General features: G+C 35.4%; 46 protein-coding genes and 1 pseudogene. 24 read left to right on the top strand and 23 right to left on the bottom strand.

The features are described from left to right. Nucleotides 1-679: 679 nt before the first annotated feature. The 3 genes from F6K15_RS20470 to F6K15_RS20460 form a co-directional block, all read right to left on the bottom strand. Nucleotides 680-1477, bottom strand: coding sequence for a DNA adenine methylase (locus F6K15_RS20470; RefSeq protein WP_293063706.1), 798 nt, complete (start codon nucleotides 1475-1477; stop codon nucleotides 680-682). 841 nt (nucleotides 1478-2318) lie between these two features. Then, on the bottom strand, nucleotides 2319-3782 hold the full coding sequence (locus F6K15_RS20465) for a reverse transcriptase N-terminal domain-containing protein (RefSeq protein ID WP_293063704.1): 1464 nt from the start codon (nucleotides 3780-3782) through the stop codon (nucleotides 2319-2321). Nucleotides 3783-5089: 1307 nt separating this feature from the next. Further along, on the bottom strand, nucleotides 5090-6226 hold the full coding sequence (locus F6K15_RS20460; protein WP_293063702.1) for a Ycf66 family protein: 1137 nt from the start codon (nucleotides 6224-6226) through the stop codon (nucleotides 5090-5092). A gap of 692 nt (nucleotides 6227-6918) precedes the next feature. Between F6K15_RS20460 and F6K15_RS20455 the strand changes: the two genes are divergently transcribed. Then, the gene (locus F6K15_RS20455; RefSeq protein ID WP_293063700.1) at nucleotides 6919-7122 is read left to right on the top strand and encodes a hypothetical protein; all 204 of its coding nucleotides are present in this window, start codon (nucleotides 6919-6921) and stop codon (nucleotides 7120-7122) included. Between the two features lie 98 nt (nucleotides 7123-7220). Then, nucleotides 7221-7550 (top strand): DUF6464 family protein, encoded by a 330-nt coding sequence (locus tag F6K15_RS20450; protein WP_293063698.1) that lies wholly within the window; start codon nucleotides 7221-7223, stop codon nucleotides 7548-7550. 131 nt (nucleotides 7551-7681) lie between these two features. Here F6K15_RS20450 and F6K15_RS20445 read toward each other — a convergent pair whose 3' ends face one another. Both F6K15_RS20445 and F6K15_RS20440 read right to left on the bottom strand, forming a co-directional pair. Next, nucleotides 7682-8242, bottom strand: coding sequence for an NUDIX hydrolase (locus F6K15_RS20445; RefSeq protein ID WP_293063696.1), 561 nt, complete (start codon nucleotides 8240-8242; stop codon nucleotides 7682-7684). A gap of 1071 nt (nucleotides 8243-9313) precedes the next feature. Further along, nucleotides 9314-10813, bottom strand: a complete 1500-nt coding sequence (locus F6K15_RS20440; protein ID WP_293063694.1) for a site-2 protease family protein — start codon at nucleotides 10811-10813, stop codon at nucleotides 9314-9316. 45 nt (nucleotides 10814-10858) lie between these two features. Between F6K15_RS20440 and F6K15_RS20435 the strand changes: the two genes are divergently transcribed. The 3 genes from F6K15_RS20435 (at nucleotide 10859) to F6K15_RS20425 (ending at nucleotide 13204) form a co-directional block, all read left to right on the top strand. Further along, a complete protein-coding gene (locus tag F6K15_RS20435) occupies nucleotides 10859-11527 on the top strand; it encodes an MBL fold metallo-hydrolase (RefSeq protein WP_293063692.1) in 669 nt (222 codons plus the stop codon). 588 nt (nucleotides 11528-12115) lie between these two features. Beyond that, complete coding sequence (locus tag F6K15_RS20430; protein WP_293063690.1) at nucleotides 12116-12580, top strand: hypothetical protein; 465 nt, start codon at nucleotides 12116-12118, stop codon at nucleotides 12578-12580. A 66-nt stretch (nucleotides 12581-12646) separates the two neighbouring features. Continuing rightward, nucleotides 12647-13204 carry a glutathione S-transferase family protein gene (locus tag F6K15_RS20425; RefSeq protein ID WP_293063689.1) on the top strand — a complete coding sequence of 186 codons (558 nt, stop codon included), beginning with the start codon at nucleotides 12647-12649 and terminating at the stop codon, nucleotides 13202-13204. A gap of 654 nt (nucleotides 13205-13858) precedes the next feature. Here the strand turns inward: F6K15_RS20425 and F6K15_RS20420 are convergent. After that, nucleotides 13859-13996: a photosystem II reaction center protein K gene (locus F6K15_RS20420; RefSeq protein WP_293063688.1), complete on the bottom strand. Its 138-nt coding sequence runs from the start codon at nucleotides 13994-13996 to the stop codon at nucleotides 13859-13861. A gap of 342 nt (nucleotides 13997-14338) precedes the next feature. Beyond that, on the bottom strand, nucleotides 14339-14968 hold the full coding sequence (locus F6K15_RS20415) for a DedA family protein (protein ID WP_293063687.1): 630 nt from the start codon (nucleotides 14966-14968) through the stop codon (nucleotides 14339-14341). A 906-nt stretch (nucleotides 14969-15874) separates the two neighbouring features. Here F6K15_RS20415 and F6K15_RS20410 point away from each other — a divergent pair. Then, nucleotides 15875-16222 (top strand): STAS domain-containing protein, encoded by a 348-nt coding sequence (locus F6K15_RS20410; RefSeq protein WP_293063686.1) that lies wholly within the window; start codon nucleotides 15875-15877, stop codon nucleotides 16220-16222. Between the two features lie 187 nt (nucleotides 16223-16409). On the opposite strand, the gene F6K15_RS20405 is transcribed toward F6K15_RS20410, so the two are convergent. The 4 genes from F6K15_RS20405 to F6K15_RS20390 form a co-directional block, all read right to left on the bottom strand. Continuing rightward, a complete protein-coding gene (locus F6K15_RS20405) occupies nucleotides 16410-16967 on the bottom strand; it encodes an Npun_F5560 family protein (protein ID WP_375341079.1) in 558 nt (185 codons plus the stop codon). A 409-nt stretch (nucleotides 16968-17376) separates the two neighbouring features. Beyond that, entirely contained in the window at nucleotides 17377-17745 is a 369-nt protein-coding gene (rpsF, locus tag F6K15_RS20400) for a 30S ribosomal protein S6 (RefSeq protein ID WP_293063684.1), read from the bottom strand. A gap of 121 nt (nucleotides 17746-17866) precedes the next feature. Next, complete coding sequence (locus F6K15_RS20395; RefSeq protein WP_293063682.1) at nucleotides 17867-18340, bottom strand: Tic20 family protein; 474 nt, start codon at nucleotides 18338-18340, stop codon at nucleotides 17867-17869. Nucleotides 18341-19170: 830 nt separating this feature from the next. Continuing rightward, on the bottom strand, nucleotides 19171-19368 hold the full coding sequence (locus F6K15_RS20390; protein ID WP_124146187.1) for a hypothetical protein: 198 nt from the start codon (nucleotides 19366-19368) through the stop codon (nucleotides 19171-19173). A 47-nt stretch (nucleotides 19369-19415) separates the two neighbouring features. On the opposite strand from F6K15_RS20390, the gene F6K15_RS20385 reads away from it, so the two are divergent. Then, entirely contained in the window at nucleotides 19416-19613 is a 198-nt protein-coding gene (locus tag F6K15_RS20385) for a hypothetical protein (protein ID WP_293063680.1), read from the top strand. Nucleotides 19614-19694: 81 nt separating this feature from the next. Here F6K15_RS20385 and F6K15_RS20380 read toward each other — a convergent pair whose 3' ends face one another. Beyond that, nucleotides 19695-20561, bottom strand: coding sequence for a methyltransferase domain-containing protein (locus F6K15_RS20380; protein WP_293063679.1), 867 nt, complete (start codon nucleotides 20559-20561; stop codon nucleotides 19695-19697). A 1088-nt stretch (nucleotides 20562-21649) separates the two neighbouring features. Between F6K15_RS20380 and F6K15_RS20375 the strand changes: the two genes are divergently transcribed. The 7 genes from F6K15_RS20375 to F6K15_RS20345 all read left to right on the top strand — a co-directional run bounded on the left by F6K15_RS20375 (nucleotide 21650) and on the right by F6K15_RS20345 (nucleotide 29756). After that, nucleotides 21650-22981 (top strand): TrkH family potassium uptake protein, encoded by a 1332-nt coding sequence (locus F6K15_RS20375; RefSeq protein WP_293063677.1) that lies wholly within the window; start codon nucleotides 21650-21652, stop codon nucleotides 22979-22981. Between the two features lie 973 nt (nucleotides 22982-23954). Beyond that, nucleotides 23955-24653, top strand: coding sequence for a TrkA family potassium uptake protein (locus F6K15_RS20370; protein ID WP_293063675.1), 699 nt, complete (start codon nucleotides 23955-23957; stop codon nucleotides 24651-24653). A 581-nt stretch (nucleotides 24654-25234) separates the two neighbouring features. Then, nucleotides 25235-26284, top strand: a complete 1050-nt coding sequence (locus tag F6K15_RS20365; protein WP_293063673.1) for a homogentisate phytyltransferase — start codon at nucleotides 25235-25237, stop codon at nucleotides 26282-26284. A 789-nt stretch (nucleotides 26285-27073) separates the two neighbouring features. Next, nucleotides 27074-27445 (top strand): hypothetical protein, encoded by a 372-nt coding sequence (locus F6K15_RS20360; protein ID WP_293063671.1) that lies wholly within the window; start codon nucleotides 27074-27076, stop codon nucleotides 27443-27445. 35 nt (nucleotides 27446-27480) lie between these two features. Next, on the top strand, nucleotides 27481-28317 hold the full coding sequence (locus tag F6K15_RS20355; protein ID WP_293063670.1) for a hypothetical protein: 837 nt from the start codon (nucleotides 27481-27483) through the stop codon (nucleotides 28315-28317). Nucleotides 28318-28461: 144 nt separating this feature from the next. After that, nucleotides 28462-28614: a hypothetical protein gene (locus F6K15_RS20350; RefSeq protein ID WP_293063669.1), complete on the top strand. Its 153-nt coding sequence runs from the start codon at nucleotides 28462-28464 to the stop codon at nucleotides 28612-28614. After that, the gene (locus F6K15_RS20345; RefSeq protein ID WP_293063668.1) at nucleotides 28614-29756 is read left to right on the top strand and encodes a choloylglycine hydrolase family protein; all 1143 of its coding nucleotides are present in this window, start codon (nucleotides 28614-28616) and stop codon (nucleotides 29754-29756) included. The genes F6K15_RS20350 and F6K15_RS20345 overlap by 1 nt, the downstream gene beginning before the upstream one ends. A 267-nt stretch (nucleotides 29757-30023) precedes the next feature. Here the strand turns inward: F6K15_RS20345 and F6K15_RS20340 are convergent, their stop codons facing one another. Then, nucleotides 30024-30266 (bottom strand): transposase, encoded by a 243-nt coding sequence (locus tag F6K15_RS20340; RefSeq protein WP_293063667.1) that lies wholly within the window; start codon nucleotides 30264-30266, stop codon nucleotides 30024-30026. 478 nt (nucleotides 30267-30744) lie between these two features. Between F6K15_RS20340 and F6K15_RS20335 the strand changes: the two genes are divergently transcribed. The 4 genes from F6K15_RS20335 (at nucleotide 30745) to F6K15_RS20320 (ending at nucleotide 34973) form a co-directional block, all read left to right on the top strand. Continuing rightward, the gene (locus F6K15_RS20335) at nucleotides 30745-30939 is read left to right on the top strand and encodes a hypothetical protein (RefSeq protein ID WP_293063666.1); all 195 of its coding nucleotides are present in this window, start codon (nucleotides 30745-30747) and stop codon (nucleotides 30937-30939) included. A gap of 200 nt (nucleotides 30940-31139) precedes the next feature. Continuing rightward, the gene (locus tag F6K15_RS20330; RefSeq protein WP_293063665.1) at nucleotides 31140-31274 is read left to right on the top strand and encodes a hypothetical protein; all 135 of its coding nucleotides are present in this window, start codon (nucleotides 31140-31142) and stop codon (nucleotides 31272-31274) included. A 528-nt stretch (nucleotides 31275-31802) separates the two neighbouring features. Continuing rightward, nucleotides 31803-33914 (top strand): LodA/GoxA family CTQ-dependent oxidase, encoded by a 2112-nt coding sequence (locus F6K15_RS20325; RefSeq protein WP_293063663.1) that lies wholly within the window; start codon nucleotides 31803-31805, stop codon nucleotides 33912-33914. Further along, nucleotides 33915-34973: an NAD(P)/FAD-dependent oxidoreductase gene (locus F6K15_RS20320; RefSeq protein WP_293063661.1), complete on the top strand. Its 1059-nt coding sequence runs from the start codon at nucleotides 33915-33917 to the stop codon at nucleotides 34971-34973. Nucleotide 34974: 1 nt separating this feature from the next. Here the strand turns inward: F6K15_RS20320 and F6K15_RS20315 are convergent, their stop codons facing one another. After that, on the bottom strand, nucleotides 34975-35220 hold the full coding sequence (locus F6K15_RS20315) for a hypothetical protein (protein WP_293063659.1): 246 nt from the start codon (nucleotides 35218-35220) through the stop codon (nucleotides 34975-34977). Between the two features lie 315 nt (nucleotides 35221-35535). Between F6K15_RS20315 and F6K15_RS20310 the strand changes: the two genes are divergently transcribed. Next, a complete protein-coding gene (locus tag F6K15_RS20310) occupies nucleotides 35536-36108 on the top strand; it encodes a hypothetical protein (protein ID WP_293063657.1) in 573 nt (190 codons plus the stop codon). A gap of 5 nt (nucleotides 36109-36113) precedes the next feature. On the opposite strand, the gene F6K15_RS20305 is transcribed toward F6K15_RS20310, so the two are convergent. Then, a complete protein-coding gene (locus F6K15_RS20305) occupies nucleotides 36114-36377 on the bottom strand; it encodes a hypothetical protein (protein WP_293063655.1) in 264 nt (87 codons plus the stop codon). 169 nt (nucleotides 36378-36546) lie between these two features. Between F6K15_RS20305 and F6K15_RS20300 the strand changes: the two genes are divergently transcribed. Continuing rightward, entirely contained in the window at nucleotides 36547-37647 is a 1101-nt protein-coding gene (locus tag F6K15_RS20300; protein ID WP_293063653.1) for an RNA-guided endonuclease TnpB family protein, read from the top strand. Nucleotides 37648-37665: 18 nt separating this feature from the next. Here the strand turns inward: F6K15_RS20300 and F6K15_RS20295 are convergent, their stop codons facing one another. Beyond that, the gene (locus tag F6K15_RS20295; RefSeq protein WP_293063651.1) at nucleotides 37666-38511 is read right to left on the bottom strand and encodes a hypothetical protein; all 846 of its coding nucleotides are present in this window, start codon (nucleotides 38509-38511) and stop codon (nucleotides 37666-37668) included. Between the two features lie 124 nt (nucleotides 38512-38635). On the opposite strand from F6K15_RS20295, the gene F6K15_RS20290 reads away from it, so the two are divergent. Then, nucleotides 38636-38980, top strand: a complete 345-nt coding sequence (locus F6K15_RS20290; protein ID WP_293063649.1) for a hypothetical protein — start codon at nucleotides 38636-38638, stop codon at nucleotides 38978-38980. Nucleotides 38981-40318: 1338 nt separating this feature from the next. Beyond that, on the top strand, nucleotides 40319-41896 hold the full coding sequence (gene cobA, locus F6K15_RS20285; protein ID WP_293063647.1) for a uroporphyrinogen-III C-methyltransferase: 1578 nt from the start codon (nucleotides 40319-40321) through the stop codon (nucleotides 41894-41896). A 918-nt stretch (nucleotides 41897-42814) separates the two neighbouring features. Here cobA and F6K15_RS20280 read toward each other — a convergent pair. From F6K15_RS20280 to F6K15_RS20245, 7 genes and pseudogenes are all read right to left on the bottom strand, one after another. Beyond that, complete coding sequence (locus F6K15_RS20280) at nucleotides 42815-43237, bottom strand: DUF2809 domain-containing protein (protein WP_293063645.1); 423 nt, start codon at nucleotides 43235-43237, stop codon at nucleotides 42815-42817. Nucleotides 43238-43882: 645 nt separating this feature from the next. Further along, nucleotides 43883-44404: a hypothetical protein gene (locus F6K15_RS20275; RefSeq protein WP_293063643.1), complete on the bottom strand. Its 522-nt coding sequence runs from the start codon at nucleotides 44402-44404 to the stop codon at nucleotides 43883-43885. Between the two features lie 1316 nt (nucleotides 44405-45720). Then, complete coding sequence (gene lpxB / locus F6K15_RS20270) at nucleotides 45721-46917, bottom strand: lipid-A-disaccharide synthase (RefSeq protein ID WP_293063641.1); 1197 nt, start codon at nucleotides 46915-46917, stop codon at nucleotides 45721-45723. 2381 nt (nucleotides 46918-49298) lie between these two features. After that, nucleotides 49299-50459 (bottom strand): annotated as a pseudogene (locus F6K15_RS20260) (IS701 family transposase); the annotation flags it as partial. A 291-nt stretch (nucleotides 50460-50750) separates the two neighbouring features. Further along, a complete protein-coding gene (gene lpxA / locus F6K15_RS20255) occupies nucleotides 50751-51578 on the bottom strand; it encodes an acyl-ACP--UDP-N-acetylglucosamine O-acyltransferase (protein ID WP_293063640.1) in 828 nt (275 codons plus the stop codon). Nucleotides 51579-51581: 3 nt separating this feature from the next. Beyond that, nucleotides 51582-52106, bottom strand: coding sequence for a 3-hydroxyacyl-ACP dehydratase FabZ (gene fabZ, locus F6K15_RS20250; protein WP_375341080.1), 525 nt, complete (start codon nucleotides 52104-52106; stop codon nucleotides 51582-51584). A 603-nt stretch (nucleotides 52107-52709) separates the two neighbouring features. Further along, entirely contained in the window at nucleotides 52710-53738 is a 1029-nt protein-coding gene (locus F6K15_RS20245) for a UDP-3-O-acyl-N-acetylglucosamine deacetylase (RefSeq protein ID WP_293063636.1), read from the bottom strand. A gap of 167 nt (nucleotides 53739-53905) precedes the next feature. On the opposite strand from F6K15_RS20245, the gene F6K15_RS20240 reads away from it, so the two are divergent. Continuing rightward, entirely contained in the window at nucleotides 53906-54889 is a 984-nt protein-coding gene (locus F6K15_RS20240) for a PstS family phosphate ABC transporter substrate-binding protein (protein WP_293063634.1), read from the top strand. Between the two features lie 831 nt (nucleotides 54890-55720). Beyond that, on the top strand, nucleotides 55721-56650 hold the full coding sequence (gene pstC, locus F6K15_RS20235) for a phosphate ABC transporter permease subunit PstC (protein WP_293063632.1): 930 nt from the start codon (nucleotides 55721-55723) through the stop codon (nucleotides 56648-56650). Nucleotides 56651-57671: the final 1021 nt, after the last annotated feature.

Below are 57671 nucleotides of genomic sequence, written 5' to 3'. Positions count from 1 at the left end.
AATAATATACAGCATATTCCAAGAATGAAGTACAGATATTAATAATGAAATGTAGCTTTGTTGCATCAAAGTAGGGTTCTTAACATCCATTCCGCAGCTATATTGCTCTCTTTCGCGATTATTGATGTTCTATTGATCTATTGTCCAATAGTTAGAGCTTGCTGATTAAATCTAAAAGTATTTACAGATAAAGATTTGAGCCTTTTTGGAGTCGAAAAAAGTGCCTAGTATCACGTCTAAAACCCTCAAAAAGTTAATATTTTAGGTGCATAGTTGGGCAGAAAAATCATTCTTACAATTCTTGCTTCTACCTCCTCTAAGTACCAATTTATCCTGTCTCAAGTATAGCTGTCTCCTGTCTCCTACCCTCACCTATAAGACTTTTTCAGCAAACCATAGTTATTGCTCTGCTGATTAAATATCAAAGCATTGATAGATAAATGTTTTAGCTGTTTTAGATTGAAAAAAGTGCGCCTGTTTTCGGTCAAGAAAGCTCAAAAAAACTAGCATTTTGTGCAAGAGTTGGGCAGAAAAATTAAGGAACAAAACTTAATTCCTACCTCCTCTACATTCCCATTTCTCCCCTCCTGGGAGGGGCGAGGGGTGGGTTGTCTCCTGTATCCTAACCTCACCCATAAGACTTTTTCAGCAAACCCTAATTATTAATTATTCGGTAACTCTACACTGAAAAATTTAAAACTAAAATTTCATTAACTTTACCTCTTTTCAAACCTTTAGAATTGATATTTCGTGCTGCCTTAACTATGTGAATTTTATCCTGATAATCTTGATATAAATCCATAATAAAATCAGTCTGAGAATTACTCAACATAACTCGGCAACCTCTCTCTGTTAAATCATCAACAACTTGCTTCAATCTTTCCTGTTCATTCCGGTTAAAACCATTAGCATCATATCCAGTAAAAGATGCTGTATCAGAAACCGGATCATAAGGTGGATCGAAATAGATAAAATCACCTTTTTCTGCCTCCTTAACAGCCTCAGCAAAATCCATCTTTAATAGTTTTACTTGAGGTTTGTTCAAATATTTACTCACAGCTTTTAAAACATCTTCATCCAAAATATTAGGTTTTTTGTATCTACCAAAAGGAACATTGAATTGACCTTGAGAATTAACTCTAAATAAACCGTTGTAACAAGTTTTATTTAAATAAATAATCCTAGCCGCCCTTTCTACTGCTGACAGACTTTTATATTCAGACATACGGTCTAAATTTCTCATGTCATAATAATAATCCGAACTATTTTTTTCTTGATGTTTTTTTAACTCCACAATTAAATCATCCAATGAATCTCTAACTACTTCGTAACAGTTAATTAATTCCGGATTTTTATCATTAATAACTGCCGTAGTTGGTTGTAACTCAAATAAAAGCGCTCCACCTCCAATAAAAGGTTCATAATAGGTATGCTTTTTTAGAGATTTTTCATCAATATATTTGATTAATTCAGGCAATAATTGTCTTTGTTAGAGTCGAATGAGATATCACTATCCCAAACTCTCCTTCAGAACCGAACATGAAAGTTCCCCTTCATTCAGCTCCTCCTAGCTAGTTTGACTTGCGATCGCAACCTGTCTTCACTGGTAAAATATCCTCCACATAAGGCACATTCACCTTTCTGTCTTTTCATCAGCATTGTGACTTCTCTTTATTACTTATAGGACTTACGCAGATACGCTATATATAGTACTCATAACTATTGTCCAATAGTTACTGGACTCTATACACAGTGTCTTTGCGTAAGTCCTGACTTAGAACTTATGCAGTAGAACTTATTTCAGTAACCCTGCTCGCATAATGATAGGTGGAGACAAGGAACACTTAGAACGGGAGCAAGATGCTCCCACTGTACCATTACAATGCAGCACTACTCGTATTTCGGTCATTGCGACCGAGAGGGAAGCAATCTCAAACCTTACTTTTTCGTGCCTCGTGCGTAAGTCCTATTACTACAGGACTTACGCCAAGGCACTATTTATAGAGTTAAAAGACTATTGTCCAATAGTTTTGAACGCTATATATAGCGCATCTGCGTAAGTCCTATACTATTGTCTAATATAGAATCCGGTTGAATAGTCGTTCCTATCGACTATAGGAAGCAATCTCAGAGGTGCGCGGAGATTGCTTCCTTCCACTCCGTTACAGTTGCTGCGGACTTGAATATAGTAATTATCCGGATTTGATATAATCAGGACTTACGCAAAGGCACTATTTATAGGGTTTAACTACTATTGGACAATAGTTACAAGCGCTATATATAGCTTATCTGCGTAAGTCCTAATCATAAGAAAGTCATCATCTCCAGTACACCCAGTCTTCATCAAATAACGATTTCTTCTCTTGGAGTCTGATCGCTCTTTTGATGGGAGTGTCTTTATGGTTTCGCAATACTTTCCCGTCTGGCGTGATGAATTTCCATCCTTTTCCCTTATCGACTCCCCAATATTTGTTTACTATATGCTTTTTACCCTGCGTGGGCCCACGATAGTATCCCCATCTGAGAAGTTGATGAAATAAGATATTATCCATCTTTGCAAAGACTCTTGAACTTACCACAGAGTCATAATAATTGCACCACTCCCTAATTTTAGGTGTTAGCATTTCTATTAATTTCTCTTGCGGTGCATTGCGATACAGTCGGATTGTATGTTTTAGGACTCTGGTATGGCGTTTGATAGCTTCCTTTGCAGGTTTTATTAGAGTTTTAAACCCTAATTTTTTACCATTTCCATCCGTTGCACTGTTTATATCTTTGACTGGATATTGCCTGATATTAAACCCTAGATAGTCAAATCCTGTCTGGACTTTTCCATCTCCTAGAGTGTGAGCAACTCTTGTTGTTGAGTCTTTTAGTTTTAGACCAATATTTTCCAAGTAGTCATTGATAATTTCTTGGCATTCCTCTATCACCTTTTTGCTTTCGTGTAAGATGACAAAATTATCCGCATATCTGTGGAATAGAGGTGGATTGAAATTGATATTGGGTTGTATCTCATAGGTAGTATATTTCTGGGAAAATACCTCTTGTAATGCCTCCTCCATTCCATGTAAAGCTATGTTAGCTAATAACGGAGAAATTACACCACCTTTTGCAGTACCATTTTCAGTTTTGTAGAAGACATCCTTCTCAATAACACCTGCTTTGAGCCATACTTTAATTTGACGGCGCATAGCTGGATAAGTATTGAGTTTATCTAGTAACCTTCTATGGTTTATTTGGTCAAAGCACTTTTCTATTTCAGCATCTAGAACATAGTAACTCCTTCTTTTGATGTCACTATAGATAGCTGCGATCGCATCTTTGGCACTTCTTCCCGGTCTAAAACCATAAAAATTAGCCTCAAACTTTGCTTCCCATTCTGGTTCCAGAGCTATTTTAGCTAATACCTGTTTAGCCAGGTCTTCCATTATGGGAATTCCTAATGGTCTTTTCTCCTGTTTGCTTGACTGAGGAATTTCAATCCTGCGGATAGGTTTAGCTTTGCCATCCAGTTGAATTTTTTGGGCTATTTTAGCTATCCCATCCATTCCTGGAATATTTTTACCCCTATTGTCCTGTGTTACTTTCCTGACTGCGAGTAATTTAGCTGATTTAGACTTTACCAGTAATTTCTGTAATTTCCTGACAGTTTTGGTATCACCATTTAGCGACGCTTTGTAGATTCTTTTCTGAAGGCGAAATACTGCTCTATTAACCAATTTCCAGTTAATATCGCTCCATTTCATTTCCACCGTAGTTGTTTCACTCGTATTGGTCATTTTGCCTCTTACTTAATACCAATTCACTTCAAAAATGTCACAAATAGTTTCGCTCCTTTACCTAAATGTTAAGTAATTTCCTGAAATTACCGTATCATCAAAGTTTTGAGCTTATAAAATCTTACTTTTAACTTTTAACTTTTGACTTTTGACTTCCGTGAAACGGTATTATTTTCTACTCTCTAGTCTTAGGGATGTCCGTCTGCATATCCTGGAAATTACTCCAGACATTCGCTTTTGACATCATCCTTCCCCAATAAAGTTTATAGCTTGGCTAGCCTACTCAATGAGAACTTTATTCGGGTTACTTCGTTCCGTAGAGGTTTTGTCTGGTCGGGTTGGGTTCTGACTATACGCCGAGGAATGCTCTTATGGGTAAGAAAAGGATGTTAATCAGAAAGAGGAAATTCTCTGATTCTCATTCCTATAGCAGGGAATAGGGAACAGGGAATAGTAGGAAAAACATTTCCCTGTCTAAAGATCATTATCACTATGTCCGTGCCCTATCTGTCTATTGCTATATTTTCGATAGAGACTTGACCTATCGTATCTCCATCTTGGACTAACGACGCTTCCATCATCAGTTCACCAATGTTAACCCTTTCGACCTCCCTTGCAGGGATTTAACTTAGATAGGTTAGTTATAGCAGTCGCCATTACTATTAGGACATTCTCGCTCCTCTCAAATTTAGTCACAGCAAGAGTTTGACTTCTGACTTCTGACTTCTGACTTCAGCTATATTACCTGCTTTTTATCCCGCTTCACTAATTCGAGCGCCACTCTCCTTAATGGGGATAATGGATTCAATCGAACATCTCGATGCTAGGACTTAAACCTAGAAACTCTCTACAGTTGTAGTCGATCTAAAAAAATCAACCCAGGCCATCCCCCGCTTTAAAGCGGTTTCGACCTAACGAGTCGCACTACCTCCTGCCCATTTTAAAAAAGGTCTAGCTACTGAATTTTTGCTCACTCAAAAACCTCATATATCTAAGAAAAAAAATTATAGCAGTCGAAGCAAAGATGATGACATCAGGACTTACGCAAAGACACTGTGTATAGAGTCCAGTAACTATTGGACAATAGTTATGAGTACTATATATAGCGTATCTGCGTAAGTCCTTGACATATCAAAAGCTTAAAACTCAGACAACACCAGATTTTTCTTTCTTCCTTCTTACTTCTTCCCTTCTTCCTTCTGCTATACAATAAAAAAAACAGGGAATTTATCTGCTAGTTTTCCTTTAAATTCCCTGAGAATTTTGTATTTGTTATTACTAATTTTTTAGTCTGTACAATTTTCACTTTACGTATCTACTGACTTGCCTGTAATATCCTTTGATAAATCCGATTCTAAATTCTTATTTTCAGATTTTTCCTCTTTTTCCTCAGAAGAAATAGAAGTATCTTTTACTTCCAAATTTTCACTATCTTGAGGAGTTATTTCATCTGATGAAGCCGAACTATCTTGAGTTTCAAGAATTTGTGTATTAGTCTCTAAAGTGGCTTTTTCAGCATCCGTAGATGTAGCCTTTATATCTGAAGATAAGGTTGATTCTTCCTCAACTTCTTCTAAAGTAGTCTCTTTTTTTACATCAGATACTACAGGTGTTTCTTTTTCTACTAAAAATTCTGGCTCAGATGAATTTTCTTTTCCATCACTAACTAACTTATCAACTTCAGAAGTAACTTCTTCAGTAGAGGTTAATTCTTCTGTCTCAACTTGATTTTCTTTGGATACTAAGTCAGAATTTGTATCTGTATTTTTACTCTCTTTACCTTTAATTGCGTTTTTAATATTACTCAATAAACCACTAACAGGTGTCAATAACTGAGAAAAACCACCACCTTTTTTAGATGAACTTTTCTGTGATTCCTGAGGCATTTCTGAAAAATCTTTAGTCGTATCTGTTATGACATTTTTTTCTGTTGTACTTTCAGTTGTGTCTACCTCAGAATCTTGTGTTATATTACTTGAGTCTAAAATAGTTTCAGATGATACTAATTCAGATTCAATTTCCGCAGGTTCGACTTCATTTTCTACCTCTTGAGTAGAGGTTACTGTTTCTGTAATATCTGAATTTGGAATAGTGTCTACTTCGTCAGATGATCCTTGAGGAATAGTAGTTGGTTGTTCTTGAGTTATGTCTTTAGTACTTTTCTGAGTAGATACTCTTGTTTGCTCTGCTACTGGAGTAACTTGGCGACGCAATGTCAGGGTTTGCCAACCAAAATAACCCAATAAAGCTACACTTGCCACTTGACCCAATAACACTGCACCTGTAATTCTACCTGCACAGAACCATAATATTAAGGCATAGAAAAGACCCAAACCACTCCAGATAAAATCATTTTTTCGATGGACTTCTGGAAAGAAAAAGGCCACCAGATATAAGGCTAAACTACCAAGACCAACAGCTAAGGCCAGTATTTTTGTCAGCATAAGTTGAGGTACTCCCATTATATGTTTGGTATATGGGGTAATTTTATCGTTCAATAGCAGAAGGAAGAAGAAAGAAGGAAGAAGAAAGAGGGAAGAGGGAAGAAGGAAGAAGCAGAGAAGGCTTTAGTTATCCAGGATAGAAAGAAAAATCTTGCATTGTCTGAGTTTTAAGCTTTTGATTCTATCCTAACCTTTGCTTAGACTGCTATAACTTCTACATTTTTAACTTCAACCGATCGTAGTGGACTAACTAGGCATATGTAGCTATGGCACTGCGCAAATAGGACGCGGACATTGATAAATGATCAAAGTTAATCAGGAATTACTTCTGAGTTCTGAGTTCTGGGTTCTGAGTTCTGACTTGCGCGTAGCGCTATAGAGTTTCCCCACCTTACATCTGAATCATTTGAATTAATTGCTCTTGATTAATTTATTAATTAAACAGTGATTAAACTCACTATTTGACCTACTTTCAAGTCACAGACAATTAGTAGATTTGTTTTGTAATATCTATTTATTACCGAAAAATTGTGGTTTAAAGCCTCTCCTTTTAAGGGGATAATAAAGAAAAATTTTCATAATTAGTCAATCCTCTTCTTTTCAAGGAGAGTTAATTATTAACTAGTGGTTGTCGAAGGTAGCCTCCAAATTAATTGTTCTATATTTTAATTGCATTTAAAGGAGGGTGTGAGATGTGGGAAAAAATTTGGTTAGCAGTTGCTGTTACTTTATCTTTACATATATTTGTAGGGATAGATTTATCTGATATTAAATTGCCTTTTGTTTATCTATCTTCTGCTAATAAAGCAGACAGTGAGATGCCAAAAATATTACTTGTGGAAAAAACTTTTACTTCTTCAAATCTAACAAACATCAAGGCTTTGATTAACCGATAATCAAAATTTATTGCTTAAAAGGATAAATAACTTTGCGTTGATATTATTAGTTAGCAGCGAGAGAGTAATTCTGAAGTTATAATAAATTAGAATATAATGTGTTTAAAATTTTACTAATTTTTTTGATAGGAATGACTCCTTGGATATTTTCTTTGTGGATACTTCACAAGTTTAGAGCAAGAACTAGACAAAGACTTATATCTGTTAGATTAGCAGTAAACTATACAGGAATACCAACTATATCTAGTCAACCAGAACAACAATATATTGATGGATTAGGATATATCATAGGAGACCTAAGTTGTAAGTTCAATGCTAGGTCTCCTCTGATTCGTTGTGCTGTTAACCCTTTCGGTCCATGTAAATATTGTTCTGATTATGAGTCCATAGATATCTCCGCAAAAGAGGGAGTAGGGAGTAGGGAGTAGGGAACCCACCCCTAACCCCTCCCAGGAGGGGAAGAATTGATAATTTCCACGGGATAATTTATTTTATTTTTTATTATTGGAGATGCCTAATAGATACCTAATAATTTAACTGATTAATCCACAGTTAAAAATCAACATTTAGAACTGTGCAAATATTCCAATCCTAAAAATATTGCTGCTACAGTTCCAGAAACACTTATTTCTCCTATCAATACTCTCTTAATAACTTCATCGACAGGTATTAGCACTACTTCAATTTCTTCTGTAATATCAAGTTTTTGTTGCTGAGATTTAATAACATTTTCTGCTATAAATAAGTGAATCGAATTTGTATCTTTAACCGGATTATCATATAGAGTTGCTAATTTAATTAATTTCTTAGCAATATATCCAGTTTCTTCAGTAAGTTCCCTAGCAGCAGCAACTTCACCTGTTTCTTCTATAGGACTAAAAGCACCTGCAGGTAGCTCTAATAAAACTTCTTTGACTCCATGTCTATATTGACGCACAAATACAATTTCTTGTTGAGGCGTTACAGGAAAAACAAGTGCAATATCTGGTCTAACATTAATAAAAAAATCATCTATAATCGTACCATTTGATAACTCTACTTTATCTTGTCTGACCAGACACCATTTATTATTAATTACTAACCGAGATTGTAAAAGCTTCCATTTTTTTAAATTAGTCATCAAATTAATTTACAGCAGTTTTCAGGTTGATAAGGTACAAAGTTTTATACTTTTAGGAAACAGGTAAAAAGGAATTAATAAAAGTGTAAGCATTTCCTGCGGAATGCTGCCCAAACAGCTATTAGCTGTCATCTCGAGCGCAAAAGAAGGAGGTTTTAATTAATATAGACTGTTTCAGCCAGCTAGAGAGCGTAAGTATAAATTCTGACTCAATTAGTAAAGCTTTTATTTAAAATTAAAAGCAATAGCTGTTAACGTAGTTCCTCCGGAGGAGGCTGACTGATAGCTGACGGCTGAATGCTTACATAAAAGTTATAGATTAGTCTTAAACTGTATATCGCACTTCCGGAAATTAGCTGTATATTGAAAAAGGCATTCTTTCATTTCTTTTCCATTGCAAGTTAGAGGTTTCCACTGTCAACTGTTGAGTTTGAAAATATCTGCTCAAAAGTATGAAATTATAGACTATATTTCAGATAATTTCGTTTCAAGTTAATATAGCCCCTACCAAAGTAAAATTTCAATTTTTTTTTCCTTCTTGACCTAGAAATTTTCGTCTAAAGTCTCCCCCTTTTAAGGGTATAAAAAAAAGAGAATATTCCTTTGTTTTTCTTTTCTTTTATCTATCAATTTCTACTGTATTTTTTTCTCGTTCCAACTTAAATAAATTATCTTCCAGATTAAGTGGAATTAACTCTCTAAATCAATCATTTAACTCTTGTACCAATTTTTAGGTGTTATACCAATTTGATAAATGTTTGCTACATTTTCGCATTGCGGGGGACCCACCCCTAACCCCTCCCAGGAGGGGAAATAGGGGAGTGAGTAGGGACGCCCTTATGCAACGTCCGTATAGGGAGAGGTAAAAATAAGAATAATTAACAATAACTGGCGTGCTAATTATCAAAAAAAATATTCAGTCTGTGTTAATTACTTAATAATTGAAGTGTCACTTAAATATAGCATTCTTTTTTAAAATTGGTATTAGGTCTTAGGTTTTATACCAATTTTATGTGAATTGGCACAGAATTATTTTTTCCTTCTTCCTTTTTCCTTCTTCCTTCTTCCTTCTTAGTAACTTAACCACTGTATTACCATCTTTGGTGCAGGCAATAAAATCATTACCAATAAACCTAGCATTAATAATCCTAAAAAGTCACGTTTGTTATCTAGTTCACTAACATCATTGAGAGCAGGTTCATCGGCAAGAGGCATTAAAAATAAAAAGATTGCGAGAAATAAAAATTCCTGATTTATAAAAGCTAATAGTAATAACAAAAACCGAGAAATTTGACCAATAACCATCCCAGTTCTTTGCCCAAACATTGCGTGTACTATATGACCGCCATCCAGTTGTCCAATAGGCATTAAATTATATGCAGTTACTACTAAACCTACATAACCTGCTACTGCTATTGGATGTAAATCTATGCCTTTGTTATAAGTTAATTCTGTACCTAATGCTAATTTACTTAATACAGCTAATAAAAAAGAAAAAGTGGGATTTAAAGAGTCTATTGATAATATTCCTGATTCCTCAGATAAAGGAACTATGTTAGATTGTGATAAACCCCAAATTAATAATGGTATTGTCACTACTAATCCGGCAATTGGCCCTGCTATACTAACGTCAAATAGAGATTTACGATTAGGTACGGGACTTTGCATCCGAATAAATGCTCCAAAAGTCCCTAAGAAAAATGGTACTGGAATAAAATATGGTAGAGTAGTACGAATCTTGTATATATGAGCTGTTATGTAGTGGCCAAACTCATGTAATCCTAGAATCAGGATCAGAGCAACTCCATAAGGTAAACCCTGGATTAATAAATTAGGGTTAGATTGTATGGCATCTTCAGAAATACCAACTATTTCTCTAGCTCCTACTAAAGTAGTGGTGAATAAAGTTATGAGCAATAATCCTAAAGCCAAGAGTACAGGTTTTTGAGACTCCTGAGAAATCTGAGCTTCGTCATTTTTGCCACGGGGGTTAGGAACTAGAGCAAAAAAAGGTTTACCTTGAAAGCTATTTTGAAACACTACTAGGAAGCGATCGCCAAATTTTCCTTCTATATTTTCTCTTACTGTTTGATAAGCTTTTTCTGGGTTTGAGCGTAACTGACCTCGACAAATAACTGCTTGAGGTCTAAATTCAAGATTCCTGAGATAGTAAACTGTCCAAGGAAAACAATTTCTCAGACTAGCTTCTTCTGCCTTATCTATTGTTAGTTTGGGTGGAGTTTGATTGAGAGTTTGAGTAGGAACTATTTTTGCTTTAGTCTGGGAATTACTATTATCTTTTGTGGATCGATCTGATTCTGATTGACTGGGTTGATGATGTCCCCATTGCACCAGTAACCAGTATAAATAAGGACAGAAAATAAAGGGAATGATGATTAATACTGGTGGTATTTGCCTTTCACCATAAATTAACATCCAAGTTGTCCATATTAAAGCTGGTGTCATCATCACTAGCCATAATATCCAGATAGGAGTGCGAGTAATTTTACTTACGCTGCGTTGTAACATGAAGTATGTCATCAACCCTAATAAAATCAATAAAAAGAGCATAATAGTTTAATGAGTTCAGTTTATTTTTAATCTGAGAATACTGCTTTGACACAACAGCCTTTTGTCTCTAAATATCCCCAGTTTGTCCTAGAAAATATTTTTGCCTTTTCGCCAAATCGGGATACTTTAGGAGGAACATCTTATTTTATTGTAGATAATCAGACCAACATTCTCATTGATTGTCCTGCTGATAATAAAACCAATCAAAAGTTTCTAGTTGAACAGGGAGGAGTAAAGTGGTTGTATATTACTCATCGTAGTGCTATTGGCAAGGCACAAGAGATTCAAAAAGCTTTCAACTGTGAGATTTTGATTCAAGAACAGGAAGCCTATTTATTGCCTAACCTTAAAGTAACAACCTTTGAGCAAGAGTTTAGTTTAAGTCAATATACTACTGTTTTCTGGACGCCTGGTCATTCTCCTGGTTCTTCTTGTTTATACTATTCAGAAAATGGTGGGGTCTTATTTACAGGCCGTCATTTGTTGCCCAATAGTCAAGGGCAACCGTTGCCATTGCGTATTGCTAAAACTTTTCATTGGCCTAGACAGCTTCAGAGTGTTAAATTTTTGATTGACCGATTTTCACCACAGACTCTACAGTACATCTGTCCTGGTGCTAATACTGGTGCTTTGAGGGGTAAACGAGTAATTGAGTCAGCTTTTGATAAGTTGACATCTTTGAATTTAGAAGTTCTTTCTGGGGTTAAACCTTAAAGAAGGCAGAAGGCAGAAGGCAGAAGGCAGAAGGGAAAGTTGCTTATGGACATCAACAACAAGCCACTTTGTGTCTACAAACCCCAAGCCATTTTAAGCGCTGTGTAGACGGTGGGGTATTAAACCGATAAAAGAAAAGATAATTTTTAACTGATCGTTCGGGTCTGTTCTATTACCGAATAATTAAGGTAAAATCCCTCTCCTTTAAAAGAGAAACAATAAATTAATTTCACTTTTGTGTCAATCCTCTCCTTGAAAAGAAGAGGATTGACTAATTATGAAAATTTTTCTTCACAGGAGTCGATTGGATATGGCTCCGAGACCTCGCCATCCCTGGAGCGCTTATTATCCCCTTAAAAGGGGAGGCGCATACCCACAATTTTTCGGTAAATATACTAAGCTTATGGGTACAGCTGTAGTATCTAATATATTTTTAGTCAAAAGATAGACCATAATAACTTACATAAGCTTATTTTTACACAAAATTTTGGTTTGGTCAATTTTAATATCAGATTTTTTTGAGGGCTGAGTTCCCTAAGTTGGTAAAATAAGACTTAGTATCTAAAGAATTAAAAATTAGAATAGCTTATGGCAACTGTTTCTGCTTATCCCAATGCCCCAGATTTATCTACTGATGATTATTTGGTTATTGGTTTGGCAACCTGCTTTATTAAGGAAGATGGTGAAGTTTCTCAAGTAAAAGTTGTTGAACCAATACCCTCAGCAGCTCTCGAAGCTATTGTGAAAGGAATTCCTACTTCATATCAAATAGCTTGTGGGACTACTTTGGGTGCAGTTTTATCTGGGGACACACCCATACTACCTCAAGATTTTCCTCCTGAAGCTCAATTCTCTGATAATTTTGCTTCAAGAGCGATCGCTACTACTCGTACATATAAAATTCACCCAGAAGTTAAATCTTTAATTCCTCTAGGGACTCGCCGTGATGATTTGAATTATTCTTTGGAGCGTAAACGGATACTAAATGCTGAAAATATTGTCAGTTCAGAAGATAATGTGAAGCAACATGAATATACTCACAAAGTTCTTTAATATTTCTGTTAATTTATTTAGGTAAAATTGTAGAAGTTACTGTTCTGAAAAATTAGGTATATAGTCGTGCTAAAACTTTATGGTGGCGCTCGTAGTCGAGCATCAATCGTTCATTGGTATCTTGAAGAAATAGAAGCTGATTATGAATTTATTACTCTTGATATGCAGTCAGGAGAGCATCTCAAATCAGATTTTTTAGAGATTAATCCGATGGGAAAAGTTCCTGCTATTGTTGATGGAGAATTTAAACTTTGGGAGTCAGGAGCTATTCTGTTATATGTTGCAGAAAAATATGGCAAAATGCCTGATTCTTTAGAACAGAAAGCTGAAATTTTTCAGTGGGTATTGTTTGCTAATGCTACTGTCGGACCGGGAATTTTTGTAGAGGCAAGTCGTGAAAAGGAAACTCCTCGTTTATTAACTCCATTGAATAAAATTTTTGAGACTCAATCTTATTTAATGGGTGAAGAATTCAATGTAGCAGATGTAGCATTAGGTTCAGTTTTAGCTTATATTCCTATGATGCTAAAGTTGGATTTAAGTTCTTATCCTCATGTTTTGACTTATATCAAACGTATATCTGAAAGACCTGCTTTTCAAAAGACAATTGGTAATCTATCTTAGATTGATCTAAGTTTTTTTAGCGACGATAATCAAATGATTTTCCAGTAATAAATAAGTAGAAAAAAGACATAAATCAAGAAAAATGATTAGTGTTGCATATTAAATGGAGAATTGGTAATTGCTAATTTTCAATAAGCAATTAATTATTCCCTAAAAGTAGTTTTATCCTCCTATATGCAACACCAAATCACTTTGGAAAACAAATTATCAATAGATGATTGACATCCTCCCCGGCCTAAAGGCGCGGGTATTCCTACCGAGCCGTAGCTCTTCAGCGAGTTGACATCTCACAGGCTGCTGCACCCACCCCTCTTGCTCCCCTCCCGGGAGGGGATGGGGGTGGGTTACGCTTGCCTCCACGTCCGCGCACGAGTCTCGGAATGCCCTCCCGCGACAAGAGCAAAAATTCTTATGGGTGCTTATTTGTGCTTTTAATGAGCAGTTCGCTCCTTGACCTGAAAGCTTCCCAAGTTCAGCTCTCAACTGAAGGAGTTTCGACAAACATCTTCTTTTAATCAGTATTTATGAGACAAGGCGGGTTTATAAACCAATTTTAATATAACATAAAAAGTCATAATATGAAAAGTCGCCCAAGAAGGGCGAGGCTTTAAACCCAATTTTATGGTAACTGATAGCTATCTTTGAGATTAGTATTTATTTAAAACCAACTGCTGCTTGCCACACAAAAGCTAACAACAAGAAGAAAACAGGAATTACTGGTAAAACATCAACTAACGGGTCAAAAACTGAGTAAGCTTCTGGCAGTTTTGCCAATAACATTGCTAATTCCATAAAATCTACCTACCTTTTTCACAAAATTTTTATGATACTTAGTATATCTTAACTTGAGCAATTAACATCAAAACTTATCTCTTCATATCTAAATCTCAACTAATGGAAATATTGGTGTTGCTAAATCCAGTAATTAATATATATTCGAGGGACAAAAACCTTTCAAAATTTCAGGTAGTAAATGAACAGCTGACTAAAGAGCTTATTTATGATTTTTATGATTAATATTAAGTCAGAAGCGATTGAATGGGAAGAAAGAATTGTTGCCCGAATGCAATAGTTGACTAAAAAAAATATTAGATGTTTAACTTGTAACTGAAATGACTTTTCCACCGTAAATTATCAACCTATATTTTCTTTTCCTTTTTTCAAAGACTCTAACCAAATAGGAATCAAAATCCAAGCTACCACTAATACCAAAGCACCCACACCAAATTGTGCAACCCAAGATACTAATTTTTCTAGAGGTACAACTTGTCCCAAAAAGAAGGATAAACTGACCATTGTCAATGCCCAAATAGTCGCTCCACTAGCATTACATAATAAAAATTTCCAGTAAGGCATTTGAGCAATTCCCGCCAAAGGGCCAGCAAAAATCCGTAGTAATGTAATAAACCGACCAAAAAATACTGCTTTAGCTGCATTTTTACTAAACTGATTTTTCGCGTCTATCAGTTTTTCTTCTTTAATCCGAAATATCTGACCTAACTTCAACATAAATGGCCAGCCACCATACTTACCAATCAAATATCCACAACTGTCGCCGAATACTGCACCTATAATTGCACAGCTAAGTACATATCTATAAATTAATTCCCCACTACCTGCAAGAAAACCACCTACGAGTGTCACTGTTTCTCCAGGTAAGGGGACTCCTGCATTTTCGAGGGCTATTCCTAAAAAAATGGCTAGATAGCCGTATTTATGGGCTATTAATTGAATTGTTTCTAATGATACAAATTCCAAGTGCATTATAGGGTAATGTTTAAGCGAACTCAATAGAGTTTATCATTTTTTTATATTTTATTGGGGGATAGTGGTCCTTCAACAATTAATAATTAACAATTACCTCTCTTTGAAAACGGATAGAATTGACGCGGAGCGTGAAAATTTTTTCTTTTATCTTGGTTGATGGTCCGCCAGCGAGGAGACCCGAATAGTGACAGAGCCACTTTGCTTTACATATTGCGGAGCAAAACGCCATTCCTCGACCGCTTTTTTCTCCTTTACAAGGAGAGAGAGGCTTGAAACCTTAATTATTCAGTAAAGATGGTTTTGATGATTGGCCAATCTTGAAAAGCATTGCCCAAAAATTACACGTTACAAAATCTATCCATCATTTCAAAGTTGATAGACCAGTAGTTATATTTCAACAATGAATAATGAATAATGAATAATGAATAATTACCTCTCCTTGAAAAGAAGAGGATTGACTAATAATGAAAATTTTTCTTCACAGGAGTCGATTGGATATGGCTCCGAGACCTGCTCTTGACAGAGCCGCTCCGCTAACGCCATCCCTGGAGCGCTTATTATCCCCTTAAAAGGGGAGGCGTATACCCACAATTTTTCGGTCAAGGGAACTTATTTATCACTCAAGTGGTCTTTATAGATTATAGATAATTCATAAATGTACGCAATAACTTTTAAATATATAACAAAAGTTAACAACTTGCACTATAATTGATAGTAATTATTGTCAATTTTGTATTTTATACAGGAAACTCTATTCCTAGAAAAGTGAATTTCCTGTGTATAGTTACAACTTTTGGATTGTGAATAATTAGGGTGTAGTGAACGATCTTCAATCTAAAGCAACTTATATTTCAGAGCAAAGTCAAAAATTATTTTTTTTCCTTTTAATTAAAGGTGATACCTATGAAAGCTATTGATGTCAGTCAACATACGATTATAATTCCGAATCACCGCTTAGACTTAGCTGGAGCAAATGCGATTAAGCAGGAATTCGTATCTTTACTAGAAAAAAAATATAATCTTTGGATTATTGATATGGGCAATGTAGAGTTTATAGATAGCTCTGGTTTAAGTGCATTAGTTATTGGTTTAAAAAAGGCTCGTGAACATGGCTATAGTCTAGCTATCTGTAGCCTTAATCCCACAGTTAGATTGGTCTTTGAAATTACTCAGTTAGATAGGGTCTTTCAAATTTTTGATACTATTGATGATATTTTTTTAGATTCTCATAAAAAATTACTAACTGCTTAAGTTAAGCAAATTTAAAATTATCGGCTCAGATTCTAAATGTAATAGTAACTGAGCCGTTCTTATAAATTAAAATCAATAGGATTTTATCGCAGTTCACTAATTATAAAAACACTATTCTCTTGAGGTAAAACTTGATAATAATGCTAAGATAAAGTTTGTTACCTATCTCAGCAAATATTTACTTAAATTAAGCATTTCCAAAGGTCGGCATTTCTACAGAAGAACCTGTTTGTCCCTGGCCAAAAGCAGGTAAGTCTAGGCCATTAGCACGACGATTTCTCACTGCTAGACGATAACTAACGCTTTGTAATTCTGCGTGTAATTGACGATTTTCCTTTTGCAAAGTTTCCACTTTCTCAAGTACTTCTGCAAGTCGTTCGGAGAATTTTTGACGATAGACTTCTGGTAGCTCTTGTACTACTTGTTCTAACATTTGGGAGCGGTCTGTTAACTCTTGCACAGAATGGCGTAAATTATATACTTCTGCATCTCGTTCAGCAATTTGTTCTTGATAAAAATTTACTTGTTGTTCAACTTCATTGAGTTGTTCCTTTAAGCTTTGCATTTGAGATTGGTAACTTTCAGGAACTGTTGATGTTGGTACTATACTTGTATTTCCCTTAACTAATCGAAAAAGTTCTTGAGACAATTGTTGAATTAATTGGTCTCGCATTTGTAATTCTTCGTTAAGACGAGATACTTCAAGTTGCAGCTGTTGTGAATTTAACTTTTGCATCTGGTTCACTTTAGGTTGGCTCCTAATTATTCAGTAGTTCTTGTATAATTTTATATTTAGAAATAGTATAGCCTCATAACTAATATAATTAAGGTTTGCTGAAAAAGTCTTTTTAGGGAGTAGGGGAGTAGGGGAGTAATTTTTTTGCCCAACTCTTGCCCAAAATGTGTTCCATGCCTGAGCATGAAGAGCTGAAAACCAGGCACTTTTTTCGCTCTAAAAAGCCGAAAACCTTTATATGCAAATGCTTTGAGATTTAATCAGCAATCCCTAATTAATAATGTATGAGGAAATAGGAGAGTAGTCTCCCCTATTTGAGATGCTCAAGTTCTACTTTTTTGTTGAGCTTGCCTTTTTTGGGTGAATCAAAACTCTCAAATCTTTTAGTCCAAATAATGTTGGCTGCCGTGAAATATTACTATTCCACTGATGCTGCTAATGGTTCTGGTTGATCTTGAGTATCTGGTGTAGTAGTATCTGGTGTCGTGTTTTTGGGTACTTCCTGTTTAATCGTTAAGTAACGAATAACCTCTTCACTCAAACGCATTGCCCTCTCCAATACAGCTATTTGAGTGGGAGGACCTTGATAGTTCATCTGAATATATGTACCTTCTCGATGATCGTTTATCTCATAAGCTAAACGACGCTTACCACGATGTTGAATTTCTAGGTCGTAAGCGCCCTGTTCCTGCAATAAATCTTTATATTTTGCAATTGTCTGTTCTACCTGTTCTTCAATCAGGTCTGGACGCAGAATATACATTGTTTCGTAAATGAATGGTTTCATGGAAATAATCTCCTTTTGGACTACATGGCTTCTAGCAAATTTTATGTAGAAGCAAGGATCTTTTATCTTACAAAATTTTCACCCGCATTGACAAAATAAAGGGTGTGAGTGTGAAAAAAATTTAGCGCACTTGCATATAAACAGCTTCAGAAATAGTAGGTATTTCTGCGTAGCGACCCATAACTGATTGAACTACTGCATAGATAAATGATGCTAGAATTCCAATGAATATCATATTAGAGAAAGTTTCCAGAATAAATCCTCCTAAACTTGCTCCCAAGATTTGCAGAATTAGACCACACAAGATTAAAATAATATCCAGTAAAATTGCTTGCATGGTATTGAAACGAATAAAGTGAGATATATTTTCATTTCTCACAACTAACAAGAACAGAGCAAAGAAAACTATTAAGCCAAAGAAGGGTATACCTCTATAAATCTGTAATAAAGGGGCTAGAAGAACTGGTATTATCTGTATGGGAGGGAACTGTTGAAATAAATATCTCCCATATACTAACCCATCTAGCAAGGGTAATAGGTAAGGTAAGCTAGCAAAAATTCGGTCTTGAACAGTTGTAGAACCACGCCAAGTCATTGTCAAATACTCCTGAGTTTGATGATAATAAGTACATATAAATTCAGGATAGCGCAGTAGTTAGATAACTTCAGCCCTGGAAAGTGTTTTGTGGCCTAAAAAATCACTAAACTTTCAAATTTTAAGTAATTTTAAGGAAAAAAGAAAAATACTTTCTTTGGGAAAAAGTAAAAGGTAGGCCTTTCCTGACTCTTAACTCAAGTTCCAAGCACAAGTGCCTAGTGTTTCACTATAATTAGGTAGATAGTCACCATCTAAAAAATGATGCAATAGAAGGAATACTTGTATGACTCTACCTGTTGGTGTCTCTAAAAATATTATTCTATATTCTTCAAATAAGTAGTCCTAAATAATTGATCAAAAAAACAAAAAAGTAGATAATTAAAGTGTTAAGTGTTTAAAGCTGTGTTTTGCTCACTAATTAAGATATTTTCTACGCAACTCAAGTCTGAGCGAACTATTTTGTTGACTTTTAAGCTATATTTAAATTATTAGCTTCAAGGGTAAACTCACTATTTTAATCTACTTTTAATTTTCATCCTTACCTTTGTTTTAACTATGCTACTTGTCTTGAGGCGATCGCTTAAAATTTATAGCGATCGATCTGTTGACTATGCGCTATATGTAGTGTCTTTGCGTAAGTCCTGAACCTAATAATTTTTTGTGATTTTTGTAATTATATGAAATCCGATTATACAATTATCGCAAAATTACCTACACTCAATGTAGACCTTTCACCGAATACCTCTAGATAATTCCCATGCAATTCTTCTTTTCTCCTGAGTCCTGACTCCGAGGGCGATACGATAACTAATTATCCAGATTCTATATTATTCTATACTGGCAACGCGGAAACCCATTTGACACTCATACTGATCTGCTTGAGTATCTGATAACTTAGGAACTGGATGACCACAACGTAATTGACCACCTTTCCATCGGGGTTGACCACTTCTATCGGCTAACAAACAACTTTGACAAACTTGTTGAGGGGCAACTAGCTGATTTTCCATTAAAATAACTAACATAAATTACACCTCCAGGAATATCCCATATGGTGTATCTATTGTAAGCGATGATTATAGCAGAAGCAGGTATATTGGTACAGAAATTAACATTTACTGAAGATGCAGTGATGATATCGGGAGAGAAGGAAAAGAATAGAACAGAAAAAGAGGACTTAAAATACAGTAAGTTAATGATGAAGTCAAAACTCAAAAATCAAAAGTCAAAAGTCAGATTTTATCGGCTCGAAACTTTAATCTCATCATAATTTCAGGAAATTATTTCATCTCTAAAGTATAAAAGTTTTGACTCACTTCTACTGAATTTAAAAAAAATTTGTAGTAATTAACTATTTATTTCCCCGCAATAGACCAAATTTTATTAATCCTCTTTCATATCCACTACTCATTAACTCCAGGGAAAGGGCGGCTTGAATTGTTGTCCAACCACTAAAGAGTAAATTCATAATCACTTTAGGGTCAAAAGCTGATTCAATCACAACATCCCAGAAAGGAGCAGCAGCAGTTGACCAGTCCGCAGTGCAAATATTTTGAAAGCCGATATTTTGGGCGATCGCTTCATATTCTGGCAAAGAAATAACATAAGGCAGAGCATAGACCCGATAAATTTCGGCTAGATGTCTCCTTTCATCGTCAGTTAGTTGTCCATTAAGGCCGCCAACTGGACGATGGCACCAAGTAGCCATAATTATACTTCCACCTGGTTTGAGGACTCTATAGCATTCTTGCAAAAATTTCTGTTTATTGGGCATATGTTCTCCACTTTCGAGAGACCATACTAAGTCAAATGATTCATCAGCAAAGGGCATTTCTAAAGCATTTGCCACTATAAAATTAGTAGATTGACTTAAGTTGGCTGCATCAGCTCGTTCTTTGGCTCTTTGGGCCTGGACGGGAGAAAGGGTAATACCTGTGGCAGTGGCATGAAATTTTTCGGCCAAGTATAGTGTACTACCGCCAATACCACAACCGACGTCCAGGATAGAGGTGGGAGGCCAGACACTTGATTTTTCATTTAATGCTCCCCATTGAAGTAATTCTTCAATCATGTCTATTTGAGCTTGTCGTCTATTTTTTTTCTCCTTACCATCTTGTCCATAATGGCCATGGTGCATATGTTCGCCCCATGCTTGTTCCCAAAGACTGGAGGAAGCATCATAGAATTGTTGAATCTGTTCGATTAAGGTTGAGGTCATAATTGTTAATTAATTAAGGTTGAGGATTTATTTTCCTGAACTATTATATATGGCATTCCTAAATGATTTGTGATAATTTTATTGCTTCGATGTTTATCATTCCCAGCTCGGGTTTTCCCTGTTCCCTGTTTCCTAAAATCTACAATATCTCACAACTTAAATAAGATTGCTATGTTTAACACAAAAGTCAAAGGTTAAAAGTTATTTTGTTATAAGCATTCAGCTGTCAGCTATTAGCTAGCCTCCTATGGTCGGAACTGCGAACTTCAGCTATTAATTTTGAGTAAGATAAAAGCAACCTTTAAAATTGAGAAAGAATAAAAGTTATTGGCAAAGTCCCCTTCCTAAACCTTAGAGGTAATTACTCATTACTAATTACTGACAACTGACTGCTAATAGCTGTTTGCGCAGCATTCCGCAGGAAATGCTTACATTTTGTTTAGCAAAAAAAGTTTAAGTGTTTGTAAGTTTAGGCGGTAATTTATGCCGTTATTAAGGTGAGTTTGTGTAAGTTATTTGTGATTTAAATAAGGTAAGTATTCAGCTTGAGGGCAGTCAGCACTTTAGCAAATAATGAATAATTATTTCTAAGGTTGAAGGAGTGTAGATTGTCATTGATTAATGAATAATGGATAATTACTTCTCCCTTTTAGGGAGAGGATTGACCAATAAGGAAAAAATTTATTTTTTTCCTCTTGAAAGGGGAGGGTAATAAAGCTGAATTGTTTAATTATTTAATTATTTAATTATTAATTATTCGGTAACTTTTAATTATCTCTCAATTTTTCAATTGCTTTTACCGAAAAATTAAGGTATGAAGCCTCTCCATTCATGGAGAAAAAAGCTGTCGTTAGCGGAGCTTCCCGAAGGGTGGGATGGATGGGTTTCCTAACCATATCCAATCGACCAAGAGAAGACAAAAAATTCTTTTAGCCAATGGTCTTCTTTATAAGAAGAGGTAATTATTAATTATTAATTATTAATTGTTAATTATTAATTTTTGAATTTCTCCTCTCATCAATAGTTGATGGCTGAATGCTGACGAAGTAACTCGTCTAAATTTTAAATATACATACTAAAAATTTGAAATGAGTGTAGCTAGAACTGTATGTCAAGGTTTTATTGCTGTTATTATTATTGGTGCGATATTACTCATGTTACCTATTTCTATGAGTAATGGGAATTGGAGTCATCCTGTGACTGCTTTATTCACAGCAACTTCTGCTGTTTGTGTGACGGGACTTTCTGTTGTGAATGTGGGAGAATATTATTCGTTTTGGGGGCAATTATTTCTATTGTTATTGGTTCAAGTTGGAGCTTTGGGTTATATGACTGCTACAACTATTCTTTTGTTGTTGCTTGGTCGTAAATTTCGTCTTCGAGAAAAAGTTGCTCTTCAGCAATCTTTGGAACAGGTAGGGTTAGCTGGTGTAGAACCTTTAATTAAGTCTATTTTGGCTACAACAGTTGTGTTTGAATTGACTGGTATTTTGTTGCTTTTGTTTGTTTTTGTTCCAAATTATGGGTTTAAAGATGGTCTTTGGCATTCTATTTTTCATAGTATAAATGCTTTTAATAACGCTGGCTTTAGTTTATATACAGATGGGTTTATTAAATATGCAAAATCTCCGTTACTAAATTTGGTTATTACTGGCTTGATTATATTTGGCGGATTGGGTTATCAAGTGATTATGGAAATGTATTTATGGTTTAAAAGTAGTTGGCAAAAAGAGCAAGTTTTTCACACTTTTTCTCTACATTTTAAAGTGGTTACTAATACAACTATTTTTTTATTGATTTTTGGTGTTATTACTTTTTTTATTGCTGAATTTAACAATCCTCAGACTCTAGAAAGTTTAAACTTAGGGCAAAAATTAATTGCTGTTTGGTTTCAATCTGTTACTACTAGAACGGCGGGTTTTAATACTATTGATATTGGGCAATTGACTGATGCTGGTTTATTTATCACTATTGCTTTAATGTTTATTGGTGCAAGTCCGGGTAGCACTGGGGGGGGTATTAAAACTACAACTTTTAGAATATTATTTAACAGTACAAAAGCAGCTTTACAGGGTAGGGAAGAAGTTTTATGTTATCAACGTAAGATTCCAGTGATAGTTATTATTAAGGCTATTGGTGTGGTTTTTGCCTCAGCTTCATTAGTGGCGATCGCTACTACTTTAGCTGCTTTTGCTGACCCAGAATTAGAGTCAATTCAAGTTTTTTTTGAAGTTGTTTCTGCTTTTGCTACAGTTGGTTTATCTACAGGTATTACTTCTAATTTTACAATTCCAGGACAGTTAGTATTGATTTTAACTATGTATATAGGTAGGGTCGGTGTCTTACTATTAGTATCTACTATTTTTGCTGAAAAAAATCCTAGTGTGGTTCAGTATCCAGAGGAAAATTTATTTGTATAGCAATTCTCGTATTGGTGAGTTCAATAATGAATAATTAATAATGAATAATTAATAATTACCTCTCCTTGAAAAGAAGAGGATTGACTAATAATGAAAATTTTTTTTTATTATCCCCTTAAAAGGGGAGGCGCATACCCACAATTTTTCGGTTAAAAATTCGTTTGTTTTAGGGAGTAGGGGGTAGGGAGTAGGGAGTAGTAACTCGAGAAACAGGGGATAGAAAAAAAGCAAAACAATTCTATCCCACTAATTTGAGAAACGCTATATAATTGTTTGAGTTTATCCAAGCAAACAGCTATTAGTATTTCCTACGGAATGCTCCGCAAACAGAATTTTCGTTTGTCATGCTGCGCAAACAGCTTTTTAATTAATGAAGCAAGCATTTGCTTAACTTCTACTACATTTTTAAACAAAGAATTGAAGCACAAAAAAAATTAGCTTAAATTGTCCACTAAAGCTGATAGCTGACCGCTGTTTGCGCAGCATTCCGTAGGAAATGCTTACTTATTCATGCTAAAGTAAAAAATACAGCTAAAAAACTAGGAGAATAAAGTTAGTTAATTGTTCAAAATTTTTCTCAGTATTGGTAAAATTTGAAAATAAATATTTGGAGGCAACGTTGTGTTTGCTATTGTAAGTATTCAGCACTCAGCTATCAGCTATCAGTTATCAGTTATTATCTGAAAAGGATAATTCAAAATTATCTTGATGCAGCATTCCGCAGGAAAGAAAAAGGTAACAAGTTAACCTTATACCAAATTGAAATGAAGCTGTATAGAATAATATTTCAAGCAGAATTGACCACAGATAAGCGTAGATAAAGATAGATTGATTTAATGAATTTCATCATTCTATGCAACCTCATATCAAACTGGTTTAGTAAGTTATTACTTTCAAAAGCTGTTTGCGTAGAATTCCTCAGAAAATGCTTACTTGCTATTTACAATATAGAAGCTATAACGTTGAATTTTTAGTGAAATTATCGTCTTGGAATTTTTGGCAAAATTTAAAATCTGAAACTAAACAATTTGCAGTAATTGGTTTGGGGAGATTTGGTAAAGCAGTATGTTTAACTCTGCATAATTTAGGCTATGAAGTTTTGGCTATTGATAGAGAAGAAAAAAGAGTAAATCAAGCTTTAACTGACAAAATATCTTCCCATGCTTTAGAGCTTGATGCAACAGAAATTAATGCTATTAAACAAGCTGGTATTTCAGATTTTGATACAGTAATTGTCGCAATTGGCAATTATTTGTCGGAAAGTATTATTACTACTCTTAATCTTAAGGAAGTGGGAGTAAAATTTGTAGTAGCTAAAGCTTCTTCAGAGACTCATGTCAAACTTTTAAACAAGATTGGAGCAGACTATGTGGTATTTCCAGAGAGAGAAATGGGTTGCGAACTAGCACGATTATTGAGTAAACCTAGAATACTCGATCAATTTGATATAGACCCAGATCATAGTATCGTAGAAGTTATTGTACCAGAAAAATTTGATGGTAAAACTATTGCTGATTTAGAACTACGGAATAAATATGGTTTAAATTTACTGGCAGTGAGCGACCGAGGTGAAAAATTTAAAATTAATCCGAAGCCTAGTACAATTTTAACTAAAGGAATAATAATGATTGTACTTGGCTCTAATCAAGATATTAATCGGTTGCCAAATTAATGGGTGCATCTCAATTTTGAATAAAGCCAAAAATTTATTGCTTTTAGGCAATAGGCAACAGGCAACAGCTCATCTGGCAACATATAGGAAAAAAGTATTTTTGCAAATACTTAGATGCACCCAAATTAATATTACCGAATAATTAATAATTAATAATTAAATAATTCGCGCCTTGAAGCCTCCCCTTTTAATGGGAAAAAAGTGCTAGGATATTTCCTTATATTCAATTCTGTAACGGTTAAAACCCGAGGTAATTATCAATTATCCATTGTCAATTATAAATTAATGAAGGCGCTTTTCATTTAAGTAGACTACAAAATTATTTTTGCTTAGGGAGTAGGGAGTAGGGAGTAGGGAGTAGGGAGTAGAAAAATGCTTTTATTACCAAAAAAATGTGGTTTAAAGCCTCCCCTTTTAAGAGGATAAAAATAAAAATTTTCCTTTTAGTCAATCCTCTCCTTTAAAAGAAGAGATAATTATTAATTATTAATTATTAATTATTAATTATTGAATGTAGTCTATCTATGTGAAAACTGCTATAAAATTATCGTAAATTAAGAGAAAAATCATTCAAGGTAGTTATGGGAGAAATTTCACATTATCAGGAAGCAAAAATTACAACTAATTTGGTGCAAAAATATTTCCCATGGCTATATAGTTTTTGGAAGTTTGCACGTCCCCATACAATTATTGGCACAACATTAAGTGTATTGGCAATATATCTAATTGCTCTAGGCGATCGCTCTGATTTTTTCAATCAATCTTTTTTCATCTATAGTTTAATTCTGTTATTGGTAACTTGGATAAGTTGTCTATGCGGAAATATTTATATAGTAGGATTGAATCAATTAGAAGATGTGGAAATAGACCGAATTAATAAACCTCATCTTCCTATAGCTGCTGGTGAATTTTCCCGATTTTCTGGTCAACTAATTGTGGCAATAACGGGAGTTTTGGCTTTAAGTTTTGCTCTAGTTGGCGGACCTTTTTTATTAGGTACGGTGGGAATAAGTTTAGTAATTGGTACATTTTATTCTTTGCCTCCTATTAGATTAAAAAGATTTCCTTTTTGGGCAGCGTTATGTATTTTTACTGTGCGGGGAGTAATTGTTAATCTAGGGTTATTTTTAAGCTTTGTTTGGGGATTAGAAAAAGTTGAGAAAGTTTCAGGAAGTTTGTATGAATGGATAGAAGGAGTAGGTGAAATAATTCTCCTCAAAAAAATCTTGGTAATTCCAGAAATTACTCCCACAGTATGGGCGCTAACTTTGTTTGTGATAGTCTTCACTTTTGCTATTGCAATTTTTAAGGATATTCCAGATATTGAAGGAGACCGTAAATTTAATATCACTACATTTACAATTAAATTAGGAACATTTACTGTATTTAATTTAGCAAGGTGGGTATTAACAATTTGCTATGTTGGTATGATTATATTTGGTATGACTTGGTTGGCAAATATTAATTTGATTTTTTTGGTAATAAGTCATGTATTAGCTTTGGGTATAATGTGGTGGCGTAGTCAAAAAGTAGACCTGGAAGATAAAAGAGCGATCGCTGATTTTTATCAATTTATTTGGAAACTATTTTTCCTAGAATATCTAATTTTTCCGATGGCTTGTCTTTTTTAAGCATTCAGCCGTCAGCCATCAGCTATCAGCTATTGCTTTTAGTTTAGGATAAAAGCTTTATGAATTGTCTTACTGCAAAAGTTGCCTTCCTTTCTCTTAAAGTCAGTTGTTAATTTAAACACTGTCCAATAACATAGAGTCTTTTTGCTGATAGCTGACAGCTAATAGCTGAATGCTTACTGTCTTTTTTAAGTCAAAAGTCAAAAGTCAAAAGTAAGAAAGTTGATAATTTTGGTAAGGTACACACATCGCATCTTTTGTAAGTCAAAAGTCAAAAGTTAAAAGTAAGAAAATTTATAATTTTGGTAAGGTAGATACATCGCGTCTTTTTTAAGTCAAAAGTTAAAAGTTAAAAGTTAAAAGTAAGAAAGTTGATAATTTTAGTAAGGTACACACATCGCGTCTTTTTTAAGTCAAAAGTCAAAAGTTAAAAGTTAAAAGTAAGAAAGTTGATAATTTTGGTAAGGTAGACACATCGCGTCTTTTTTAAGTCAAAAGTCAAAAGTCAAAAGTCAAAAGTAAGAAAGTTGATAATTTTGGTAAGGTAGACACATCGCGGGCAAGATGCCCGCACTGGGAATATTTAATTTTTAATATCTGTATTTCTTATGGGATAGGTTGTCTGAGAAGTCCCATTTACTACATCCAAGCCCCCGCGCATCCCCCAAAATTGGGGGAATTTTAGAAGCAAATTGACTCTTATTCCCCCCAAAGTTGGGGGGTTAGGGGGGCAAAATTAAGTATCAAAAAACTTTTCAGACATCCTCTGAGGAATATGCTGTATAAATCATGCAATTACTGATTTTATTTATTGGTAAAAATGAACAATTTGACCAAAATAAACTGGTAGATATTGTTAAAAACATCCCAGGAATTGAAAATATTCGAGAAGGAGAATTTGTCGGTTCTATCCTAGAGTTTGAATTTAGGGAGGGAGAGGATTTTACCACAGTGCGTTTGAGTGGTGATCGCGAAACTATTAGTATTTCTGAGCTAGGAGATGCTAGTTTAAAAATTGCTTTGTCAATTCAAAAACGCTATCCTCAACCAATTATCACTGTGGATTCAGATTACTGTTTCGAGCTAGTTTTAGATAAGATAAATTCGCTGGAGCAAGTGCGTCAAAAAATCTTAGAGTCGTCTTATCAAACAGTCAGTTAAGATTAATATTTTGAGTAATATCGTCGTAGAAAATAATGTACAAAACCCAAGCAGCAGATACAACAATAGAAGCTGAAAAAATCTGGTTTGAACTCATAGGTAAAATGCCTATAGAAACGAGAATAATGCAACATCATAGAGCATCTATTCAGTCACAACAAATCTGGTGGGATTTATTTAAACAGCAACATAATAATTTAACCAATAAACAACTAAAAATAGAGTATATAAAATTAAAATTAGGAGAGCAATATTGCTCAATAAATAAATTAATTGATAAGGATTTTATGATTGTTTCTGAAATAGATTTAGTTGTAAATCTTGGTGAAATATTAGATAATTTGAACATTCCTTACTATTTAGGTAGTGGTCTTGCTAGTTCCTTCTGGGGAGAACGGAGACAAACAGAAGATGCTGATATAGCAGTAATTTTAGAACCAGAAAAAGTACAACAATTAATAGCAGCTTTAGCAACAGAATTTTATGTAAGTGAAGTTGCTATAGATGATGCTATGAGGCGTAGTACTAATACCTTTAATGTTATTCACACAGCATCAGTAATCAAAGCTGATATCTATCCTATTAAACAATCTAATGATTTTGATTTGTCAGCAATGTCGCGCCGGAAACAAGTGCAACTATTTTCTACAAATAAATTGATTTATATTGTTTCCCCTGAAGATATTGTTTTACAGAAATTAAGATGGTACAAAATTGCAGATAATTATTCTCAAAAAAAATGGCGCGATGTATTAGGAGTTTTAAAAGCTAGACGAAAAATATTAGATTTTAACTATTTGAAACTGTGGAGTAATTATCTAAAATTAACTCCAGAATTAGAAAAAGCTTTTGATGAAACAAACTTGACTTGAGATTACTAAACTAGGAAACTCTATATTCACCTTTAAGTCAAAAGTCAAAAGTCAAAAGTAAGAAAATTTATAATTTTGTCTGACTTTTAACAACTAAACTACATTCAGAGTCAGATGAATCTATAACCAGGAAAAGTATATATTGTGGAAGCTAGACCTGGAAATAAAGAATATTTGGCTGTCAAAGTACATTCCCTAATTACTCGAATAAAAAAATTAGGTATAACTACTTGTTGTATTCTGCGCAGAGAAGAAAATATTATTTATTGTGTACAGCATCAAAAATTAGCTGAGTGATGAAAAACATAAAATCAATAGTGCTGACATTGGCTTTAGCCTTTCTGTTTTGTTTCATTAGCCTAATACCTGTTGCTTACGCTTGTACAGGTATCACCCTAACAGCAGAAGATGGCGCTATGGTCTATGGTCGAACACTGGAATGGAGCTCATTTGATTTTAAATCTCGAATATTGCTCCTGCCCAGGGGCCATGAGTTTGTTACTGAACTCTCTGATGATGAGAATGTCCATTTACCTGGTATAAAGTGGACTGGCAAATATGGAGTAGTAGGATTAGATGGTCTAGAGAAGCCAATTATCCTTGATGGTATAAATGAAAAGGGATTGGCTGCCGGACTCTTTTATCATCCAGGCTTCGCTGAATATATAGATTATGATCCAACCATCGCAGACAAGTCAATGGCACCCACCGATGTTGGCAACTATCTTCTTTCCACTTGTGCCACAGTAGATGATGTCCGTGAGGCAATAAACTCGATCGTAGTGGTAAATGTTGTGGAACCAGCTCTTGGGATACCTGCACCAGCTCACTTGATGGTTAGCGATCCTTCAGGCGAACAGATCGTCATCGAATGGTCACAAGGCAAACCAAAAATCTTTGATGCGGAACTAGGGGTTATTACGAATGCCCCAACATATGACTGGCATATTACTAATTTACGAAATTATGTCAATATATCTCCTGTAGCTCTTCCAGATCAGGAAATTGGCTCAATTGATTTTAGCCCATTAGGTGGCGGTAGTGGAATGATTGGGCTTCCAGGAGACTTTACACCTCCATCACGTTTTATCCGTGCTGTTGCTTTTTCTCAAACTGCAAGAGAAACCACTGACGGACCTGAAACGATGTATGAATTATTTCGTATACTTGACAATTTTAATGTTCCCCTTGGAGCATCTGAGGGAAATGACGATATAGACACATCAGGTATGCGGAGTTCAACCCAATGGACAACAGCTCACGATATCACAAACAAGGTAATCTATTACCATACTCAAAACAACCGTCAAGTCCGCAAGGTTGATGTTGGTAGCTTAGACTTTGAAAGTATTAGTGATATACAGACTTTCCCTCTTGATCGGCGGAAGAAGCAGAAGATAAAGGATCGGACTCCCAGGAAGCTTAAGGTTTCATCCTAACTTTAGGCAATGCTTTTAGATTTTAAATTGAAGATTGAAAATTGAATAAATAAGGAATGAGGATTTTATTATCTATACAAGTTAAATTTCTTAAAGTCCATACTATTTGAGTTCTTTCAAAAAATTCTGGACTTTATTGAATCCTCATTCCTAAATATTGGGATCTAAACAAGTCCCACTATGTGACATACTCCCACACCCTCGCTGACGCTATAGTGTTGGCTTCTCATTTCTCAGTCCCGGTATCCCGTCGGACAAGCGCGTGCTTTAAGGACGTCTGGGCCCTACCGCCCTGTGTTTTACATTTCTGGCAGCATTTTGATCGCGACACATCACAATACCATAATGCGGACAGGAATGAACTCTATCTGATATTTTTTTTGAAACCTTTTCACCACAATTTGAGCAATCTTGGCTTGTACCATTGGGATTCACAGCTATTGTTTTCTGCCCAGCTTTCTCAGCTTTGACAGCAAGAATAGCTAGGAATTGTCCCCCAAATCGCATCATTGATTGATTTACTCAAATGAGTTTTAGCTAGTCCTTTAATATTTAAGTTTTTATAAGCAATAACTTCACGTTTTGATAAAAGTTCGTTGGCAGTTTTAATCCGCATAACGGCAAATTTCCGAGATTATAAAACATAATAACACAAGTTTTTTTCAAGACCAAAACTTTGGGATAATATTTGTAAATTAATGGGACATCGAGTCCCATTAATTTACCGCCGATTCAGCTAACTTTTGATACGATCTAGAAATTAAGACCTCTCACCCAAGCTCCCTGTTTTCTTAAAGGGAGGGGGGTTGAGGGGTTATACAATTTTTCAATGGGATTTTATTTTCGATGCTATATTTCTCTCAGGAATTTAGAAATTTGGTATTAGGTTCTTTTTATACATATTGATATTGAGCAATTATATAGTCAGATTAAACAATCTAATGATTTTGATTTTTCAGCAATGTCGCGCCTTCAATAAGTGCAATTATTGTCTACAAATAAACTTATTTATATTGCTTCTACTGAAGATATTGTTTTACAGAAATTAAGATGGTACAAAATTGCGGATAATTACTCTCAAAAACAATGGCGCGATGTATTAGGAGTTTTAAAAACTAGACGAAAAATATTAGATTTTGACTATTTGAGACTGTGGAGTAATTATCTAAAATTAACTCCATAATTAGAAAAAGCTTTTGATGAAACAAACTTGACTTGATATTACTAAACTAGGAAACTCTATATTCACATTTAAGTCAAAAGTCAAAAGTCAAAATTCAAAAGTAAGAAAATTTATAATTTTGTCTGACTTTTCACAACGAAACTACCCCGAAATTTGAGATAAATATCTCGTAACAATTTGAAAAAATAATGTTATAAATTGTGCAATTACTGATTTTATTTATCGGCGAAAATGAACGATTCGACCAAAATAAACTGGTGGATATGGCCAAAAATATCCCAGGAGTTGAAAATATCCGAGAAGGAGAATTTGTCGGATCTATATCTGGAGTTTGAATTTAGGGAGAAAGCTCACACGGATTATGGCACGGATGTACGGATTAAGAGTCTACTACAGTGCGTCTGAGTAGCGATCGCGAAACTATTAACATTTCTGGGTTAGGAGATGCCAGTTTAAAAATTGCTTTGTCAATTCAAATTAGTCATATATTTGAAAAATTTTATTTCAGTGTGTTTTCAATATACCTTCATTTGTTTTGTTAGAAAAAATCTTATATGAAAATGTTAGTTTTATATGAACTTTTAGATGAAAATGTTAGTTTTATATGAACTTTTAGATGAAAATGTTAGTTTTATATGAACTTTTAGATGAACTTTTTTGCTTGCTTTTCTATTGGTTGGAGTTTATTCTAATTATTAGAAGATCTAGAGATTGATTATTATTCTGGTAGTACTGTTTCACTTTTAGATACAGAAAGAAATGCCATTGATAAGTTCTCTTATATAGGTCTTGTTGGATTTTAATTGTTTTTTTATCTAGTTTAAAATCTTCATTGATGAACTACTGTTTATTGTTTATTGAATATGGAAAATCCTAAATTTAGAATTTATCCCTCCATAGGTATTGCACGCCTTGGGAATGGTCCTGCTGAAAAAGACCAGGTCATCTTCAGCCCGGAAATCCCATGGGCAAATCTATTTGAAACAGACAATGAATATTTGACCGATAAAGGCGAGATCAAGAAACAGGCCCAGCGGTTTTACATTTATCAATGTGATGAAGCAGGCAACCCTATAAAGAAGATTGACCCAGCGGAATATGACATTGAGTGGACTGCAGAAGTGGCTAATAAAAAGCCTTTTTGGTACAATTTCAACAACTGTCTAGACCTTTCTATTCAGTTGGAAAACCACCAAAACCTCAGTCCTAATTTTTACGATGAACGCATTGCTCCCGCCATCAGCACCACATACCGCAACCCTAATGTCCTGAATGAAGGTCTGCGCAAACATGGAGGAGAAAATTTCCGGAAGGAATTAGTCAATAGCCCTCCCCCGATAACAGTTTCTTCCCATTGCCCCCGGCAGGAGATTTGCGGTATGTTCCCTTATCCACATCATTCAAAAGATGGTGGAGCCAAAATCAGCAGAATCGCTGCAAAATTGAAGAAGTCTTCTGTAAATGTGAAGTTAGGTACCGTTGAATACGATGAAGGAACCCTGATTTTTTATGGAGCAGACGGCACTTCGGCTTCTTTGAATCCTTCCGATCTGAACACTGATTTTGCCGATAATTCCAATTGGTACGATGATATTTGTGATGGTATCATCACGGCTAAAATTACCCACAAAACTACGAAAAAAAGCTATGATTTGACTGATGCCAAATCCGCTGCTTGGATCGCAACCACTCCGCCAGATTATGCTCCCCAAATCCAGCCCCTTTCTACCCTTTTTGACCTGATCGTAGGGGCAGCAGACGAGACATTTACTCCTGAACTGAGCCTGGTTTTCCCTTTGCTATATCGGCTCTACCGCATGCAATGGGTCAATGCCAGTGATTTCCTTGCCCCTTCTTTCCGGGAAACTATCGATCAACTCTATGCTCAGAATAAATTTCATTGCATTTATTCCAACAGCCCAGAATGTGAGGAGGTTCGCAAACAAATTTTTAACCTGTTTCGGAATCCTATTTACGATTACGACAATGAACCGGTGATTCCTAGCAATCAAAAGACAGACCTCACCCAGTTGGGTACTGAAACAGACGAACTGAAATACCCAACTTATCCCGGGGACGGAATCAATTATCCTGGTAGTCCAGCCCAGTGGTTTGCCATACCTCCTTTTCTCTACGAACAATTGAAACAATGGAGAGACGGCAAATTTACCACTCCACCCGATTTCAATTTTAAGGACATGGATGAAATGGGCTGTTTTTACCAACGTCAATTTCTGGAAGCAGCTCAAGATCCTGCCAGGAGTCCGTTGCTGATGACCAGAGCTGTTCTGGAGACACTGTATGGAGGTGGTTTCCACCCAGGGGTAGAGCTTACCTGGCCTATGCGCCATAATCAGATGTATGCCGAAAACCATCGCATCTATGAATTTGTCAACGAGGGCAAAGAACTCTCCTATGGATTTTATGGTTTATGGGAAGTTCGCATCAATGCTGCCAGTCCAGAACGCAAAAAAGAGATTTTCTACAATGATTTTGGATTTGAAATGGTTCCCTATGATGTCCAGGAATCTCTTGACCCATCCAATCCCAAGCATTGGCTCTGGGAAGCCACTCCTGGAGACTTGACTAAATGGATGGGAATTCCTTGGCAATCGGATGCAGGAAGTTGCCAGACTGTATTCATTGATATGCAATATCCAGTACCTGCTTGGTGGGCAGCTAATTTACCTGTTACCATATTGACGGCTGAAAGCCTCAAAAAAGTCCAGGATCAAAGTCTCATTCCGGAAACCCGCCGATATATTTACGCTAACCGCTTGCCCTGGCTTCATAGCGCCGATACTGGATTTGTAGGTTACCACGCTGAAGCTGGCTACCAGAATGGGTTGATTGCTATGGTATATAAATGGAAAAGCGTTGGTATGGTGACAGGTCGAAAGTCTGAGGTGGGTCCTGAACTCGAAATTCCTGATATCGTCTATGTAGCTTACGACGGAAAAGGTGGTATTCATTAGATGGCTTCGATCCATAGTGATGTTGCGATCGTTGGTGGAGGGATCGCCGGGTTGTGTCTTTCTGTGCTTTTGCAAAGAAAGGGGATTGAATATTTCCTTCTGACAAGAGAAATGCAGCAGAAAGTCATGGCGCTAGCGGAAACTCTGCCACCTTCTGCATTGGCGATGATACAGCAACTTGGGTTGCGGGAGGTTTTTGAGGAAAGTGCTCTGGAAAAAACTTTAGGATATCATTCCCTATGGGGAAGTTCTCAGGTTCAGGATATCAATTTTTATTTCCAGCACCCCTATAATTATGGTTTGAAACTGGACAAACAGTTATTGCTGCACAAATTGGAGGGCTGTTTGGACAGCCACAGGAGTTTGCAGTGCAAGGATTGGTCTTGGAAGGAAGAGGACCGATGTATTCGGGTAAATTCAGTAGAAAAGCCTTTTGATCTATATGGGCAGATTTTTGTGGATGCCACGGGAAGGAAGAAAGCTCTATTGAGGAGACTGGGAATTGGCAGCACGGTGTATGACCAACAGATCGCTTTCAGTTGTCATCTTCCTCGTATCCGACACCCTAAAATCAAGCATGGAGTATTTACGGAGGCATTTGAAGGTGGATGGGGAATTGTATCCAGTTTGGATCAAAGGACTAATGTGATGACACTTTATGCTGAAAAGGGCAGCCCTCAAAGCTTGAAAATGCGGGAATATGATCATTGGCAAACTTTGCTTTCCGAAACACAGATATTGCAAGCTTTTCTGGCTGGTGAAGTTTGGTCTCCAGTCTTTGTATCGGCTGCCAATTCGATTTGCAGTAATGAAATTGCTGGCTCGGACTGGTTGGCTTTGGGCGATGCGGCGATCGCTTTCGACCCCTTGTCTTCACATGGGATAACCAATGCGGTATACACGGCCTGGCAAGCGGCGGAGGCTATTGAAGAGCGCTTGGGCAGCGATTCGGATTTTGCATTGGGAGTCTATTCCGAAAAGTTGCGGAAAATTTTTGGGGCTTACCTGGCGACACGGCAGAGATTTCACAATAATTTGGTATGGAAATCAATGAACTGACTCAGGTTTTTTCCCGTAATATCATGTCCGCGTTGGGTGGGGGTTTGGGAATTTGTATGAGTTGCAAGTTGAGTGATTTTTTGGTGGTGGCGATCGCTCCAACAAAGCGGGCAAAAGAGTCATGGTGGACTAATTGCACGCTTTGTTTGTTTTTGGTGTCGTAGAGACCAAACCCCAATAATTTAAAGAATGCTAGTCTACTTTTATTTGTCTTCTCTGAAAAAGGTTGATTTAGGGGGATTGACAAAAGTTATTTTATGTAGTAAAGCTTAAAAAGCATATATATATTGGGTTACAAAAAAAATATTTAGGGGTTGACATAGACTTAAGTTGGAGATAATTTGGAGATATACGACTTCACTTCAACGTTTGCGGCTCCTTGCTTTTAACATCATTTGAGCGAGAGTTGTTGGTTGGGTTTAGTAGTGGAGAAATCCCACTTTTTACGAGGATATTCTGCTTTTGGTTGGTTTGAGCAATTGCTTGCGCTCAATAAGATGCTTTGAGGTCAGTCGTTCGGGTTTACCCAGAAGAGTAAAATTAGGATTAAAGGAGAACACACATGGAATATAGCGAGTTCGATAAAATAACAGAAGAGGTGAGAGAATCCAATAAAGTCACAGAAAAATGTCGGCGTCACTACGACCAAAAGACTTTCGATAAAGAGATCAGAAAGCTTAGTGTGGAAATATGCTACAATTCAGTTCAGTATTACACATATTTGTGCGGGATTTTTAAAGTAGTCCCAAAAAGTCTGACTAACAATGACGTTATCCAGTACTTTTTCATCGAAGGCAAAACTAACCGCATCGAAAATATGGATCAACTAAAAGGCTTAACTGCAGGATTTGCCCTGATATTTACTGGAGTCAATTCATCGGGCCAGCCTAATCAAGAATATGTCGCGCATGCCATGGTTACATCCGGTTCTTCAAAGGCAATGGGTTCAAATAATGGGTTTATTGTCGGACCGGCTAATTGGACGGAATTGGATCTTCAGGATTATGTCGAATTTGATGCTAAGGGAGTCGCAAAAAGCAAAAAAAATCAAGACATTTTCGGCTATGTATGTGCGACCAAATTATGTTACTTGGAATGTAAAAACCAGGGAGGCTGTAGGTGTGCAATATCCTGATACTGTCAAAGTAACTTTGTCGAGTGCTTGTAGAAAGAGAGCACTGTAAGTGGTTCGCCATGAAAATTACGATCTCTTAAGTTTTGCAATGCTTCTGATAATTCAGCGGTCCGTTGTTCTACCCGAATTTCTAATTCCTGGGCAAGTTCTTGGAGAGCAATTTCCGCACGTTTGCGTTCAGCAATTTCCTGTTGCAATTGTATATTTTGTTTATCTAGTTCTGCCTCAGCTCGTTCACGACTTTCTTCACTTAAGACTAACCACCACACCCCTATACCAATAGGTAAGAGTAGGGTTTACTACTGAAGCAAAATAATTGGACAAAGTTAGACAAATATTAATAAATATTAAAAATATGCTGATACTCTCCTATTTCTATATTATAGTAACTTTTGTTATATATAAAAAAGCTTTTTTTGTTGCTGCTTACCAGTTCCAATGAAGTCAATTAAGACCAAGTTAAAAGTTAACAATTACCAAAAGACGCTGCTGGCCAAACACACAGGTGTGGCTCGTCATGCTTATAACTGGGGATTAAATACTTGTATCGAGGAATATAAATTAACGAAAAAACGGCCTAGTGCAATTACCTTGCATAAGCGCTTAATTGCTGAAGTTAAAAGTGAAAATCCTTGGTATTATGAAGTATCAAAGTGCGCTCCCCAGCAAGCATTAAGAGATTTAGACAGGGCGTTTAAAAACTTTTTAACTATTCCTAAATGTAGATTTCCTAAGTTTAAGAAAAAAGGTCAAAAAGACAGTTTTTATCTAGAAGGAAATATTAAAATTTTGCACGGAAACTACATACAATTGCCAAGGATAGGAAGAGTCAAAACTTATGAAATCTTACCATCTGTACCAGTCAAAAATGTGACTATCTCAAAAAAAGCAAATAATTGGTACATCAGCTTTAAATATGATTTGGAGCCAGTTCCTAATCTTACTCCTACTCCTAAAGAACGAGCTGTTATTGGTGTAGATGTAGGTATCAACACCTTAGCCACCTGTAGTGATGGAACCAAATTTGCTAACGTTAAACCATATAGGCAAGCTAAAAAACGACTAACTCGTTATCAACGGCGTCTCAAGAAAAAAGAACTTGGTTTCCTGCGGAATGCTACGCAAACAAAAAACAGAGCTAAGGCCGTAAAAAAACTAGCCAAGATTCACAAAAAAGTAGCCGATACTAGAGCCGATGCACTACATAAATTAACAACATGGTTAGCTAAAAACCACAGCACCATAGTGATAGAAGACTTGAATGTCAGTGGAATGCTCAAGAATCACAAAATAGCAAGTGCGATAGCAGACTGTGGCTTTTATGAGTTTAAGCGTCAGCTAACATATAAGTGCGAGTGGTATAGAAGTAAGTTAGTGATAGCAGATAGATTTTATCCAAGTTCTCAGATATGTTCTCAGTGCGGGCACAAACAGAAAATGCCATTGAGTGCGAGACGATACGAATGTGGAGCTTGTGGTTGTGAAACTGACAGAGACTTTAATGCTGCGGTCAATCTAGAAAACTATGTGAATAAGTAGGTGGAGTTCCCACCGATTTTAAGCCTGAGGAGAAGATAAGTTACAGACTGCGGTCAGTGATCTTCTGTGAGACAGGAAGCTAGCTCCAAAACTCTTATGGGTAAGTTTGGGTAAGTTTAGTAGAACGGAAAAGAAAACTACTTCAATGATACTCGCTACAAGTTGCTTGGTGTAACTTGAGATTCCCCATAACTGTTCTATCTGTAGATAATAAAGTAATCCCAAAAATGCAGCTAGAATGCCTGCAATAGAAAGAAAGATTCCCAAAAATTTGATAATTCTTTGACCTAGTAGAGGTGAAGTTTTGCTCCTAATTAGTTTCTGGCTAAAGCTATTTTTATCCTCAGCAATTTCAGGTGTTTCTTTCTTACATTGATCGTCACAGCGAGCATCTAAACTACAGCATAGTGAGCAAATATATCCGTCATAAACAGGACAAAATGCCATATCTTGGGCTTCATAGCTTTCAGTACAAATAGAGCAGGTGAGTAAAGAGTCACTGAGGTTAAGAGTCCGGACGGTGTTTTGTCGGGCAATGTAATATTTGCCTTTGGTAACTAAGGCGATGATCGGGGATAGACAGAATGCAACAGTAAGGGCGATAAAGGGGGAATATGCTTGTAGGAAGGGGCCAAAGAACCCAACAAATGCCATAATGGCAACAACCGAAGCGATCGCCATTGCACCAAAGCCTACGGGATTAATGTTATAGAGGTAAGGGCGTTTAAATTCAATGTAGGAGGGACTGAGTTTGAGGGGTTTATTTACGACTAGATCGGCGACTATCGTTCCTATCCAGGCAATGGCAACATTAGAATAGAGACCCAAAATAGATTCTAAAGTTTCAAATATTCCTAGTTCCATTAATAACAGAGCGATCGCTACATTGAAAATTAACCAAACTACTCTACCAGGGTGAGAATGGGTGAGGCGAGAGAAAAAGTTAGACCAAGCGAGAGACCCTGCGTAAGCATTGGTGACGTTAATTTTGATTTGGGAAATTATTACAAATGGTGAGCCTCAATTTATCCCTGGGATTGTAAGTAAAGCTTATGAATGCTTGAAGACTGAAAAAGCTAAACGTCAAAACATGAAAATGGGCAAAATTAAATCTCGCTATAGCAAAACAGTTAGAAACTCATACACTTCATTTGGTTGTCCTGATTGTGATGCAATATTTGGAAATCATTTTTATTTTCAAGAAATTTGCAATGTTGAGTATGAGGATGTTCAATATATTGATTTTGAAACAACAGTTAATATCTCTTCCGAAAAACAAGATTTTCCTCATTGGTGCTATTCAAAAAATCGGATTTTTTGTTGCAACTGCTAATTTTTAATCTTATTAATAGCAATTTTTCAAATATTGTTATAGTTATGAAATTATTAATAGGAAAAAAGAAAGATAAATTTATAAAAACGGTGACGTAGTGTCGGTGCTAGCTCCTCTGTAAAAGGCTATACATACCTGGTAGATCACTAATACCATTTATCCATGAAGTTGCACTTAATATAAAGATGAGAATAGTCAGTGTAATAAGGTCTGAACGACAATTACTAAGTGCATTGTTGGAGATAAATGGTATAAGATAAAAGAGTAAAAATTTACAATATTAGCAAGGGAGGAAAATTGATACTATAGGCACAAAACATAGATAATAAGATATAACTCCTTTGGCGTGAATTTTGTATAATACCTATTTGGTAAAAAGCTAAACTTCATAGACAGCGTTACCTTGGTTTCAGATTGAAATAATACTGAATTGATATAATTTTTCCGTCAAAATATTTGAGAGCAAAAAAATGTATCAATACTGTAAAAATATTTTTATATAGCAGTCGTCATTGCTATATTTATTTTATATCATGTTCCCCCTCCGGGGGAGCTACGCTAACGGACGGGTCAGTTATAAAAAAAACTTTATCCCTTTTAACCTTTTCTTCCCTTCTGCCTTCTGCCTTCTGCCTTCCTTTAAGGTCTGAACGACAATTATTAAGCGCATTTTTGCAGATAAATTGTATAAGATCAAAGAGTAAAAATTTACAATATTAGCAAGGGAGGAAAATTGATACTATAGGCACAAAACATAGATAATAAGATATAACTCCTTTGGCGTGAATTTTGTATAATACCTATTTGGTAAAAAGCTAAACTTCATAGACAGCGTTACCTTGGTTTCAGATTAAAATAATACTGAATTGATATAATTTTTCCGTCAAAATATTTGAGAGCAAAAAAATGTATCAATACTGTAAAAATATTTTTATATAGCAGTCGTCATTGCTATATTTATTTTACTTATGAAAAAGCTTCAAACTTGAAAGGATCAATGTAAGCATTTCCTGCGGAATGCTTACGTATCAATAATCAAGCTTCCTTCAATTTCAGCCCTTCCTTCTTGCTTTTGCTATATCAGCTAAAAATTTGGAAGTTAACTATTATATATGCCATCTAATATGGTCGATTAAACTTTCCGATAGAACTAAAATTCAAAGATATTTATTTATAATCCGGCTAATTAATTATCGTGTGTTCAAAGAGTAAGAATTCAGGAATTAGGAATAATTTTTAGGTGGGAATTTGCAGAGATACTCCTTAAAAAGTCTATATTTAATGAAGAAGCACAAGTACAATAACTGTATAACCGAATTTTATATGATTAATATAAATATGACTAAATTACCAGGAAAAGTATATATTGTTGGAGCTGGACCCGGAAGTAAAGAATATTTGACTGTCAAAGCACATTCTCTTATTACTCAAGCTGAAGTCTTAATTTATGATGCCTTAGTTGATGACTCAATTCGACAATTAGCACCAGAAAGTTGTTTGAAAATAGAGATGGGTAAACGTGGTGGTAAACCCAGTATGTCTCAGTCAGAAATTAATAGCTTGTTAGTAGAAAAATGTAAATTAGGCAAACAAGTAATTAGGCTAAAAGGAGGAGATCCTTTTATTTTTGGTCGTGCTACTTCAGAAATTCAAGCATTAATTGAAGCTGGTTGTGAATTTGAAGTTGTACCAGGAATTTCTTCTGCATTAATTGCACCTTTACTAGCAAATATTCCTCTGACAGATGCAGTTATGAGTAGAGCTTTTGTTGTCTTGACTGCTCACGATATAGAAGCATTAGATTGGGAAAGAATTTCTCAGATTGAAACTTTAGTAATTTTAATGGGGGCACGAAATTTAGATGAAATTGTACATCAGTTATTAAGACATAAAAGAACATCTCAAACTCCTGTGGCAATTATTCAAAATTGTGCAACTTCAAAACAACAAATTTGGATTGGTAGTTTGGGGGATATTGTTCAACAAACTTATGCTGAATATTTGTCCCCTTGTGTGATAATAGTAGGAGAAGTAGTCAGGTTACGAGATTATTTAAAATCTCCAAATAATATGCTTAGAGAAAAGTCAGTAGCAAAAACAGAAATAGCGCCTTTAGCAAATAAAACTGTTTTAGTGACTCGTGCAGCAGGTCAGTCTAGTAAATTTAGCGATCGCTTACAAAAAGCAGGGGCAAAAGTAATTGAGATGCCAGCTTTAGTGATTACTCCTCCTTCAAGTTGGCATGATTTAGATGTAGCTATTAATAATATAGATAGTTTTGATTGGTTAATTTTGACTTCTACAAATGGGGTAGATTACTTTTTTGAAAGGTTGGCAGAGAAAGGTAAAGATAGTCGTGCTTTATCTGGTGTAAAAATCGCAGTTGTTGGTAAAAAAACTTCGGGAAGTTTGAATGCTCGTTGTTTGAAGGCGGATTTTATTCCACCTAATTTTGTTGCTGATTCTTTGGTGGTAAATTTCCCAGAAAATTTGAGTGGAAAAAAGGTTTTATTTCCCAGAGTAGAGACTGGTGGTAGGGAAGTATTAGTGAATGAGTTAAATAGTCAAGGTGCGGAGGTAATAGAAGTAGCTGCTTATGAGTCTAGTTGTCCAGAAAATATTCTACCGGAAGCTTTATTAGCACTGCAAAATTGTCAGATAGATATTATGACCTTTGCTAGTTCTAAAACAGTGCGAAATTTTTGTTATTTAACGACTGAAAATCAGGATAATTTACCGCAAAATTGGTTAGAAAATATTTGTATTGCTTCTATCGGACCTCAAACTTCTCAAAGTTGTCAAAGTTTGTTAGGTAGGGTAGATGTGGAAGCTGAAGAATATACTTTGGAGGGGTTGACTGAAGCTATTATTAAGTGGGTAGGAATTCAAAGTCAAAAGTCAAAAGTCAAAAGTTAAAAGTTAAAAGTAAGAAAAAAGGAATTCAAAGTCAAAAGTCAAAAGTCAAAAGTTAAAAGTAACAAAATCTAACTCCTAATTCCTACCCTCACTCATAAGACTTTTTCAGCAAAACCTAATTAGTATATAAAGACTAAAAGATATTGAGTTTCTTAGCAGAAGGATATTAATTAGGGTCTGCTGAAAAAATTGGTTGGTGGGGGTAGGACACACCGGACGCACCAGACGCACCAGACGCGGAGATGGGGGGAAAAGGCAACAGTTTCGACCATTTTATGTGAAGAAATTTTCTTGAATTTCAGCAGAAAATTTCAGTAAATTGATGCAAAACTAGCTAATAACTAGGATATAAATTGAATATGAAAAGCTCCTAAGTCTTAGCTATCCTGACTTTTAGCTTTATGAGCGCAAGCCCTAATTATACCAAGCGTGATAAATATTTGTTACAAATGGTAGGGACGTTGCATAGTCCGTACGAAAGAAGGAAGAGGGAAGAAGGAAGAAGAGGTAAATATTGAAAAAAATGGAAAAAAGATAGAGATAACTATCTTAAATGAACTGGAGCAGCTATTTTTAAGCATATCCGATCAATATCTACCTTTTTGTAGCATTCTTTTTTCAAATCGGTATTATTGAGTAAACATTTCCTGCGGAATCTGGAAGCAAACAGATGGATGAACGTAATAACTTACTAAGATTAGCCGATCACCTCTTTCTTTCGGTGCGATAATGAATTAATAACTCATAGCTGATAGCTGATAGCTGACCGCTGAACGCTTACATTATTGAACTGCTATTTTATCTTTTAAATTAGCTAAATTGTATGTGATATAAAATCCAGTTATACAGTTATCGCACTTTCTACTTCCATTCAATGCAGACATAAAATGCGGGAATATCCCCAGATAATTCCCACTCTCATCCTTTCTTCCTACTGACTCCTAACTCCTGACTCCTCTCATCATAAAACTTGAAGTAACATAAAAATATCCAAGTCAATGTACAACCTAATATATAGTACAAAAAATCCCACCAGACAAAAGTATTTCCTAACAACAGTCTGCCAATTAAAGTTGCTCGAATAGCTTGTAAAAAAGGTGCTTTCCATAACTGCATAAATTCTAGAAAACAGGTAATAATAAATACCCAAAAAGCCACTAAACCAGGTTTAAGTCGAGGTCGAAGAAAAATCACTAAAAAAATCCAGAATGCTTCATAAAAAATTGAACTAAAAGAATTATTTAGCCATTCCGAAAATAGTCCTTCATAAAATTTAGTTGCAAAACCTAAAATTACAGTAAATATCAAACAAATTAGAATTGTAATTCTATATCTTTTCATCTTTTGATAAAAATTATAAGTTGTAAGTTTAACAAATTTCTTCTACAATCCCACTCCTTAACTCTAAAAAAAACTAAAACAATTAAGTTCAATACTCTGGTTAAGAAGTAAAACTTATTCCTTAGTTATATAGCATTTCTCAGTAAGCGTGAGGTACACTCTTGCCTTTACTTCACTATTGCCTTCCGGAGCTGTTGCCTAGAGTTTTGTACCTCACGCTTTTTGGGAATTGCTATATAAGTTACCATTACTGTATTTGACTTATACCAATTTGATAAATGTTTGCTACAAATAGTGAGACTTTTCATAGTAGTCAGAAGTCAGAATAAATAACTTAAATATAACGCTACGCAAATACCTTAGGACATTCTTCTGTTTCCTATTCCCTATTCCCTTTTCCCTTACAACCCAAATTTATTGTCAAACACCAAAAGACGTAGTGCTATATCATTTATTAGTCTGAGTATCCCTTTTTAATCAAAGAGATATCCGAACAATAATCTTTTAAGTCCCATTATTATTCTAAACATTCTTTTTTGAAGCTTGGTATTATGAAATAGCTCAAACAACGGAATGAATATCAATAATAAAAGTTCTTTCTTTTTGCTTCTCCCCTCTCCCCTCTCCCCTCTTCCTTCTACTATATTAATATGGTGAAGGTATACAAGAATAAGTAAACAGCCACCTAGTATAACCTTGTTGATAAGCATCAAGATAAATTAACTGTTCTCTTAATTCTTCTAACCCTAATTTATTCATACCTACTTCTGGAAATTCATTCATCCCTATTTTTGCCCTCAAACAACCATCTTTAAACGCAATAACTTGTAGCTCATGTTCATTCTGATTAATACTTATGTACTCGCCTAAATCAAGTTCAAATTGAGTATAGCCTTGTAGATAAGCATCTGCATAAATGTTATTTTCAATTGTTTCTACTATGTTTAATTTTTCAAATTCTGCTTCTATAGATGGCTCTAAACCAGATTTAGACCTTTGATAACCATCAATAAATCCCTTTATCTCTAGTTTTTTTCTCAGCTCTGGAGAAATAATATTACTTCTAATTTCTCCAGCAAAAACTAGGGAATTTAAAACTATTACAGAACCTAAAAGTAGAAAAATTTTTGTGACAATAACAAATAATTTATATAATCTTTTTTGCATTTTTTTTATTTCTGTGTTTAGCTCATCAGTCAATAGTGTCAGAATAAAGTAAAAGAAAAAGATAAATAGTATTCATAATCAGTAGTAGTTAATATATTAATTATACGAGCAACTTTTATCTTAAAATAAATTATACCAATTTACTAAACAAGTGCCCAGGGGAGAGTTACCCTCTACAATTGATTTATCAAGAAATTGATCTATAACAATAATCCATAAGAAATTGTATAATACCAATTTCCAAAAATAATGCTCTTCTTCATAAAGACTTCAGTTATTAAGTAATAATAATGGTTAAGCAATGTTTGTAACGATTATCGGCATTAAACCAAGATATCTTATGCATTTGAACCCTAATCTCTCTCTCTACTCCCTACTCCCTACTCTCAAGGAGATGTAGCAAGAATGCGCGAAATTTGATATAATACCATTTTGAAAAAAGAATATTACGAATAATAAGTGCGACCTAAAGACTTTGCAGCAGATGTCCCTTTGATAAAAAAGAGAATTTCTGAATCTAAAAATTGGTATTGAAGCTATTCATTCTAACTTCTGACTTCTGACTCCTGACTTCTAAATAAATACCCTAGCTATTTGTAGCAAACATTTATCAATTTGGTATTACTTTAGTCCAGTGTTCTGAAAATAGTTCTAATTATAGATTTTCTGATCGCTATTGAAGAAAGTTTTAGGTTTTAGGTTGTAGGTTAATTATTTAGGGCTTGCTGATTAAATCTAAAAGCATTGACATATAAAGACAAGTGCCTTTTTGGACTCGAAAAAAGTGCTTGGTTTTCGGTTCTTCATGCTCATGCATGGCTCTTATTTTAGGCGCATAGTTGGGCAGAAAAATCATTCTTACAATTGTTACTCCTACCTCCTCGCTCATTCCCATTTATCCTGTCTTCCCCTCGACCGAAAGAGCCCGCAGGTAGGTTGTTTCCTGTCTTCCCCTTCCCTCCTGGGAGGGTGAGGGGCGAGGGGTGGGTTGGAGGGGCCTGCGGGTGGGTTGTCTCCTACCCCTACTAAAAGACTAGTGAAGCGCAAACCCTATTTAGTGGTAGGTTAAATTCATCAATATAACTATACTGTAGAGAGCAAAAGTGATGAATAATTAACTATTACTAACATCTTGCTACAAAAAATTTAGGATGACTATAAAATATTCATTTTACCGAATAATTAAATAATTAAATAATTAAACAATTCAGCTTTATTAGCATCCCCTTTCAAGGGAAAAAAAATAAATTTTTTCGGCGTTGGTCAATCCTCTCCCTAAAAGGGAGAGGTAATTATCCATTAATGAACAATAAGCTTTATTCGGTCAAAACTGAATCCAAAATTGCTTGAGCTGCACGACCACAAACTCCTTCTTCTCCCAAAGCATGACGCATTTCCTGATAATTTACTCTCATTTTTTCTCCGTGCTGAGAATCTAATAGAAGTTTCAAAGCTTCAGAAACAATATTTTCAGGAGTAGCATTTTCTTGAAATAATTCTGGCACAATAGCCTTCATTTGTACCAAATTTGGTGGTGACATAAATGGAATCGAAAATCTCAAAATATTCCTGGCAATCCAAACAGTTATTGGATTAACTTTATATACTACTACTTGCGGTACATTTAGCAAAGCTATTTCCAAATTCACAGTGCCAGATTTAGCGATCGCTAAGTCGGCTGCAGCCAGAATTTCTAAATTTTTACTTTCTTGTATTTCTTGATTATTTTGTGGCAGAGATGGATAAATTTTTGCCTGTAGTTGATACTTCTTAATTGCCTCTTCAATAGGATGACGATAACTTTCTAAAGAAAGAGAAATCAGAAAATGAACTTGAGGTAATTTTTCCTGAATTATTTGTGCTGCTCGAAATATTACTGGCATTAAATATTTAACTTCTTGTTGTCGAGATGCTGGTAATAAAGCGATCGCTATTGTATCTGAATTTATGCCCAGATTATGACGTGCTTTTTCCCTACTAGGAGCTATTTTTATTCTGTCAATTATGGGATGACCTACCCAAATAACTTCAGCTCCTTTTTGTTGAAAATAATTTGCTTCTTCCGGAAAAATTGCCAAAATTTTGTTTGCTAAATTTACTATTTTATTTGTTTTACCTTTTCCCAGAGACCAAACCCATTCTTGAGGAGCAATGTACCAAATAATAGGTAAATTTGGTTGGGTTTTGCGGATATAACTACCAATACTAATATTAGGTCCCATATAGTCAATCAAAACAACTATATCAGGGGATTCATTATGTAAATATTCCTTTGCTTTTTGTTGTACTTTCAGAGTAGGAAAAACAAAAGGCAAAGACTCAATAATTCCTACAGCACCAATTTTTGTCGTATTTCCTAATAAAGTAGCACCAGCAGCAGCCATTCTATCGCCCCCCAAGGCAACAATATCTAAGTTTAAACCTTGAAGTTGAGCTTGACGATAGAGTGCTTCAACTAATAGAGACCCTTGTAAATCTCCAGAAACTTCACCTGTACTAATAAAAATTTTCATAAGACATAGGGGACTGGTTATTTCAGTTGTCAGTTATCAGTTATCAGTTATCAGCAAAAGAGGTACAAATATAAAAATTCAAACCTCAATTACTTCATTCCAACTGAAAGAAACTATATACCAATCGAAGCAAAGATTAAGACATTCCTAAATGATTGAACTCAATCATAGATTATTTTTTACTTTTGCCTTGTCCATAGCGCAACAAGACTTTTAAATAATAGTATATTAATTAAACTTATAATTAATTGATTAACCTATTTATAATTTAAACTGATTTTGACAAAAAAAGTTCAAATGAGCTATTGAAAGCCAAATTTGAGGGAAAAATCGCGATTTCGCGCCTGTATGAGCAATCTTTTCATAAACGCTACAAGTCTTGATATGCAATAAATACAGGATTTTTGCCACTCGGTCAATTTTGATGTATATTGATAACAAGTCTGTCGCTCTGCGTTGGAGCTTATTAAAATGAATAAAAATATTATTTAGAGCAGTTGAAGCAAAGGTAGCAAAATAACCTGAACAAGTTACACAAAAAATTAGGCGTTGCATAAATGCGGGATGATTTTAATAGGTTTGTGGAAGTGGAAGTGGAAGTGGAAGTGGAATGGGCATCTTACCCGTTCCTGATATTTTCACCCCAGGCAGGGACAGGCAGGATGCCTGCCCCCACTTACGACTTATATTCATCCCGCCCCTCAGTAATGCCAAAAATTAAGGTTAGCCCAAAAATAACTTTCTCATAAAATCAAAGGATCTAGTAACTATCACAAAGCAAGGATCAAAGTAGCTAAGATACACGCAAAAATTAAAGATTCAAGGCTTGACTATACCCAACTGTAAGGCCGGAAGGGAATAAATCCTGGAAGGCAAGTGCATTGTGAGCGCAACTCCTCTGTAAAGAGGCAGCAGAAACCCTATTAGCGATGGCGCCGGAATCCCGCCCTGTCTCGTAGAAAAGCGTCGGGAGGATGTCAATCCAACTCAAAGATACTATAATTCTTGATATAAAATGACAAATCTCGCCTCTTTTCCATAGCATTACGAAGAGCTTCAGATAAATTTACGTCTTTGTCTCTATCTATAATACCGATGATAATGATTCTACGTTGAGGAGCTGTCTCTTGTTCAGTCTTTGGTGAACATTCTCCTTTGTACTTTCCTAGGTTCAAAGTGTATCTTGGTTTGTGTTTGAGGTTGTGCTTTTCTAGAGCTTCCTGCAACCATTCATCCAACTTGCCAGCTCTAATTTTGGATCTCTCATTTTCTGTGGCTGTTCCTCCCTCGCATGAAGCAGTACCAACACTAATTAGTTCAGAAACTTTTCTAAAGCCCAAAATCATATATTCTCCAGAAAGCAAATTACGAATACTAGCATCTTTTCCTTTCAACTGAGTTTTATCATCGCTACTAAACTCCCAGTTGTACTTGTCTGACAAGACAGTGAATTGAAACTCAGCTTTTTTGTTGTTTTCATCTACTCCTTTAACTTCGGGTATATTTTTAAATTCATCTGCTGTTAAAATTGCCTGAAGCTTGATTGGCAATATACTAATCTTGATTAGTTCACTGAGTTCACAATCTTCCTCACTATTTAAATTTCTCTCAGAAACCTGCTTTTCCACCAAGCTTAAAATTTCCTTCCTTCCACGTTGTCCAAGTTTAGGTTCATGCTCTTTAAGTCGAGCAATTATTGCGTCATCTTTTTCTTCCTGTATTTTTTTCCCAGAAACACTTATATCTGAAGCACAGTATGGCACTTCAAATTCTATAGGCTCAAACATCTTATCTTCAAGCTTTTGAATTGGCTTGAAATATATGCAAGACTTACCCAAATCACTCTTGCTGTTCTCATATTTTTCTTCTTCTAGAACTACAGATTCTTTGAGAATAGGAATCAGTTCTTCTCTTTTAGAAGTAGCATTATCTTTACCTATAAAATCTTTAAGTTTATTTTCTGGGAATAACTTTTCGACTGCCTCTGCCTTAGCTCCCTCACGCAAAACCGCCTTAAACTCATCAATGTTATTGTATGCTGATGGATAAGAATTCTGGCAATAACGCTCCTTATCCCCTATATAATCCTTGGAGAGAAAAAGTCTATTAATTAAAATTAGCGCTAATGCTAATTGAGATAATAGATAATGTAAGATTAGTAACGTTGTCAAAAGTCTACTTGCCTTATCTAACGTTGTCAAAGGTTTACTTGCCCTATGATTTGATAATTTTGTATTTTTTATTTTGTATGTTGAATTGTTTGGAGCGCTTTTGTATGTTGAATTGTTTGGACTACTTGTTAATATTAACTTTTCCCTGTTCCCTATTCCCTGTTCCCTATTCCCTGTAAACCTACTTTCATATTTTAATTCAGCAATGCCACTTGCCCATTGTTTTTCTAACGCTCCAGTTAACTTATGCCAAATGATAAAAGTATAAGCACAAAATACCAATATAAAATGGCGTTCTAGGCTCCATTCATCTCTAAGTTGATATTCATCTCTAAGTTGATATTCATCTCTAAGTTCATACTCTTTTAACTCCAACCACCCTTTGGCTTCTCGGTAAAAAACCTCTATCCAATTTCTGTTTGAGTAAGTATTTACTATCCACTCAGATGTCGCTTTTGAATTCTCAACATTTGTGATAAAATAATCAATTTCTGTTGCCTCTTCTAGAGAACTAGCATTCATAACGATAGTAAAAGCTCTTTCTCCTTCGAGGGGTGAAATCGGTGCTCTAAATGTGGTAACCCAAATTATTTTTGGTTTTTCTACACTTAAGATAACTGATTCAAATGTATCTGCTGGTAAGCTTTCTGCTAATTCATCTATTCTAATTTCTGTTTCTGGTTGGGATTTTTGTTTAACTATTACTTTTTCCTACGGAATGCTACGCAAACGGTTTTTTGCAATTCCTCCTAGATATTTTAATTTCCTTTCTTCTAGTTTCTTCAGAAATATTGTATTATTGCCATAGTCTGTATCAATTAAAACTATTCCCGGATGATGACCTCTGTTTAGGGTTTGGTCTATTAACTCTATTCCTATGCTTGCCTTTTCTTCTAAAGAATAGGAGTGTTGATATAATTTAATATCTAAAGGTAAACTTTTTTTGCCATCATAATAATGAGTTGTTACCGTTACTATTTTATTATTTGTTTTATCAATTTATCCAATATATTGTCGGCCTACTCCAGATGTAAAATCACCACTTTTTCTATGTCCAGAATCATTTAAAATCAAACTAAATCCTCTACAGAAATTGGTTTGAGAAAATTTGTTAATTATTTCCAAGCGACGTTTATTAATTTGATCTGTATTCCAAGAAGAATCTGCGATGAAATGATGTAATCGATTATAGACTATTCCAATTGATTCATTGGCCATTTGAGATATGTTTTTCTTTTCATTCTCTCCTAGTAAACCACCTAAATAATGCCTAAATCCTGTTTTCTGGGACTGGTTTTTCCAACAATCATCAAACTTTTTACACCATGTTTCAAAGCAAGGAGGCATAGCACTAGGAGTGATCTTTTTCATGGAAATGAATCTTTGAGATAAAATCTTTATTTTATAGGTATTATAGACTAATTTTCTTCATCTACTTGTGTAAGTCCCAATAGACAATTTAATAAGTGCTTAAGCAAAATTAATTACCTAATTTTATTCTCTGTAATTTTTACAGCATCAGCTTTTTATCTTTAGAGTATGTGTAATTAATTTTGCAAGCCCTACTTAGATAATGATATACATAATTGAAAAAGTCTGAGAATTATTGCTTTGTATCAGTTGGAGCAATTTTTTACCTCCCTCTACTTAACAAAAACTTGATTAATTATCAACTTCCTCTAACTTCACTCCCTTCGACATTTTTCCCGGCATCGGTCCACGACGTTTAGACCCAAGAGACATACTTAAGAACTGATGTAATTCTTGGATATACTTATTCTCTGAAAGTAACTCTAATTCCTCTAAAGCTTCACTAAAAAGTTTATCCGAACGATAGAGAATCCGAAAAGCATTTTTCAATATTGCTAAATCTGCACTGTTCAAACCAGCACGCTTTAATCCTAATAAATTGAGCGATCGCACCAAACAAGGATGTCCTTCGACCAACATAAATGGTGGTACATCTCTAACGACACGACTCATACCACCCACCATTGCCATTTGACCAATATGGACAAACTGATGAATACCCAATACCCCACCAATTACAGCTTTTGACTCAATTTTGACATGGCCTGCTAAAGATACAGCATTAGCTATGACCACAGAATCTTCAATAATACAATTGTGCGCCACATGGACATAAGCCATCAGTAAATTGTCATTACCAATAACAGTACTCTCACCTGCATAAGTAGCGCGATTAACTGTAACGTATTCCCTGATTTTGTTATTGTTGCCAATTTTTACCCAACTTGGAGCACCTGCATATTTCAAATCTTGTGGTTCTATACCAATAGCTGCCCCAGGAAAAATCCGATTACCAGAGCCAATTTCTGTTGGCCCTTCGATCACGACATGAGCGCCAATGGTAGTTCCCGCACCTACCTTAACCTGTTCCTCTATTACAGCATAGGGACCGACTTGTACAGTGGGATGCAATTCGGCACTTTCAGCAATAACAGCTGTTGGGTGAATCAGAGTAGGCATACTTCAATCCATTATTGAAAACATCAAATTTCCTTCTGCGGCTTTTTGACCATCCACTTCTGCAAGACCTTGCACTTTACCAAACTTGCCACCTTTAACAGATAATAATTCTGTCTTTAATATTAATTGGTCTCCTGGAACTACTGGGCGACGAAACCTAACCTTATCCATACCTGCAAATACAAATAATCCTTTCTGAAGCTCTGGCATTTGAGCAAAGACTATGCCTGCAACCTGAGCCATTGCTTCTATGATTAATACCCCTGGCATAATTGGTCGTCCAGGAAAATGCCCTTGAAAATGGGGTTCATTAAAAGTCACATTTTTAATACCTACCGCTCTTTCTGCTGGTACATATTCTATAATACGGTCTACCAAAGCAAAGGGATATCGGTGGGGTAACAGTTTGTGAATTTCTTCAACTGTCATAATATTTACCCCAGTAGTCGCAGCATCCTGATTTTGCTGAGTTGAAGAATTTTCTGTGGTTTGTGCTGAATCTGTTGTAGTTTTTTCAGAGGTTGACATTATGTACAGTTCTTGATTGGCAGTCTTGATTTTACCATTAGACATCTCCGAAAAAGATATAGACTTTTTGCAAGATTAGGGAATAGGGAATAGGTGAATAGATTTTTATGGCCAAAAATTACGAAAAATGATTTTATTTATTTTACTAATTCTCAAATCAAAAATTATTTTTATCAAACATCCAAAATCATTCGTCGCTGTGCAACGCAATAAATTTCATAATTCTGTGTCATACCAAGCGTGAAAAAAGGATGCTACAAAAAGGTAGATATTGATCGGATATGCTTAAAAATAGCTGCTCCAGTTCATTTTAGATAGTTATCTCTATCTTTTTTCCATTTTTTTGAATGTTTACCCCTTTTTCCTCCTTGCCTCCTTCTTCTTTCGTACGTACGTTGCATAAGGGCGTCCCTACCATTTGTAAGAAACATTTATCAAATTGGTATCACCTCAAATAAAATATGTCAGGACTTACACAGAGACTCTACATATAGCAAGAAAGAATATTACTTACCCTTACAAATGGTGCTTTAATAGTCAATTTGCGTAAGTCTTGATATGTAAACACCTACAACCTCAGACCTCAGACCTCAGACCTCAGACCTACGATCTAAAATTAGTTTTACTTACAAATAACTCGGAAATTTTTTGAGCTAATTGGATATGTAATTTATGGCTAGCTTTGTAAGCCAGATAATGAGCTTGAGGAAAACTACCTAATAAACTCAAATCTCCTACTAAGTCCAAGAGTTTATGACGTACAGGTTCATTTTCAAATCTTAAGGGTGGATTTAACCATCCCGACTCATTACAAACTAGAGCATTATCTAGACTACCACCTTTAATTAAACCAACTTCTCGTAATTGGTCAATTTGATGTGCTAAGGCAAATGTACGAGCTGGGGCAATAAACTCAGCAAAACTTTCTGTTTCTGGAGACCAACTATGCCACTGATTACCAATAGCTGGTAGATTAAAATCTATTCCGTAAGTAAATCTAGTTTCTGGGCTAGGTAAAGCAGCGACAAAAGCATCACCTTGGTTGATCCAAATTGGTCGGTTGATCGAATTTTCGGTCCTTAGTTTTGGATTAAGAATGTGCTTTATTGGCTGTGGGCGATCGGTATTGTTAATATTTTTTTGCCCCATCTCCCCATCTTTCCATCTCCCCATCTCCCCATCTCCCCATCTTTCCATCTCCCCATCTCCCCATCTCCCCATCTTTCCATCTCCCCATCTCCCCATCTCCCCATTTCCCTCCTCTGGTTGAGCAACTAATCCTACAGAAGCGATCGCCTCTACCCAGACTTTAGACGAGCCATCCAGGAGAGGAACTTCGGGGCCATCAATTTCAATTCGAGCATTATCTATTCCCATTCCAGCCAAAGCAGCTAACAAATGTTCTACAGTACGAATACGAATATTTTCAATACCAAATTCAGTAGAGAGAGTAGTAGAAACTACAAAGTTTATTAGAGCTGGAATACTAGGAGTCTCAGGTAAGTCAACTCTAACAAAATATATACCTGAATTTTTGGGGGCAGGTATAACTTTAATATGAGATTTAATACCGCTATGCAGACCTACTCCCCACTGTAAAAATTCTGCTGCCAAAGTATATTGGTTATCCATATTTTTGTCATAATTATTGTTAGTGATTAACCTATATTTAAACTGTACTTAAACTTTACTTCTTCTCAAATAATTATAATAATACTCTGAATAACAATTATTATTTTTAAATTATATAAATGCTTAATTGTCTAAATATCCGATCAAAACTCTAGGAAAACAAGAGTATGGTAACTACCAAAGTAAAGAATTTGAAGCTGAATAAGCGGAAATTAGCTAGTGTCTTTGCTCTAGTAGCTACAACATTAGCTATAACTATTCCTGTAGTTAGGTCTCAAAGCCCGTCTATAATTAAAATTGATGGTTCTAGCACAGTTTACCCTATTACCGAAGCAGTAGCAGAAGAATTTCAAAAAGAGAAAAGAGGTGTTATGCGGGTAACGGTTGGAATTTCTGGAACAGGGGGAGGCTTTAAAAAATTTTGTTCTCTAGAAGATTCCGTTAGAACAGATATTTCTGATGCTTCCAGAACTATTCAACCATCTGAAATAGAAAAATGTAAAGCTGCAGGAATTGAATTTATTGAATTACCTATTGCTTATGATGCTATTACTGTAGTTGTTAATACTAAAAACTTTGTTGATACTATGAGTGTGGAGGATCTCAAAAAGATGTGGGCACCGGAGGCCCAAGGTAAAGTTATGAAGTGGAATCAGGTGAACTCTAATTGGCCTGATGCAGAACTGAGAATGTATGGACCAGGTGCAGATTCAGGTACATTTGACTATTTTACTAATGAAATAGTTGGTCAGTCTAAGGCTAGCCGTTCTGACTATACGCCTAGTGAAGATGATAATGTTTTGGTTCAAGCTGTTGCTAATGACCCTAATGCTATTGCTTATTTTGGCTATTCTTATTATGAAGCGAACCGAGACCGAATAAAAGCAATAGCTATAGACAATGGTAATGGACCTGTTAAACCTTCACTGGAAACAGTGCGAAGTGGAGAATACCAACCTCTGGCCAGACCAATTTTTATTTATGTTAATGCTAAAGCGGCAGAGCGTCCTGAAGTTAAAGAGTTTGTTGAATTCTATCTCAAGAATGCTCCTCAATTAGTTAAAGAAGTAAATTCTGTACCTCTTTCCGAACTAGAATATCAGCAAGCAATGGAACGTTTTAAAAATCGTGTTATTGGGAGTGGTAGTTAAATTTTAAATCTTATAATGAAGACTTAAACTATTTTTAAGTAGAGTAATTATTTGATTTTTCATACTAAACTAGATTCAAGTGGCAAACATATTTCATGATGTAAATTAATGCTGAAAATTAGGCATTGCTGAAATGTAATGGTAAGTAGTTGAAGGTAAAATTGAAAAGCTTATGTTGCGCCTTGATACTTAATCTAAAAATCATTACCACTCAGCAACACGGATAATTTATCTAATTTTCGGCTAATGTCTAAGCATCAATTTTATGTGAGGCTGTACAGAGTTATGAAATTTATTAACAAGTCTTTCTCGATCTACAGTCAACTCTGATTAAAATATTATTCTATGCAGATTCATATTAATTTGGTATAAGCATCAATTATTATTGATTATTGTTAGTAAGCATTCAAGATTCAACCGTATAGCAGAAGGAAAAAGGAACAAACGAAGTTGGAAAAATCTGGCGTTGTCTGAGTTTTAAGTTTTTGATACGTTCCAGCCTTTCCTTCGACTGCGATATAAGTAAGCGTTGAGAGAATGAGGCAGAATTAAAAGTATTAAGAAAAGCAGATCGGCTAACTTTAGCTATATAACGAATCATCACCCTAATTCATTTTTACTACTGAATGTTGACCGCTAATAAGTAGGTAAGCATAAATAAATGCAACAAGTGTACGCCGGGTTTTTAGGACTATATAGCTAATTTATCAAGGCTTTAGGCTAAACCCGCCCCTACAAATTTTTTAACGTTTAATTAGAAATACCTACTTACTTAACTGAATGCTGACCATTATGCTGACCATTATTATTTACTTAATCACTGGGTATTGAATGAGAAAGAAACTTTTAAAATCAATAAAATTACCAAATTTTTCACCAAGATTAGTTCAAGATACACGAGAAAAAACAATTGAATATATTTTGTTTTTAGCAGCTTTTTCTTCTGTAGCAACTACAATAGCAATTCTGTTTATATTAGTCAGAGAATCAGTTTTATTTTTTCAAGAAATATCCATATTAGACTTCCTGACAAGTACACAATGGACTCCCTTATTTCAAAATCCACAATATGGAATTTTACCTTTAGTCTCAGGAACCTTAGTAACTTCAATTGTTGCTTTAATGATAGCTATTCCACTGGGGACTATAGCAGGAATTTATCTGAGTGAATTTTCTCCCATAAAATTTAGAGAAACTCTCAAACCTTTCTTAGAATTATTAGCTGCTATTCCCACAGTAGTTTATGGTTATTTCGCACTCTTATATGTAACCCCATTATTACAAAAAATATTTCCAAATTTGCCAACTTTTAATATGTTGAGTGCAGGATTAGTAATGGGGGTAATGATTATTCCATTTATTAGTTCTATAAGTGAAGATGCCATGCGTTCTGTTCCACTAGATTTACGAGAAGGCTCTTTTGCTATGGGAGCAACTAGGTTTCAAACATCATTATTAGTTGTATTTCCGGCTGCTATTTCTGGTATTTCTTCTGCTTATATTCTGGGAGCTTCCCGTGCAGTAGGAGAAACAATGATTGTTGCTATTGCGGCTGGTTTGCAGCCTAATTTTACTTTGAATCCCACAGACCAAGCTGCTACTATTACAGCATATATTGTGCAGGTTAGTCTTGGTGATTTACCTCATGGTACTTTAGCTTATCAAACAATTTTTGCTGCTGGTCTAACTTTAGTATTGATAACTTTAATATTAAATATCATCGGTAATTTGCTAGCTAAACATTATCGCGAAATATATTAAAATAAGGAAGAAGGAAGACCGAAGTTGGAAGAAGCTGTTATGTTTTTAAATTGGTTATTGATGCTAGCCAACAGATTTTCATAAAATTCGTGCATTGAGAGGGTAACTATGAAGTTATATTTCCGATAAAAATACTATGATAATAGAATGTAAAACAAATCCAAGACATTCAAAAATATAAACCGTATAGGTTAAATATTTTAACTGAAAATAATTTCCAGAAATTATTGTACATTGAAGCAAACATTTTTAGCGATATAGCGTTTTCATTTGAGATGTCAAACAAGAGTTGGTTATTTACTAACAGTAAAAAGTCCGGCAAACTTTCTTACCGAATAGTTAAGCTTTAAAGCCTCTCCTTTAAAGGATAAAAGCGGTCGATCTTCGGAGCTTGGATGGCAAGGTCTCGGAGCCATATCCAATAGACCAAGAGAAAAGAAAAAATTTTCACGCTACGCTTCAATCCTCTTCTTTCCAAGGAGAGGTAATTGTTAATTAGGGTTTGCGCTTCACTAGTCTTATGGGTAAGGGAAGGAGACAGGAGACAACCCACCCGCGGGCCCCGACCGTGGAGGGAGAGACAGGAGAAATGGGAATTATAGAGGAGGTAGGAGGAAGAATAATCTCTTGATTATTCTGCGCAACTATGCGCCTAAAATGCTAATTTGTTTGAACCATTACGACCTAAAAGCTTGGACTTTTTTAACTAAAAAATGCTAAAACCTTTATATGTCAATGCTTTTAGATTAGATCGGTAAACCCTAATTATTAATTATTAATTATTAATGGCTTTGTTGCACAAAGAGAGCTTAGAGGGTAAAAATAACAGTGCGTGGCACAACAAACCTAGACCAACATAGACATGAGTAAGTCCAAGTCCAAGTCTAAGTACCAAATCAGCAACTGGTCTGAGTATGATGCTTCCTTAAAACAGAGAGGGAGTCTGACATTTTGGCTCAATGATGAAGTGATAGAGCAGTGGGTAAACCAACAGAAAACTGGACGTAGGGGAGCATCTAAT

Source organism: Okeania sp. SIO2B3 (assembly GCF_010672525.1).
Taxonomy (GTDB): Bacteria; Cyanobacteriota; Cyanobacteriia; order Cyanobacteriales; family Microcoleaceae; genus Okeania.
This window is presented reverse-complemented; position numbering and strand designations above follow the sequence as displayed.

What these genes read in the sequence shown, in the direction of transcription:
- F6K15_RS20465 (WP_293063704.1), bottom strand. Translation starts at nt 3,782, where the DNA reads ATGACCAATACGAGTGAAACAACTACGGTGGAAATGAAATGGAGCGAT.
- F6K15_RS20460 (WP_293063702.1), bottom strand. Translation starts at nt 6,226, where the DNA reads ATGCTGACAAAAATACTGGCCTTAGCTGTTGGTCTTGGTAGTTTAGCC.
- F6K15_RS20455 (WP_293063700.1), top strand. Translation starts at nt 6,919, where the DNA reads ATGTGGGAAAAAATTTGGTTAGCAGTTGCTGTTACTTTATCTTTACAT.
- F6K15_RS20445 (WP_293063696.1), bottom strand. Translation starts at nt 8,242, where the DNA reads ATGACTAATTTAAAAAAATGGAAGCTTTTACAATCTCGGTTAGTAATT.
- F6K15_RS20440 (WP_293063694.1), bottom strand. Translation starts at nt 10,813, where the DNA reads ATGCTCTTTTTATTGATTTTATTAGGGTTGATGACATACTTCATGTTA.
- F6K15_RS20430 (WP_293063690.1), top strand. Translation starts at nt 12,116, where the DNA reads ATGGCAACTGTTTCTGCTTATCCCAATGCCCCAGATTTATCTACTGAT.
- F6K15_RS20420 (WP_293063688.1), bottom strand. Translation starts at nt 13,996, where the DNA reads ATGGAATTAGCAATGTTATTGGCAAAACTGCCAGAAGCTTACTCAGTT.
- F6K15_RS20415 (WP_293063687.1), bottom strand. Translation starts at nt 14,968, where the DNA reads ATGCACTTGGAATTTGTATCATTAGAAACAATTCAATTAATAGCCCAT.
- F6K15_RS20410 (WP_293063686.1), top strand. Translation starts at nt 15,875, where the DNA reads ATGAAAGCTATTGATGTCAGTCAACATACGATTATAATTCCGAATCAC.
- rpsF (WP_293063684.1), bottom strand. Translation starts at nt 17,745, where the DNA reads ATGAAACCATTCATTTACGAAACAATGTATATTCTGCGTCCAGACCTG.
- F6K15_RS20395 (WP_293063682.1), bottom strand. Translation starts at nt 18,340, where the DNA reads ATGACTTGGCGTGGTTCTACAACTGTTCAAGACCGAATTTTTGCTAGC.
- F6K15_RS20390 (WP_124146187.1), bottom strand. Translation starts at nt 19,368, where the DNA reads ATGTTAGTTATTTTAATGGAAAATCAGCTAGTTGCCCCTCAACAAGTT.
- F6K15_RS20385 (WP_293063680.1), top strand. Translation starts at nt 19,416, where the DNA reads ATGATTATAGCAGAAGCAGGTATATTGGTACAGAAATTAACATTTACT.
- F6K15_RS20380 (WP_293063679.1), bottom strand. Translation starts at nt 20,561, where the DNA reads ATGACCTCAACCTTAATCGAACAGATTCAACAATTCTATGATGCTTCC.
- F6K15_RS20375 (WP_293063677.1), top strand. Translation starts at nt 21,650, where the DNA reads ATGAGTGTAGCTAGAACTGTATGTCAAGGTTTTATTGCTGTTATTATT.
- F6K15_RS20365 (WP_293063673.1), top strand. Translation starts at nt 25,235, where the DNA reads ATGGGAGAAATTTCACATTATCAGGAAGCAAAAATTACAACTAATTTG.
- F6K15_RS20360 (WP_293063671.1), top strand. Translation starts at nt 27,074, where the DNA reads ATGCAATTACTGATTTTATTTATTGGTAAAAATGAACAATTTGACCAA.
- F6K15_RS20355 (WP_293063670.1), top strand. Translation starts at nt 27,481, where the DNA reads ATGTACAAAACCCAAGCAGCAGATACAACAATAGAAGCTGAAAAAATC.
- F6K15_RS20345 (WP_293063668.1), top strand. Translation starts at nt 28,614, where the DNA reads ATGAAAAACATAAAATCAATAGTGCTGACATTGGCTTTAGCCTTTCTG.
- F6K15_RS20340 (WP_293063667.1), bottom strand. Translation starts at nt 30,266, where the DNA reads ATGATGCGATTTGGGGGACAATTCCTAGCTATTCTTGCTGTCAAAGCT.
- F6K15_RS20325 (WP_293063663.1), top strand. Translation starts at nt 31,803, where the DNA reads ATGGAAAATCCTAAATTTAGAATTTATCCCTCCATAGGTATTGCACGC.
- F6K15_RS20320 (WP_293063661.1), top strand. Translation starts at nt 33,915, where the DNA reads ATGGCTTCGATCCATAGTGATGTTGCGATCGTTGGTGGAGGGATCGCC.
- F6K15_RS20310 (WP_293063657.1), top strand. Translation starts at nt 35,536, where the DNA reads ATGGAATATAGCGAGTTCGATAAAATAACAGAAGAGGTGAGAGAATCC.
- F6K15_RS20300 (WP_293063653.1), top strand. Translation starts at nt 36,547, where the DNA reads ATGAAGTCAATTAAGACCAAGTTAAAAGTTAACAATTACCAAAAGACG.
- F6K15_RS20295 (WP_293063651.1), bottom strand. Translation starts at nt 38,511, where the DNA reads ATGGAACTAGGAATATTTGAAACTTTAGAATCTATTTTGGGTCTCTAT.
- cobA (WP_293063647.1), top strand. Translation starts at nt 40,319, where the DNA reads ATGACTAAATTACCAGGAAAAGTATATATTGTTGGAGCTGGACCCGGA.
- F6K15_RS20280 (WP_293063645.1), bottom strand. Translation starts at nt 43,237, where the DNA reads ATGAAAAGATATAGAATTACAATTCTAATTTGTTTGATATTTACTGTA.
- F6K15_RS20275 (WP_293063643.1), bottom strand. Translation starts at nt 44,404, where the DNA reads ATGCAAAAAAGATTATATAAATTATTTGTTATTGTCACAAAAATTTTT.
- lpxB (WP_293063641.1), bottom strand. Translation starts at nt 46,917, where the DNA reads ATGAAAATTTTTATTAGTACAGGTGAAGTTTCTGGAGATTTACAAGGG.
- lpxA (WP_293063640.1), bottom strand. Translation starts at nt 51,578, where the DNA reads ATGCCTACTCTGATTCACCCAACAGCTGTTATTGCTGAAAGTGCCGAA.
- fabZ (WP_375341080.1), bottom strand. Translation starts at nt 52,106, where the DNA reads ATGTCAACCTCTGAAAAAACTACAACAGATTCAGCACAAACCACAGAA.
- F6K15_RS20245 (WP_293063636.1), bottom strand. Translation starts at nt 53,738, where the DNA reads ATGGATAACCAATATACTTTGGCAGCAGAATTTTTACAGTGGGGAGTA.
- F6K15_RS20240 (WP_293063634.1), top strand. Translation starts at nt 53,906, where the DNA reads ATGGTAACTACCAAAGTAAAGAATTTGAAGCTGAATAAGCGGAAATTA.
- pstC (WP_293063632.1), top strand. Translation starts at nt 55,721, where the DNA reads ATGAGAAAGAAACTTTTAAAATCAATAAAATTACCAAATTTTTCACCA.